At 74.0% G+C, this 57,124-nt stretch carries 47 protein-coding genes; 21 read left to right on the top strand and 26 right to left on the bottom strand.

All coding sequences use genetic code 11. The annotated features are described in order from the left end of the window. The first annotated feature begins 100 nt into the window (after positions 1–100). From AB0L45_RS22640 to AB0L45_RS22665, 6 genes are all read left to right on the top strand, one after another. Positions 101–1,066, top strand: a complete 966-nt coding sequence (locus tag AB0L45_RS22640) for a glycosyltransferase (RefSeq protein ID WP_365842607.1) — start codon at positions 101–103, stop codon at positions 1,064–1,066. Further along, the gene (locus AB0L45_RS22645) at positions 1,063–2,304 is read left to right on the top strand and encodes a glycosyltransferase (RefSeq protein WP_365842609.1); all 1,242 of its coding nucleotides are present in this window, start codon (positions 1,063–1,065) and stop codon (positions 2,302–2,304) included. Before AB0L45_RS22640 ends, AB0L45_RS22645 begins: the two co-directional genes overlap by 4 nt. A gap of 133 nt (positions 2,305–2,437) precedes the next feature. After that, on the top strand, positions 2,438–3,109 hold the full coding sequence (locus AB0L45_RS22650) for an SIS domain-containing protein (RefSeq protein ID WP_365842611.1): 672 nt from the start codon (positions 2,438–2,440) through the stop codon (positions 3,107–3,109). Between the two features lie 34 nt (positions 3,110–3,143). Then, entirely contained in the window at positions 3,144–4,547 is a 1,404-nt protein-coding gene (gene rfaE2 / locus AB0L45_RS22655; RefSeq protein WP_365842613.1) for a D-glycero-beta-D-manno-heptose 1-phosphate adenylyltransferase, read from the top strand. Positions 4,548–4,564: 17 nt separating this feature from the next. After that, positions 4,565–5,467, top strand: coding sequence for a glycosyltransferase (locus AB0L45_RS22660; protein ID WP_365842898.1), 903 nt, complete (start codon positions 4,565–4,567; stop codon positions 5,465–5,467). Between the two features lie 440 nt (positions 5,468–5,907). Continuing rightward, entirely contained in the window at positions 5,908–6,852 is a 945-nt protein-coding gene (locus AB0L45_RS22665; RefSeq protein ID WP_365842615.1) for a glycosyltransferase, read from the top strand. A gap of 105 nt (positions 6,853–6,957) precedes the next feature. Here AB0L45_RS22665 and AB0L45_RS22670 read toward each other — a convergent pair whose 3' ends face one another. After that, positions 6,958–8,193 carry a S8 family peptidase gene (locus AB0L45_RS22670; RefSeq protein ID WP_365842617.1) on the bottom strand — a complete coding sequence of 412 codons (1,236 nt, stop codon included), beginning with the start codon at positions 8,191–8,193 and terminating at the stop codon, positions 6,958–6,960. Positions 8,194–9,152: 959 nt separating this feature from the next. Continuing rightward, entirely contained in the window at positions 9,153–9,602 is a 450-nt protein-coding gene (locus AB0L45_RS22675) for a DUF4383 domain-containing protein (protein WP_365842619.1), read from the bottom strand. Between the two features lie 292 nt (positions 9,603–9,894). On the opposite strand from AB0L45_RS22675, the gene AB0L45_RS22680 reads away from it, so the two are divergent. Further along, a complete protein-coding gene (locus tag AB0L45_RS22680) occupies positions 9,895–10,923 on the top strand; it encodes a DNA topoisomerase IB (RefSeq protein WP_365842621.1) in 1,029 nt (342 codons plus the stop codon). A gap of 295 nt (positions 10,924–11,218) precedes the next feature. Here the strand turns inward: AB0L45_RS22680 and AB0L45_RS22685 are convergent, their stop codons facing one another. The 4 genes from AB0L45_RS22685 to AB0L45_RS22700 form a co-directional block, all read right to left on the bottom strand. Then, entirely contained in the window at positions 11,219–11,479 is a 261-nt protein-coding gene (locus tag AB0L45_RS22685) for a GlsB/YeaQ/YmgE family stress response membrane protein (protein WP_365842623.1), read from the bottom strand. 171 nt (positions 11,480–11,650) lie between these two features. Then, positions 11,651–12,970 carry an extracellular solute-binding protein gene (locus tag AB0L45_RS22690; protein WP_365842625.1) on the bottom strand — a complete coding sequence of 440 codons (1,320 nt, stop codon included), beginning with the start codon at positions 12,968–12,970 and terminating at the stop codon, positions 11,651–11,653. Beyond that, positions 12,970–13,749, bottom strand: a complete 780-nt coding sequence (locus AB0L45_RS22695) for a carbohydrate ABC transporter permease (RefSeq protein WP_365842900.1) — start codon at positions 13,747–13,749, stop codon at positions 12,970–12,972. The genes AB0L45_RS22690 and AB0L45_RS22695 overlap by 1 nt, the downstream gene beginning before the upstream one ends. A 248-nt stretch (positions 13,750–13,997) precedes the next feature. After that, on the bottom strand, positions 13,998–14,849 hold the full coding sequence (locus AB0L45_RS22700; RefSeq protein ID WP_365842902.1) for a sugar ABC transporter permease: 852 nt from the start codon (positions 14,847–14,849) through the stop codon (positions 13,998–14,000). Between the two features lie 549 nt (positions 14,850–15,398). Here AB0L45_RS22700 and AB0L45_RS22705 point away from each other — a divergent pair. Continuing rightward, positions 15,399–16,289, top strand: coding sequence for an aminoglycoside phosphotransferase family protein (locus AB0L45_RS22705; RefSeq protein WP_365842627.1), 891 nt, complete (start codon positions 15,399–15,401; stop codon positions 16,287–16,289). Between the two features lie 30 nt (positions 16,290–16,319). On the opposite strand, the gene AB0L45_RS22710 is transcribed toward AB0L45_RS22705, so the two are convergent. The 5 genes from AB0L45_RS22710 to AB0L45_RS22730 form a co-directional block, all read right to left on the bottom strand. Beyond that, complete coding sequence (locus tag AB0L45_RS22710) at positions 16,320–17,111, bottom strand: exonuclease domain-containing protein (protein ID WP_365842629.1); 792 nt, start codon at positions 17,109–17,111, stop codon at positions 16,320–16,322. Positions 17,112–17,147: 36 nt separating this feature from the next. Further along, on the bottom strand, positions 17,148–20,474 hold the full coding sequence (locus tag AB0L45_RS22715) for a BTAD domain-containing putative transcriptional regulator (RefSeq protein WP_365842631.1): 3,327 nt from the start codon (positions 20,472–20,474) through the stop codon (positions 17,148–17,150). A 93-nt stretch (positions 20,475–20,567) separates the two neighbouring features. Then, the gene (locus tag AB0L45_RS22720) at positions 20,568–21,833 is read right to left on the bottom strand and encodes an SAV2148 family HEPN domain-containing protein (RefSeq protein WP_365842633.1); all 1,266 of its coding nucleotides are present in this window, start codon (positions 21,831–21,833) and stop codon (positions 20,568–20,570) included. Between the two features lie 102 nt (positions 21,834–21,935). Then, on the bottom strand, positions 21,936–23,309 hold the full coding sequence (locus tag AB0L45_RS22725) for a copper amine oxidase (protein WP_365842635.1): 1,374 nt from the start codon (positions 23,307–23,309) through the stop codon (positions 21,936–21,938). A gap of 115 nt (positions 23,310–23,424) precedes the next feature. Then, positions 23,425–24,225 (bottom strand): Tat pathway signal sequence domain protein, encoded by an 801-nt coding sequence (locus AB0L45_RS22730; RefSeq protein ID WP_365842637.1) that lies wholly within the window; start codon positions 24,223–24,225, stop codon positions 23,425–23,427. Positions 24,226–24,483: 258 nt separating this feature from the next. Between AB0L45_RS22730 and glgX the strand changes: the two genes are divergently transcribed. Then, positions 24,484–26,769 (top strand): glycogen debranching protein GlgX, encoded by a 2,286-nt coding sequence (glgX, locus tag AB0L45_RS22735; protein ID WP_365842639.1) that lies wholly within the window; start codon positions 24,484–24,486, stop codon positions 26,767–26,769. A gap of 419 nt (positions 26,770–27,188) precedes the next feature. Then, positions 27,189–29,660 (top strand): malto-oligosyltrehalose synthase, encoded by a 2,472-nt coding sequence (treY, locus tag AB0L45_RS22740; protein WP_365842641.1) that lies wholly within the window; start codon positions 27,189–27,191, stop codon positions 29,658–29,660. A gap of 48 nt (positions 29,661–29,708) precedes the next feature. On the opposite strand, the gene AB0L45_RS22745 is transcribed toward treY, so the two are convergent. Further along, entirely contained in the window at positions 29,709–30,593 is an 885-nt protein-coding gene (locus AB0L45_RS22745) for a LysR family transcriptional regulator (protein ID WP_365842643.1), read from the bottom strand. 114 nt (positions 30,594–30,707) lie between these two features. Between AB0L45_RS22745 and lpdA the strand changes: the two genes are divergently transcribed. Together lpdA and AB0L45_RS22755 are read left to right on the top strand one after the other, a co-directional pair. Beyond that, positions 30,708–32,222: a dihydrolipoyl dehydrogenase gene (gene lpdA / locus AB0L45_RS22750; RefSeq protein ID WP_365842645.1), complete on the top strand. Its 1,515-nt coding sequence runs from the start codon at positions 30,708–30,710 to the stop codon at positions 32,220–32,222. A 256-nt stretch (positions 32,223–32,478) separates the two neighbouring features. Next, positions 32,479–34,503: a GTP-binding protein gene (locus AB0L45_RS22755; RefSeq protein WP_365842647.1), complete on the top strand. Its 2,025-nt coding sequence runs from the start codon at positions 32,479–32,481 to the stop codon at positions 34,501–34,503. 55 nt (positions 34,504–34,558) lie between these two features. On the opposite strand, the gene AB0L45_RS22760 is transcribed toward AB0L45_RS22755, so the two are convergent. Beyond that, complete coding sequence (locus AB0L45_RS22760) at positions 34,559–35,104, bottom strand: DUF1707 and FHA domain-containing protein (protein WP_365842649.1); 546 nt, start codon at positions 35,102–35,104, stop codon at positions 34,559–34,561. 298 nt (positions 35,105–35,402) lie between these two features. Between AB0L45_RS22760 and AB0L45_RS22765 the strand changes: the two genes are divergently transcribed. Both AB0L45_RS22765 and treZ read left to right on the top strand, forming a co-directional pair. After that, positions 35,403–36,326: a GNAT family N-acetyltransferase gene (locus tag AB0L45_RS22765; protein ID WP_365842651.1), complete on the top strand. Its 924-nt coding sequence runs from the start codon at positions 35,403–35,405 to the stop codon at positions 36,324–36,326. 195 nt (positions 36,327–36,521) lie between these two features. Continuing rightward, complete coding sequence (gene treZ, locus AB0L45_RS22770; protein WP_365842904.1) at positions 36,522–38,231, top strand: malto-oligosyltrehalose trehalohydrolase; 1,710 nt, start codon at positions 36,522–36,524, stop codon at positions 38,229–38,231. A gap of 33 nt (positions 38,232–38,264) precedes the next feature. Here treZ and AB0L45_RS22775 read toward each other — a convergent pair whose 3' ends face one another. Further along, a complete protein-coding gene (locus AB0L45_RS22775) occupies positions 38,265–38,798 on the bottom strand; it encodes a type 1 glutamine amidotransferase domain-containing protein (RefSeq protein WP_365842653.1) in 534 nt (177 codons plus the stop codon). 215 nt (positions 38,799–39,013) lie between these two features. Here AB0L45_RS22775 and AB0L45_RS22780 point away from each other — a divergent pair, with 215 nt between their 5' ends. Then, positions 39,014–40,555: a PucR family transcriptional regulator gene (locus AB0L45_RS22780; protein ID WP_365842655.1), complete on the top strand. Its 1,542-nt coding sequence runs from the start codon at positions 39,014–39,016 to the stop codon at positions 40,553–40,555. Positions 40,556–40,624: 69 nt separating this feature from the next. Beyond that, positions 40,625–41,530, top strand: a complete 906-nt coding sequence (locus tag AB0L45_RS22785; RefSeq protein ID WP_365842657.1) for a metallophosphoesterase — start codon at positions 40,625–40,627, stop codon at positions 41,528–41,530. Between the two features lie 76 nt (positions 41,531–41,606). Here the strand turns inward: AB0L45_RS22785 and msrB are convergent, their stop codons facing one another. The 4 genes from msrB to AB0L45_RS22805 all read right to left on the bottom strand — a co-directional run bounded on the left by msrB (position 41,607) and on the right by AB0L45_RS22805 (position 45,471). After that, positions 41,607–42,014, bottom strand: a complete 408-nt coding sequence (gene msrB, locus AB0L45_RS22790; protein WP_365842659.1) for a peptide-methionine (R)-S-oxide reductase MsrB — start codon at positions 42,012–42,014, stop codon at positions 41,607–41,609. Between the two features lie 15 nt (positions 42,015–42,029). Continuing rightward, entirely contained in the window at positions 42,030–43,436 is a 1,407-nt protein-coding gene (gene murC / locus AB0L45_RS22795; RefSeq protein ID WP_365842661.1) for a UDP-N-acetylmuramate--L-alanine ligase, read from the bottom strand. Positions 43,437–43,561: 125 nt separating this feature from the next. Then, entirely contained in the window at positions 43,562–44,182 is a 621-nt protein-coding gene (locus AB0L45_RS22800) for a response regulator transcription factor (RefSeq protein ID WP_365842906.1), read from the bottom strand. A 77-nt stretch (positions 44,183–44,259) separates the two neighbouring features. Then, the gene (locus AB0L45_RS22805; protein ID WP_365842908.1) at positions 44,260–45,471 is read right to left on the bottom strand and encodes a sensor histidine kinase; all 1,212 of its coding nucleotides are present in this window, start codon (positions 45,469–45,471) and stop codon (positions 44,260–44,262) included. A 241-nt stretch (positions 45,472–45,712) separates the two neighbouring features. Here AB0L45_RS22805 and AB0L45_RS22810 point away from each other — a divergent pair, with 241 nt between their 5' ends. Continuing rightward, the gene (locus AB0L45_RS22810; RefSeq protein ID WP_365842663.1) at positions 45,713–46,864 is read left to right on the top strand and encodes an ABC transporter permease; all 1,152 of its coding nucleotides are present in this window, start codon (positions 45,713–45,715) and stop codon (positions 46,862–46,864) included. A gap of 300 nt (positions 46,865–47,164) precedes the next feature. Next, positions 47,165–47,920, top strand: a complete 756-nt coding sequence (locus AB0L45_RS22815; protein ID WP_365842665.1) for an ABC transporter ATP-binding protein — start codon at positions 47,165–47,167, stop codon at positions 47,918–47,920. On the opposite strand, the gene AB0L45_RS22820 is transcribed toward AB0L45_RS22815, so the two are convergent. Further along, positions 47,886–48,413, bottom strand: coding sequence for an indole-3-glycerol phosphate synthase (locus tag AB0L45_RS22820; protein WP_365842667.1), 528 nt, complete (start codon positions 48,411–48,413; stop codon positions 47,886–47,888). The two genes, AB0L45_RS22815 and AB0L45_RS22820, sit on opposite strands and share 35 nt — an antisense overlap. A gap of 161 nt (positions 48,414–48,574) precedes the next feature. Then, complete coding sequence (locus AB0L45_RS22825; protein ID WP_365842910.1) at positions 48,575–49,285, bottom strand: pyrimidine reductase family protein; 711 nt, start codon at positions 49,283–49,285, stop codon at positions 48,575–48,577. A 380-nt stretch (positions 49,286–49,665) separates the two neighbouring features. Between AB0L45_RS22825 and zapE the strand changes: the two genes are divergently transcribed. Both zapE and AB0L45_RS22835 read left to right on the top strand, forming a co-directional pair. After that, positions 49,666–50,766, top strand: coding sequence for a cell division protein ZapE (gene zapE / locus AB0L45_RS22830; protein WP_365842912.1), 1,101 nt, complete (start codon positions 49,666–49,668; stop codon positions 50,764–50,766). Between the two features lie 110 nt (positions 50,767–50,876). Beyond that, positions 50,877–52,244, top strand: a complete 1,368-nt coding sequence (locus tag AB0L45_RS22835) for an alkaline phosphatase PhoX (RefSeq protein ID WP_365842669.1) — start codon at positions 50,877–50,879, stop codon at positions 52,242–52,244. A 15-nt stretch (positions 52,245–52,259) separates the two neighbouring features. Here the strand turns inward: AB0L45_RS22835 and AB0L45_RS22840 are convergent, their stop codons facing one another. Genes AB0L45_RS22840 through AB0L45_RS22855 form a run of 4 tightly spaced genes read right to left on the bottom strand, consistent with a single transcriptional unit; the run spans position 52,260 to position 54,843 of the window. Beyond that, positions 52,260–52,490 (bottom strand): hypothetical protein, encoded by a 231-nt coding sequence (locus AB0L45_RS22840; protein WP_365842671.1) that lies wholly within the window; start codon positions 52,488–52,490, stop codon positions 52,260–52,262. Between the two features lie 50 nt (positions 52,491–52,540). Then, positions 52,541–53,209: an ABC transporter gene (locus AB0L45_RS22845; protein WP_365842673.1), complete on the bottom strand. Its 669-nt coding sequence runs from the start codon at positions 53,207–53,209 to the stop codon at positions 52,541–52,543. Positions 53,210–53,211: 2 nt separating this feature from the next. Continuing rightward, positions 53,212–54,135, bottom strand: a complete 924-nt coding sequence (locus tag AB0L45_RS22850) for an ATP-binding cassette domain-containing protein (protein ID WP_365842675.1) — start codon at positions 54,133–54,135, stop codon at positions 53,212–53,214. 30 nt (positions 54,136–54,165) lie between these two features. Continuing rightward, positions 54,166–54,843 carry an AIM24 family protein gene (locus tag AB0L45_RS22855; protein WP_365842677.1) on the bottom strand — a complete coding sequence of 226 codons (678 nt, stop codon included), beginning with the start codon at positions 54,841–54,843 and terminating at the stop codon, positions 54,166–54,168. Between the two features lie 86 nt (positions 54,844–54,929). Between AB0L45_RS22855 and AB0L45_RS22860 the strand changes: the two genes are divergently transcribed. Continuing rightward, positions 54,930–55,682 carry a peptidyl-tRNA hydrolase gene (locus tag AB0L45_RS22860; RefSeq protein ID WP_365842679.1) on the top strand — a complete coding sequence of 251 codons (753 nt, stop codon included), beginning with the start codon at positions 54,930–54,932 and terminating at the stop codon, positions 55,680–55,682. Positions 55,683–55,737: 55 nt separating this feature from the next. On the opposite strand, the gene AB0L45_RS22865 is transcribed toward AB0L45_RS22860, so the two are convergent. Both AB0L45_RS22865 and AB0L45_RS22870 read right to left on the bottom strand, forming a co-directional pair. Beyond that, on the bottom strand, positions 55,738–56,613 hold the full coding sequence (locus AB0L45_RS22865) for a DUF4232 domain-containing protein (RefSeq protein ID WP_365842681.1): 876 nt from the start codon (positions 56,611–56,613) through the stop codon (positions 55,738–55,740). 88 nt (positions 56,614–56,701) lie between these two features. Beyond that, positions 56,702–57,067, bottom strand: a complete 366-nt coding sequence (locus tag AB0L45_RS22870) for a darcynin family protein (protein WP_365842683.1) — start codon at positions 57,065–57,067, stop codon at positions 56,702–56,704. Positions 57,068–57,124 lie beyond the last annotated feature (57 nt).

Genomic DNA, 57,124 nt, shown 5'->3' on the forward strand with positions numbered 1-57,124 from the left:
CCCGCGGCGCGCCCGGGGCGTCCCGCCCGCCGGGCGGCCGGGCCCGGCCCGCGGCCGGAGCCGCCCGGACCGCGACCGACACCGAACGAGGTGCGACTGTATGAACATCCTGCTCTGGCACGTCCACGGATCCTGGACCACCGCGTTCGTCCAGGGGCCGCACACCTATCTGGTGCCGGTCACCCCGGACCGCGGCCCCGACGGGCTGGGCCGGGCCCGTACCTTCCCCTGGCCCGACTCGGTGGTGGAGAAGACCCCGGCGGAGCTGCGGCACGCCCCCGTCGACCTGGTCGTCCTGCAACGGCCGCACGAGGCCGAGCTGGCCGAGCGCTGGCTGGGCGGGCGTCGCCCCGGCCGCGACGTGCCCGCCGTCTACCTGGAGCACAACGCGCCGGACGGCGACGTGCCGCACACCCGCCACCCGTGCGCCGACCGCGACGACCTGGTGCTGGTGCACGTCACCCACTTCAACCGGCTGTTCTGGGACAACGGCGGCACCCGTACGGAAGTGATCGAGCACGGCATCGTCGACCCCGGCCACCAGTACACCGGCCGGCTCGCACGGGCCGCCGTCGTCACCAACGAGCCGGTCCGCCGCGGCCGTACGGTCGGCACCGACCTGCTGCCCGGACTGGCCGAAGCCGCACCGCTGGACGTCTTCGGCATGCGCACCGACGGGCTCGCCGCGCACCTGGGCCTGCCCCCGGATCGCTGCCGTACGGCCGACCTCCCCCAGGGCGAACTGCACGCGGCGATGGCGCAGCGCCGGTTCTACCTGCACCCGGTGCGCTGGACGTCGCTCGGCCTGTCGCTCCTGGAAGCGATGCACCTGGGGATGCCGGTGGTCGCCCTGGCCACCACCGAGGCCGCCGAAGCGGTGCTGCCCGGCACCGGCACGCTCTCCAACCGGCCCGAGGTCCTGGCCCGGGCCGCCCGGACGTACCTGGAGGACCCCGACGCGGCGGCCGAGGACGGCGCGCGGGCCCGCCAGGCGGCGCTCGACCGGTACGGGCTCAAGCGCTTCCTGCACGACTGGGAACGCCTGATCACGGAGGTGCAAGCATGACCCCTCTCGGCAACACCCCGCGGCTGTCCGTCGCGCTCGTCTCCGAGCACGCCAGTCCGCTGGCGGTGCTCGGCGGCGTCGACGCGGGCGGCCAGAACGTCCATGTCGCGCGCCTGGCCGGTGCGCTGGCCGACCGGGGGCACCGGGTGACCGTGTACACCCGGCGGGACGCCGCCGAACCGCCCGACGAGGTCGCGCTGCGGCCCGGGGTACGGGTGCGGCACGTGCCCGCCGGGCCGCCGCGGCACGTGCCCAAGGACGCGCTGCTGCCGTACATGCCGGCGTTCGGCGACTTCCTCGCCGAGCAGTGGCGGGTCCGGGCGCCGGACGTGGTCCACTCGCACTTCTGGATGTCCGGTCTCGCGGCGCTCCGGGCGACCCGTGAACTGGGCCTGCCGCTGACCCACACCTACCACGCGCTGGGCACCGTCAAGCGGCGCCACCAGCGGGACTCCGACACCAGCCCGCGCTCCCGCGTCACCAGTGAGATCGAGGTGGGCGAGGGCTGCGACCGGATCATCGCCACCTGCCGGGACGAGGTCACCGAACTGGGGCGGATGGGCATCGCGGAGAGCAAGATCGACGTGGTGCCGTGCGGGGTCGACACGGCGCGCTTCACGCCCGACGGGCCGGCCGCCGACCACGGCGCGCAGCGTCCGCTGCTCCTCCAGCTCGGCCGGCTGGTCCCCCGCAAGGGCGCGGAGGTCTCCGTCGCCGCGCTGGCCCGGCTGCCCGAGGCCCGGCTCGTCATCGCCGGCGGCCCGCCCGCGGACCGCATCGACCAGGACCCCGAGGTGCGGCGGCTGCGCGAACTGGCCCGCGCCGCCGGGGTCGCGGACCGGGTGAGCTTCACCGGCGGCGTGCGGTGCGAGGACGTACCGGAGCTGCTGCGCGCCGCCGACGTGGTGCTGTGCCCGGCGGACTACGAGCCGTTCGGCATCGTGCCGCTGGAGGCCATGGCCTGCGGTACGCCCGTGGTGGCCACCGCCGTCGGCGGCCAGCTGGACACCGTCGCCGACCCGGACTGCGGGCGGCTGGTGCCGCCCCGCGACCCGGCCGCGCTGGCCCACGCCGTCGGCGAACTGCTCCTGGACGGCGCGCTGCGGGCCGCCTGCGGCGCCGCGGGCCGCCGCCGCGTACTGGCCCGGTACGGCTGGGACCAGGTCGCGGCCGGCACCGAGGCCGCCTACCTGGGCGTGCTGAGCCCACGGCCCGCCGCCGTCACCGAGGTGGCGTGAGCGCCGGCCGCGGCGCCGCCCCCGTTCCGACGCCCGGTCCCCTCGTCGCCGTCCGACGCCCTGTCCCCGCCGCAGACGTACGAAGGAGGTGCGGGCCCCAGCGCCCACCGGCGCGCCCGGGAGCCCGACGACCATGAGCCAACCCCTTGACGCCGCCCACCGCCACTGCCAGTCGCTCCAGGACGCGGTGGCCGCACTGCGCCGCAACAGCCTGCGCCGGCTGGCCGAGTGGGGCACCCACCTCGGCACCGTGCTGCCGGTCGGCGGCCGGCTGCTCGCCGCGGGCAACGGCGGCAGCGCCGCCCAGGCCCAGCACCTGACGGCCGAACTCGTCGGCCGCTACCAGCAGGACCGCCCCGCCTATTCGGCCATCTCGCTGCACGCGGAGACCTCCAGCGTCACCGCCATCGGCAACGATTACGGCTTCGATCAGGTCTTCGCCCGGCAGGTCGCCGCGCACGGCCGCCCCGGTGACGTCCTCCTGCTGCTGTCCACCTCGGGCCGCAGCGACAACCTGCTGGCGGCCGCCGAGACCGCGCGCGACGCCGAACTGCGGGTCTGGGCGCTGACCGGTCCCCGGCCCAACCCGCTGGCCGACGCCGCCGACGAAGTGGTGCACGTGGACTCGCCCAGCAGCGCGACGGTGCAGGAGGCGCACCTGATAGCGGTGCACATCCTGTGCGAGCACTTCGACGCCGTCAGCGCCACGCCCCGGACCGCGCGGGCCGCGGCGGGCGTCCCGCTGGAGGCCGCGGTGGATGTCCCAGTGGATGTCGCGGTGGCCGACCGGGACGGTGCGCTGTGAGCGGGCGCGGTACCGGCGTACGAAGGAGGCAGTCATGACGGCTCGTCAGCCCCTGGTGGTCGTGGGCGACGTCCTGCTCGACCGGGACATCGACGGCGACGCCGCGCGCCTGGCGCCGGACGCGCCCGCCCCCGTCGTGGACGTCACCGACGACCGCAGCCGGCCGGGCGGCGCCGGCCTGGCCGCCGCGCTGGCCGCCCGGTCCGGACGCGAGGTGGTCCTGGTGACCGCGCTGGGACCGGACCCGGCGAGCGAGGCGGTACGGCGCGCACTGCGCGGAGTCGTACGCCTGGTGGAGATCCCGCTGGCGGGCCGGCTCCCGGAGAAGACGCGCGTCATGGCGTCCGGCCGCCCCCTGGTGCGGTTCGACCGGGGCGGCGGCAGTCCGGGCGGACCCGGCCCGGCGGTGCGCGAGGCGCTCGACGGGGCCCGCGCCGTCCTCGTCGCCGATTACGGGCGCGGCACCGCGACGGCGGTCCGCGACCTGCTCGCCGGTGCGGCACGCCGCGTCCCGCTGCTGTGGGATCCGCATCCGAAGGGCGGCCCGCCGGTACCGGGCGCGCGGCTGGTCACCCCCAACGCGTCCGAGGCCCGCGCCCTGACCTCCGGTGAGGACCGGTCGCTGCACGCCTGCGCCGTACGGGGCGCCCAACTGGCCGCCGAATGGCGGGCGGCGGCCGTCGCGGTGACGCTCGGCGCGCGCGGCGCGCTGCTGGCCAGGGCGGGCAGTGACTCGCCGATGCTGGTGCCCGCGCCGTACCGGGCCGACGGCGACCCCTGTGGGGCGGGTGACTGCTTCGCCGCCACGGCGGCCGCCGCCCTGGCCGACGGCGCGCTGCCCGAAGAGGCCGTACAGCGGGCCGTCGCGGAGGCCGCCGCGTTCGTCGCGGCGGGCGGCGCGGGCAACCGCGGCCTGTGGCGCAGCGCGCCGCCGCCGGACCGGCCCGCGCCGGAGCGGCCCGCCGACCCCTTCGAACTGGCCAGGTCCGTGCAGGCCAGGGGCGGCACGGTGGTCGCCACCGGCGGCTGCTTCGACCTGCTGCACGCCGGGCACGTCGGCCTGCTGGAGAGCGCCCGGCGGATCGGTGACTGCCTCATCGTCTGCGTCAACTCCGACGCGTCCGTCACCCGCCTCAAAGGCCCGGGACGGCCGCTGACCCGGGCGGCCGACCGCACCCGCGTCCTGGCCGGCCTGGGCAGCGTCGACGCCGTGGCCGTCTTCGACGAGGACTCCCCCGTCGAACTGCTGCGGCGCTTGCGCCCCGACGTGTGGGTCAAGGGCGGTGACTACTCGGTGGACGCGCTGCCCGAGGCGGCCACGCTGCTGGAGTGGGGCGGCCAGGCACTCGTCCTGCCCTACCTGGACGGCAGGTCGACGACCGCGCTGGCCCGGCGGGCGGCCCGCGCCGCGGCGCCCGGCCCGGGGTACCGGTCGTGACCGCGCGGACGGCGGAGCTGCCGGACACCGCGCCCGCGCCGGTCCCGCGGGCCGCCCCGCAGGTGGGCATCGTCATGATCACCCGGGACCGCCGCGAGCGGCTGCTCGCCACACTGGAGCGGGTGACGCGGCTGCCCGAGGACCCGCCCGTCGTGGTGGTGGACAACGGCTCGACGGACGGCACCGCGGACGCCGTCCGCGCGCGCTTCCCCTCCGTACGGGTACTGACGCCCGGACGTAACCTCGGCGCGGTCGGCCGTACGTACGGGGCTGCCGCGCTCGGCACCCCGCTCGTCGCGTTCAGCGACGACGACTCGTGGTGGGAGCCCGGCGCGCTGTCCCGGGCCGCCGAGCTGTTCGCCGCGCACCCACGGCTGGGACTGGCCGCCGCCAGCACCCTGGTCGGTACGGAGGCCGACGCCGACCCGCTCAACGCGGTCCTCGCCGCCTCCCCGCTGGGCCACGAACCCGACCTGCCGGGCCCGTCCGTACTCGGCTTCCTCGGCTGCGCCGCCGTCGCCCGCCGGGACGCCTTCCTGGAGGCCGGCGGCTACCACCCCGTACTCCACTTCGGCGCCGAGGAGACCCTGCTGGCCATGGACCTCGACGCCCGCGGCTGGGGCGTCGCCTACTGCCCCGCCCTCGTCGCCCGGCACGAACCCGACGGCGCGGGCGGCGCCCCCCGCCCCGGCCGCACCGCCCGCGTACGGCGCAACGCCCTGCTCACCGCCTGGCTCCGCCGCCCCCTGCGGCACGCCCTCGCCCACACCGCCCGCCTCGCACTCGACAGCCGTACGGACCCGGAAGCACGCCTGGCCCTGACCGAGGCGGTACGGCGGCTGCCGGCCGCCCTGGCGCGGCGACAGCCGCTGCCGCGTCCGGTGGAACGGCGGGTGCGGAGGCTGGAGACAGGCCCGTGACGAGGCCGGTCCCGTGCCGGTCGGCTGCCGTTCGGGTGGGCGGAACGCCCACGGTGGGCTCCGGACCGGGCACTGCGGGGGGGCGGACCCGCGCCCCGTACCACGGTGGCGGGGGGCGGCCCCGCGCCCTGCACCACGGTGGCGGGGGGCGGCCCCGCGCCCCGCGCCCCGGCAGTACGCCGACGCGCCGCATCGGCACGTCCGCGCCGTATCGGCCGTCCGCGCCGTATCGGCGTGTCCGCACCGCACCGGCGGTCCGCGCCGCATCGGCATGTCCACACCGCACCGGCCGTCCGCGCCACACCGGCCCGCCCACACCGCACCAGCCGTTCGCACCGTATCGGCACGTCCGCACCTAACCGGCCCGCCCCGCCCGCACCGGCCAGCCCGCACCGGCCAGCCCACACCGGCCAGCCCACACCGACCCGAGGAAACCTCCCGTGACCGATCCGCGCACCACCGTCATCGTCATCACCCGCAACCGCAGCGACGACCTGCTGCACACCCTCGACCGGCTCGCCGAACTGCCGGAGAAGCCGCCCGTCGTCGTGGTCGACAACGGATCCACGGACGGCAGCGCGTCCGCCGTCCGCCGGCACCCCCTCGCGCCGCGGCTCATCCCGCTGGCGCACAACACCGGGGCGGTCGGCCGCAATCTGGCCGCGCGGGTGGCGGCCACGCCGTACCTGGCGTTCTGCGACGACGACTCGTGGTGGGAGCCCGGCTCCCTGGCCGGCGCCGCCGACCTGCTGGACGCGTACGGGCGGCTCGGCGCGGTGACCGCCCGCATCATGGTCCACCCGCATCCGGACGCCCCGGAGACCGGCACCGTGCCCGGCGCCGGTTCCGGCGAGCCCGTCGAGGACCCGATCGTCCAGGAGCTGCGGCACTCCCCGCTGCCGGCCCCTTCCTGGCTGCCGGGCCCGGCGCTCGGCTCGTTCCTCGCGGCGGCCACGGTGCTGCGGGCCGACGCCTTCCGGGCCGCGGGCGGCTTCTCGCCCCGGCTCGTCCTGGGCGGCGAGGAGGAGTTGCTCGCCGCCGACCTCGCGGCCGACGGCTGGTGGCTGGCGTACGCCGACCGGCTCACCGTCCACCACCGGGCCTCGCCGCACCGCGACGCGACGCTGCGCCGGCGCCAGGGCATCCGCAACACCCTGTGGTTCACCTGGCTGCGCAGGCCGCTGCCCGCCGCCGTACGCCGGACCGGCGCACTCGCCTCGACGGTGCCGCGGGACGCGGTGTCGGTACGGGCGTTCGCCGAGGCGGCCCGCGGTCTGCCGTGGGTGCTGCGGGAACGGCACCGGCTGCCGCGGGAGGTGGAGAGCCGGCTGCGGCTGCTGGAGGCACCGCAGCGGGAGTCGACGGCGCGGCGGTACTGCGGCTGAGCCGGTGCGCGCGCCCGCGGTGGCCCCGGACCGCACGACGCCGGCCGTCGCGCCCCGTGGGGGCGAGCGCGACGGCCGGCGTCCGGTGCCGAACGGGCGGTGAGGTTACTTCTCGCCGACCTTCAGCAGCTTGTTGGGCGTGCCCTCGCTCGGGTTCTTGATCTTGTCGGGGGTGGCGCCGTCGGTCAGCGCCTGCGCGACCGCGTCCGGCTCGGCGTCCTGGTGGGCGCTCAGGTAGACCGCGGCGGCACCGGCGACGTGCGGGGTGGCCATGGACGTACCGGAGATCGTCTTGGTGCCCTGGTCGCTGTCGTTCCAGGCCGAGGTGATGTCCGAACCGGGCGCGTAGAGGTCCACGGCGCTGCCGAAGTTGGAGAAGTCGGACTGCTCGTCGGTGTTGGTGCTGGAGGCGACCGTGATGGCCTCCTTGACCCGCGCCGGGGAGCCCTGGCCCGCGTCGGTCGACTCGTTGCCCGCCGCCACGGCGAAGGTGACGCCCGAGGCGACCGCCTTCTGCACCGCCGCGTCCAGCGCCTCGTCGGAGCCGCCGCCCAGCGACATGTTGGCGACCGAGGGGCCCTTGTGGTTCTTGGTCACCCAGTCGATGCCCGCGACGACCTGCTCGGTGGAGCCCGACCCCTGGTCGTCCAGCACGCGGACGGCCACGATCTTGGCCTTCTTGGCGACGCCGTGCGCCTTGCCGGCGATGGTGCCCGCGACGTGGGTGCCGTGGCCGTTGCCGTCGGAGGCGTCGTTGTCGCCGTCGATCGCGTCGAAGCCGGAGGACGCGCGGCCCTCGAAGTCCTGGTGCGTGGTGCGGACACCGGTGTCGATGACGTACGCGGTGACGCCCTCGCCCGCGCTGTCGGGGTAGGTGTACTTCTTGTCGCCCTGGGTGTCCGCCTGGTCGATGCGGTCCAGGCCCCACGACGGCGGGTTGTCCTGCGTGCCGTCGATGTGGAACTTCTTGTTCTGCACGACCTTGTCGACGGCCGGGTCGGCGGCCAGGCGGCGGGCCTCCTCGGCGGTGAGGCCGGTGGCGGAGAAACCGTTCAGCGCGGCGGAGTAGGTCCGCTTGACGTCGCCGCCGTACTTGCCGGCCAGGTCCTTGTTCTGCTCGGCCTGGACCGCGGCGCTGCGGACCGTGTGCTCAGGGTTCTTCAGCATGACGATGTAGCTGCCGCTGACGGCGCCCTTGGCCTCGGCGCCGTAGATCTTGCCCTCGGCGGGCGACGCGCCCGCGGTGACCGCGGTGACCGTGGCGATACCGGTCGCGGCGACCACGGCGGTTATCGCGGTGACGAGCCGCTTCTTGCTGGAACGCTTGTGAGCGTGAGCCATTCGAGGGTTCTCCTCGTTCGGGGTGTGGGGGGAAAGCGTTGCGCAACAGCCCGGACGGACAGGAAGATCTCCGCCGGGCTGGCTCGAAACCTTGTCGGATTGACGGGGTCAATTCAAGGCCGACCGGGCGTTGTGAGATAGACAACAACCTTGCGTAAATGCAAAGGCCCGCAGAAGGGGTCAAATACGCACCACGCCCGTTCGACGGCGAGTCAACTCCGTTCACACAACGGCAACATGGCGCAGGTCAGCCGCAGTCCGGGCAGCGACGTTACCGACGGTACGAAGTGCGGCACACCGAAAGACCGGAGAACCGTCCATTACGGGGAAGAGGCGGGCAATCGCCCCCACCACCCACTTCTTCACAGCTCAACAATCCCCGGCCGGAAGGCACCTCAATCACCGGCACGGCATCCCGGAAGGTGGCGTCGCTCACCCCGCAGCACCCCCCGCCCGAACCAGACTTGCACGCACCGCATTTCTTCCGGCACACCGTGCGACGAGGTCTTCGCACAACTCGCCCACTTCTCGTCACCCTTATTGGGAATGCGCCGATATTCCGCTACTAAATGCCCCCTGACGGGACGTCACCAGACCGGTCCCGGTCGACGCGTACGCGCATCACAGGGAAGCCCGGCGTCCGCTGCGCGAGCCCCGGTATGCCGCCGCGCGCACGGTTCGGTCGAGCCATGGCTCAGCCCAGCCCGTTCCGTGTGGCTGTTGCGCATCGCGGGCCGCTCCCGCTGTTCGTCGAGGTTCGTCCGAGTTCGTGAGCGTCTGCCGGCGTTCCGCCTCCGGTCCGCTACCGGTCCGGTAGCGGACCGGTAGCGGTTCCTCAGCCGGTCGAGTTCGGCGTGGTCACGCCGTTGCCGTGCCAGGACGGAAGCGGCGCCGCCGAGCTGCCGGACCGTTTGTGCCGCGATCGAGAGGCAAGCTGCAAGGGCGGCAAGGGCTGCTGCTCAGCGGCGGGTGGACGCACGCCGGCCGAGCAGGACGCCGAGGGCGATCATGCCCAGGCCCAGGACGAAATGGAGCCAGTTGTCGGCCGTGTTCAGCGGGACGAAGTTGGCGGCACTGTCATGGTCGATGAACAGGCCGTACAGCCACAGCAGCAGATAGACGACACCGCCGCCGACGAGGAAATTCCGGGCGGCGGAGGCGGTGCGCGACATGGCCAGGCCGGCCAGGCCGAACAGCAGGTGCACGATGTTGTGCAGAATCGACACCTGGAACACACCGAAGAGTTTCGCCTGCGAGTGGTGCTCGGCGAATTCCATCGTGCTGTAGCCGGTCGTGATCCCGGGGATGAACCCGAGAACGCCGACCAGCAGGAATACCGCTCCCACCAGCAGAGCGGCCTGCTGCACCGGGCCGCGGGCGGTGGAAACCGAACGGTGCTGAGTGGCCATGAGCGCTTCTCCTTCTGCTGGGACCGACCCACGTCGGCGCGCCTGCCCCGCCTGCCGTCGACACGGTCACGGCGCAGAGCCGGCCGCACCGGTCTCTCCGCCACGGCGCCTTTACGGTGCCGAAGGGCACACCGGCCCGAGTGCCCCGGGATACGCCCCTGAACCGCCGGTTCACACCGGTGTCCGAGGCCGATCTCCCGGAAGAAACGGGTACACGTACCGAGCGGCGTTCCACCGGACGGGTGAATCGCGGCGACCGTCCCTTCCCGAAGAAGCGTCCACGGAGGCCGAGGTGCGTCTTTACCACAGCAGGCCCACCGAGCCGGGTTTCTCCCGCAGGAGGCACGGGCGCGGTTTCCGCTACCTGGACGCTGCCGGGCAGCCCCTGCGCGACCCCGCCGAGCTGGCCCGCATCCGCGCTCTGGTCATACCGCCCGCGTGGCAGGACGTATGGATCTGTGACCGCCCCAACGGCCATCTGCAGGCCGTCGGCACCGACACCGCCGGCCGCCGCCAGTACCTCTACCACCCGCAGTTCCGCGCCGAGCAGGAGCTGGCCAAGCACGAGCACGTCCTCGACGTGGCCGGGGTCCTGCCCGCGGTACGGGAGACTGTCGAGGGCCACCTGGAGGACCGCGGCCTGACCCGCCGGCGGGTGCTGGCCACCGCCGTACGCCTGCTGGACCTCGGCTTCTTCCGGATCGGCAGCGACCGCCACACCGAACTGAACAGCAGCTATGGCCTGACCACACTGCTGCGCCGGCACTCCCGCTGCCGGAGCGGCGCGGTCCTCTTCTCGTACACCGGCAAGCACGGCAAGGAGATCGCGCAGACCGTCGCGGACCCCGCCGCCTGCCGTGCCCTGACCGCGCTGCTGCGCCGCCGTGGCGGCGGCGACCGGCTCCTCGCCTACTGGGAGCGGCCCGCCTGGCACGAGGTGACCAGCTCCGACGTCAACACGTACCTCAAGGAGCTCGCGGGCCTGGAAGTCACCGCCAAGGACTTCCGCACCTGGCACGCCACCGTCATGGCGGCGGTCGCCCTGGCGGTCTCCCAGTCCGCCGCGCGGAGCGAGAGCGCCCGCAAGCGCGCCATCGCCCGCGCGTGCCACGAGGTCTCCGGGTACCTCGGCAACACCCCCGCCGTCTGCCGCGCCTCGTACATCAACCCCCGGGTGATCGAGCTCTACGAGGAAGGCGTCACCATCGCCGACGCGCTCCCGCACCTGGGCGACGAGGGCGCCTTCGGCATTCCGGCCACCCGGGGCCCCGCCGAACGCGCCGTCCTGCGTCTGCTGCGTACCGGGCAGCCGCCCGGGTGACCGGACACCACGACCGGACCGGGCCGGGCAGGGCAGGACCGGGCCGGGCGGGATCGCGCCGGGCGGGATCGGGCAGGACCGGGCCGGATCGGATCGCGCCGGATCAAGCCGGGCCGGATCAGGCCGGGCCCCGGTACGCAGCTGAAGGCCCCGCACCGCGACGGCTCCAGCTCCACCACACAGCAGCTCCACCACACAGCTGCTCCACCACGCGCCAGCTCCGCCGGGCCGGAACCCGACGGAGCTGGAACCACTGGTGTCAACGGGCGGGGACGGACCACGAACCCCCAGGGCGTCACGCGTGTCGCCGGACCCACCACGGGGTGACGGCGGCAAGCAGGACGGCGGCGATGCCGATCTGGAAGATGTGCCGGATCCAGTCGATGCCGCCGGTGTCACGCACACCGAAGGCGGTGGCGAGCCCGTTGCCCGCGACGGCTCCGATCATGCCCAGGATGACCGTCAGCCACAGGGGCACCGGCTGCCGACCGGGAACGACGAGCTTGGCCAGCAGGCCGATGACGAGCCCCGCGATGATGGCCCACAGGAACGACACGACTTCTCCTTCCGATCGTTCGCTTCGACACCACTTCGCGTGCCCCACAGCGCCCTCCGTAAGCGTCGGACGCCGACTGTCCCTCTTTCTCGGCCACCTGGTCGCACGCCGTGGCGTCTCCGGGACGCCCGTACGGGGCAAGGCTGAAGAGGCCGGCGGGGGCGTCGGGCATCAGCGTTGGTACCGCGCCAGTACCAGGTTCCCGTCGTGGACCAGCCGCTGCCGCAGCTCGTCGAGGTCGATCGCGCCGCTGTAGTACTCCTGGAAGCCGGGGGTCGCGATCTTGTCCTTCCATTCGGGGTAGCCCCGCACCGACTGCGCGGGCGCGGCCCGCAAGGTGCCGGCCAGGGCGGTGCCCGTCGACCAGCCGTAGCGGTCCGAGTGGAGTTCCGGCGCCTTCAGCGCCTCCCGGCCCGTCGGCAGCATCCAGTCGCCCAGGGCGAGGCGCACCATGTTCGGCGGTCTCAGCAGGAAGTCGACGAAGGCCATCGCCTCCTCCTTGCGCGGGCAGTCCGCCGCGATCGACAGGGTCTGCGGGCTGACGCCCTGGGCCGCGCCGCCGCTTCCGCCGGGGGCGGGCAGCACCGTCCACTCGAAGGACTTCGGGGCCTGCTGCACGATCTGCTGCCGGTAGGAGAAGCCGAGCGGCAGGATCGCGTACCGGCCGGCGAAGAAGCCGGGCAGGGTGTCGGAGCCGCCCATGCCGAGGGTCGTACGGGCCGCGCTGCGGGCGACGTTGACCTGGTCGTGGATGGCGCGCGGCACCACCTGGTCGGCGGCGTCGAACCGTACCTCGGCCTTGCCGTCCGGGCGGCGCCGGAAGACGTGGCCGCCGGTGGAGAGGGCGAGGTTGAGGGTGGCGGACACCGGTTCCTTGAGCGGCCAGGCGACACCGTATCCGCCGCCGCCCGTCAGCTCCTTCGCCACCTCCCCGAACTCCTCCCACGTCCACGGCTCGCGCGCGGTCGGCACCCGTACCCCGGAGCGCCGCAGTTTCACCTGGTCGGCGATCAGGACGCGCGGCTCCTGGAGGAAGGGGATGCCGTACACCCGGCCGCCGAAGGTGCCCGACTCCCAGCTGCGCCGCGGGATGTCGTCCTTCAGGCGCCGCGGGAGGAGCGCGGTCAGATCGGCGAGGTAGCCACCGTAGGCGAAGTCGGCCAGGTCGTCGGAGGCGTCGTGGATGATGTCCGGTGCCTCGCCGCCCTCGAAGGAGGTGAGCAGCTGGTCGTGGACGGTGGGCCAGGCCCCCTGGACGTACTGGACGGGGATGTCCGGATGGCGCCGGTTCCACTCCGCGACGAGCCGCTTGTTGGCGTCCACGGACTCCTTCTGCCATGCCAGTGACTGGAACCGGAGCGCACCCCGGTCACCGCCCCGGCTCCCGCCGCCGCCCGAGCAGCCGGGCAGCAGCGCCGCTGCGGGCGCGGCCGCGACGGCGGCGAGCAGGGCGCGGCGGCGCGGGCCGGAACGGTTCCCGGACACGGTCATCAGCTCTTCACCGCCCCGGCCAGCATGCCGCCGGTGATACGGCGCTGGATGACGGCGAAGAGCAGCAGGCTGGGCAGCGTGGCGAGCAGGGCCGCCGCGGCTAGTGGGCCGAGGTCGGCGACGCCCTCGGCCCCGAGGAAGTGGGTCAGCACGACCGGCATCGTCTGCTTCTCCGGCGATTTGAGCAGGACGAGCGCGAAGAAGAACTCGTTCCATGCGGTGATGAAGGCGAACAGGCCCGTGGCGACGATGCCGGGCGCCAGCAGCGGCCCGGTGACCGAGACCAGGATGCGCAGCCGGCCCGCGCCGTCCACCGCCGCGGCCTCCTCCAGTTCCGGCGGTACGGCCCGGACGTAGCCGGTCAGCATCCACAGCGCGAACGGCAGTGACCACACCACGTACACCAGGACCAGCCCGGTCCGGGCGTCGACGAGGTGGAGGCTCTTCAGGACGAGGAAGAGCGGGATGATCACCAGGACCAGCGGGAACGCCTGGCTGACCACGACCCAGCCGGTCGCCGCCCGCGCGAAACGGGTGCGGCGGCGTGCGAGGACGTACGCCATAGGCGTGGCCAGGACGATGGCGACCAGCGCCGATACCGCCGCCGCGAACAGGCTGTTGGCGGCGGCCTGGAGCAACGGCTGCTCGTCGAAGGCGGTACGGAAATTGTCCAGCGTCGGCGCCCTGGGGAGCCAGGTGGGGTGGATGCTGCCCAGTTCCCGGGGCGGCTTGAAGGCGGTGGACACCAGCCAGAGGAAGGGGAAGGCGAGGAAGACCAGGTAACAGAGGAGGGCGAGATACTGGCCGGCCCGGCCGAGGGAGCGCCGGGTAGGCGGACGGCGGCCTGCTGACGGAGAGGCTTGGGTGCTGCGGGAGGCTTGGGTGGCGCGGGAGGCTTGGGAGCCGCTTGGGCCTTGGCGGTCGCGGGGATCTTGGCGGTCGCGGGGGCCTTGGTGGTCGCGGCGGCCTTGGCGGTCGCGGGGGCTCTGAGGCTCGCGTTCGTGTTCGTGTTCGTGGGAGTTGTGAGTCACTGATCCTCGTCCCCCCGCAGTCGCCGGGAGAGGTAGACGGCCAGCAGGATCGCGATGAGCGCGACCATCGCCAGCCCCATCGCGGCCGCGTAGCCGAACTGCCCGTAACGGAACGCCTCCTCGTACGCGAACAGCATCGGCAGCCGGGTGCGGCCGCCCGGGCCGCCGTCGGTGAGCACGAAGACCAGCGCGAAGGAGTTGAAGTTCCAGATGAAGTTGAGCGCGGAGACGGCCAGTGCGACCGGCTTGATCGCGGGCCAGGTGACCGTACGGAACCGGCGCCAGGCTCCGGCGCCGTCCATCGCGGCGGCCTCGTGCAGTTCCCGGGGCACGTTCTGGAGTCCGGCGAGGAGGGTGACGGTGGTCTGCGGCATGCCCGCCCAGACGCCCACGACGATCACGGCGAGCAGGGCGGTGGCCGTACCGCTCAGCCAGTCCCGGCCCTCGTCCGGGCCCAGCCCGAGGCTGCGCAGCGTCTCGTTCAGGACGCCCGCGTCCGGGTGGTAGACCAGCCGCCACATGATGCCCACCACGACCTCGGGCATCGCCCACGGGATGATCGCCAGCGCGCGGGCCAGCCAGCGCAGCCGCAGGTCCTGGCTGAGCAGCAGCGCCAGCCCGAGGGCGAGGAAGAACTGCGGGACCGTGACGCCCAGCGCCCACACCAGCCCGACCCGGAAGGAGTCCCAGAAGAGGGTGTCCCGGAGCAGGTCGGAGAAGTTGAGCAGACCGACCCACCGGGTGGCCTGGGTACGCCCCGACTGCGCGTCGGTGAACGCCAGCCCGATGCCGTACAGCAGCGGGCCCACGCTCAGCACCAGGATCGGGATCAGCGCGGGCAGGACCAGGAACCACGTCCCGTGCGCATGCCTCGGTACCTGCTGTCTCGGTACCTGCTGCCTCGGTGTCTGCTGCCGCTGTCTCTGCTGCCTCGGTGTCTGCTGCCGCTGTGTCTGCCGTCTCGGTGTCTGCCCTCGTCCGGGACCATCTCGACCCAACCCGACTCCCCCGCATCTGCTCCCCCGGACGGCACGGCCGGCCGCGGACGATTCCGCCCAGGACGGCTGCGACCACCACGAACGGGCCGCGCGTCCCCAGGCGGAACGGGGCAGACGGCCGCCGTCATCGTCGTGACGGCGGTCGGCGCAGTCAAGCACCCGCCCCGTCCTGCTCCTTCCCCGCTCAGTTCCTCCCCGGGTCTGTCGCTCCCCCGGGCCTGTCGCTCCCCCGGGCCTGTCGCTCCCTCCGGTCTGTCTCCCCTCCCCCCTCCCCGCCCCACCCCCACCCACCCCACCGCACCCCCACATCCCCATGGCCCCCCATCCCCATGGCCCCCACCCCCACGACCCAAGGACCTGCGAGACTGATACCGATCACGCACCGCAGGAGGCGCCCCGATGACCGCACCGAGCAGCACCCCGTTCACGGAGGCGCACGCCCGGGACATCCTGGCCGCGGCCGGCCGGCCCGACGTCGCCGCCGACGCACGGCTGCTGTCACTCGGCGAGAACGCCGTCTTCGCCACGGGCGGCAACGGTCCGGTCGTACGGGTCGGACGCAGCGCCGAACTGCTGGAGCGCGCCGAGCGGGAGCTGCGCGTCGCCGTGTGGCTGGCGGAGCAGGGCGTGCCGGCCGTCCGCGCGGCCGAGCCCGCGGCCCGTCTGGTGAACGGGCACCCGGTGACGTTCTGGGAGCGGTTGCCCGACCCCGTACGCCCCGCCGAGCCGGCCGACCTGGCCGCCCTGCTGCGCCTGGTGCACGCGCTGCCGGAACCGCCGTTCGCCCTTCCCCGGCGCGAGCTGCTGGGAGGTGTCGAACGCTGGCTGCGGCTGGCCGGCGACGCGGTCTCGGCGCGGGACGCCGAGTATCTGCGGGGCCGCCGCGACGCGTTCGCCGCTGCCGCCACCGCGCTGGAACCGCATCTGCCGCGCGGCCCGGTGCACGGTGACGCGCTGACCCGTAACGTTCATGTGGGCCCCGACGGCCCGGTGCTCGTCGATCTCGAAACGTTCTCCTCCGATCTGCGGGAACACGATCTCGTCGTGATGGCCCTCAGCCGCGACCGCTACGGCCTGCCCGCCGCGGCGTACGACGCGTTCGTGCGGATCTACGGCTGGGACGTCCGGGACTGGGAGGGCTGCGCGGTGCTGCGCGGCTCCCGTGAGACGGCCAGTTGCGCCTGGGTCTCCCAGCACGCGCCCGGCAATCCCGCCGCCCTCAAGGAGTTCCGCCGCCGCATCGCCTCCCTGCGCGAGGGCGACACGACCGTGCGGTGGTACCCGTTCTGACGCTCCGGCGGCCCGGCCCGGTCCCCGGCCTCACCCCTCGCCGCGCGAGGGCGACGCCTGCACCGGCAGCTCCGCGGACCGCACCGGCTGCTCCTCGGCCCGGCCGCGCGACTGCTGGTAGGGGATCAGCGGCCAGGCCGCCTCGACTATCGCCGCCGGGTCACCGGAGCGGCGCAGGTACTGCTGGAACGAGGCGGCCTGCTCGGCTGCCGCCTTCTCCTGGAGGGCGTGCAGCGCGGCGAGCGCCGTCCCGGCCACCTCCGGATACCGCTCACCGATCCGGCACGCCACCCCGGCCGCGGCCACCGCGTCCGCGCCCGCTTCGTGGGCCGCGTCCAGCGGCACGCCGTAATGCCGGCAGAGGGCCTGGAGGGTCCGCTTGCCCTTGCGGTAGCGGTCGACGTGCTTGTCCAGCACCAGCGGGTCGATGACCGGGGCGGGCCGGCGGCCGAGCCGCTCGGCGAGCGTCCGCAGGCCGTACCGGCGGCACTCGCGGTCCAGCAGCGAGAGGTCGTACCGCGCGTTCATCACCACCAGCGGCAGGCCCGCCTCCAGCGCCGCGGCGAGCGCGGCGGTGATCTGCTCGACCCCCTCGGCCGCCGCCTGGCCGTGTGCCCGCACCTGAGCGGTCGTCAGGCCGTGTATGGCCGCCGCCTCCTCGGGAACCGGCACGCCGGGATCGAGCAGCCAGGTGTTCCGCACCGTCTCCCGGCCGCTGGCGTCCAGCCTGATCAGCGCGGCGGTGACGATGCGGTCCTGCTCGACGTCCGTGCCGGTCGTCTCCAAGTCGAAGCTGACGAGCAGCCCTTGATGCCAGCCCATGACGGCCTCCTTCGGTGTTGCTTCCCCCGTGTTCCCCTACTCTCCCACGCGACACTGACAACGCCCGGGCCCCCGGCCGCCGTCCGTCTTCCGCACCAGCTCCTCCACCGTCATCGTGGTGCCTTCTTCGAAGGCCGCGGTGAAGGCGGTGTCGCTTCCCGAAGCCTCACGTGTGCGGGCGGTGATGCGGTCCACGTCCCAGCGTTCGGCGGGCGGCAGAGGGGTGCCCACCGCCGCGCGGACGGCGGTGGCGTGGCCCAGGAGGCGGGCGGCGTGGGCGGGGTGGCCGGCGAGGGCCCGGGCGCCGGCCAGGCCTTCCAGCGCGAGCGCCACCGCGCGCGGGTCGCCGGTGGCGTGTGCGGCCGCGTAACCGTCCAGGTGGAGGCGGTGGGCCGTGGCCGCGTCGCCCCGCAGTTCGGCGGTGAAGCCCAGTTCGGCGAGGATCAGGGCCGTACCGGGGTCGCCGTCGCGGCTGCGGCACCACTCCAGCCAGCGCGTGTGGTGGCGTTCGGCGTCGTCGAGCCGGCCGGCCCGCCGGGCGCCGATGCCCAGCCCGGTCTCGGCGAACATCTCGCCGCGCCGGTGCGACTGCTCGGCGGCCAGCCGCAGCCCCCGCTCGTGGTGTTCCCGCGCCGCCTCCAGGTCACCGGTCAGCAGGGCGATACGGCCGAGGCCTGAGTGCCGGTACGACGCCTGGATCCACAGGCCCAGTTCCTCCGCGGCGCGCAGCCCGTCCCGGTGCAGCTGAGCGGCGTGCTCGTAATCACCGCCGATCTCGGCCAGCGTTCCGAGCGCTTCGGACGCTTGCAGCTGCCCCCAGAGGTCGCCCGCTTCCCGGAAGAGCGCGACGCTCTCCTCGGCGTCCCGTCGGCGCGCGGCCAGGTCGGGTACGGAGCCTGGAGCTGCGTACTGCCCCTGGGCGCGGCTGCTGAGGACGGCCGCCGTCCCCCACCGGTCGCCGAGCGCCCGGAATGCCGCCAGCGCGCGGGCCAGCCGGTCGCGGGCGACCGCCGGGTCGCCGAGGCCGACCTGTGCGTACGTCAGGAACCACAGGGCCCAGGCGTGCCCCGCCGGGTCGGCGGGGGCTGCCTTGGATGCGCTGCCACGCTGGGTCTCCGTGGTGGCGTACTGCTTGAGTACGGCGTCGGCGCGCGCCACCGGGTCGGTGTCCCCGCCGGCCAGCGACGCCATGCCGACCTGCCAGACCTTGGCCCGCAGCCGCAGCCCCTCGGGTACGGCGGAGGAGGCCGGCACGTCCAGTGCCATGCCCAGCGCGCGCCCCGCCTCGGCGAGCCGGCCGCGCAGGAACCAGTACCAGGCCGCGGCGTTGACCAGCCGCAGCGCGCGCTCCGCGGCGCCTTCCTGGACGGCGCAGTCCAGCGCCGCCCGCAGGTTCGCCGTCTCCTGGTCGAGGCGTGCCAGCCACTCGCGCTGCTCCGCCCCGTACAGAAAGGGTTCAGCACGTTCGGCCAGCGAGGTGTGGTGGATGCTGTGGCGCCGCCGTACCGCCTCCGCCTCGCCCGCCTCACGGAGCCGTTCGAGGCAGTACGCGGCCACCGACTCCAGCAGACGGTAGCGCGGCCCGTACGGCCCCTCCGCGACGGCCACCAGCGAACGGTCCACCAGCCGCGCCAGCAGGGCCGCCACCTCCCCGGACCCTACGCCGTCGCCCGCGCACACCTCCTCGGCCGCCCGGAGCATGCAGCCGTCGGCGTGCACGGCGAGCCGCCGCAGGACGACCTGCTCGGCCGTGGTCAGCAGCTCCCAGCTCCAGTCGATCATCGCGCGCAGGGTCTGCTGGCGCGGCGGCGCGCCCCGCCGGCCGGTGCCCAGCAGCCTGAACCGGTCGTCCAGCCGGGCGCTCAGCTCCCGTGCGCCGAGGGCCCGTACGCGGGTGGCGGCCAGTTCCAGGGCGAGCGGGATGCCGTCGAGGCGGCGGCAGATGTCCGCGACGGCCGCCGTGTTGTGCTCGTCCAGGCGGAAGCCGGGGGCGGTGGCCGCCGCGCGCGCCACGAACAGACCGACGGCGTCGGCCTGTTCCAGCGGCGGCACCGGCCACACCCGCTCGCCCGCCAGTCCCAGCAGCTCCTGGCTCGTCGCCAGCACCCGCAGGCCGGGCGCGGCCCCGAGCAGGTCCGCGGTGATCTCGGCGACCGCGCCGACGACGTGCTCGCAGTTGTCCAGCACCAGCAGCAGCCGCTTGCCGCGCACCGCGCCGGCCAGGCGCTCACCGGCCGGGCCGGCCGCCGCGCCTTCCCGTACGCCCAGCACCGCGAGCACCGCTTCGGCCACCTCGGCGGCCGTGCACGCCCGCCTGTGGTCACCGTCCGCGGCCCCCGGCCGGCCCAGTGCCGCCAGCTCCACCAGCAGGACGCCGTCCGGGAAGCCGGCGGAGTCGCCGGTGAACCCGTACGCGGCCGCCAGCGCCAGCCGGGTCTTGCCCACCCCGCCGGGCCCGGTGAGCGTCACCAGCCGGCCGGCCTCCACGAGCGCGCGAACCTGGGACACGGCCGCGCTCCGGCCGACGAGTTCGGTGAGCGGGGCGGGCAGATTCGTACGGCGCTGAGCGTCCCCCGGACCCGCCGGGCCCGGAGCCCGCGTCGGCACCGCCCCCGCCGCCCCCGGATCCTGCTCCAGCATCGCCTGCTGGAGCGCCACCAGCTCGGGCCCCGGGTCGATGCCCAGCTCCTCCGCCAACCGCTCCCGCAGGGCGGCGTACGCGGCCAGGGCCTCGCTCTGGCGGCCCGCGCCGTACAGGGCCCGCAGGTGCAGCGCGCACAACCGTTCCCGCAGCGGGTGGCGGGCTGTCAGCTCGGCCAGCTCGCCGGTCAGCAGGCTGTGCTCGCCGAGCTCCAGCCGGGCCGCTGCCCGCTCCTCCAGTGCGGCCAGCCGCTGTTCCTCCAGGCGGTCCGCCGCGGCCCGTACGAAGGGCGCGCCCTCGGCTCCGGCGAAGGCCGGGCCGCGCCAGAGGTCCAGTGCCTCGGTGAGCAGTGCGGCCCGCTCCGCCGGGTCCGGGGCGCCGTACGCGCGGGCCGTCAGCGCGGTGAAGCGATCCGCGTCCACCACGTCGGCAGGGGCGTCCAGCTGATAGCCCGGCGGGCGGGCCGCGACGAGCGCACGGCCACCGGGCCCGGCGGCCTCCAGGGCGCGGCGCAGCTGGGAGACCTTGGCCTGGAGCGCGCCGGTGGGGTGGGCGGGCAGCCGCTCGTCCCACAGCGCTTCGATGAGGCGGCCGGCGGATACGGGCTCCCCCCGGTGGGCGAGCAGGGCGGCCAGCAGGGCCCGTACCTTCCGTTCGGGTACCGGTACGGTCCGGCCGTCCGCCGACCGCACTTCCACCGGCCCGAGCACGCCGAATCGCATGGCGCAACGGTACCGGGCGGGCTGCCGGCACCGGCCGCCACCTGCGCGGTCACGGACGGCGGGGGCCTGCGGGCGGCGCCCCGGCAGCCCCCCTCACGACACCGGCCGCGAATCCGCCCACACGTTCTCGAACTCCTCCCGGTACGTCTCGAAGAGGCCGTGGTCGTCGTCCCGGTCCGCCTCCTGGCGCAGTACCTCGCGGCCGCCGCCGCGCAGCACGAGGACCGGTGACTCCATGCCCCGGCTCCGGCGGAGGTACGTCTGGACGACGGCCACGCCGTCCGGGCCGTCGCCGTCCACCAGGTAGGCGGTGAAGCGGGGCGTCTCGTCGAAGACCTGGATCTCGAAGGCGCCGGGGTCGTGCAGGCGGGCCCGTACCCGGCGCATGTGCAGGATGTTCATCTCGATCGAGCGGCTCATCTCGCCCTTCTTGAGGCCCAGTTCCCGCTCGCGGCGGCGGACCGCGCTGCTGGCCGGGTTGAGGAAGAGCAGCCGCACGCGGCAGCCGGACTCCGCGAGGCGGACCATGCGGCGGCCGGAGTAGTTCTGTACGAGGAGGTTGAGGCCGATGCCGATGGCGTCCAGGCGCCGGGCGCCGCCGAAGAGGTCCTCGGCGGGCAGCTGCCGCTGGAGGCGCACCCGGTCGGTGTGGACGCCGACGACGTCCGCGTACCGGTCGCCGACGAGGTCCTCCACGGCGTCGATGGGCAGCCGCCCCGCGGTGCGGGTGCCGATGCCGGAGCCGAGTATGTCCAGCAGCCGGGCGGAGGCCCGCTCCGCCTGGGCGAGGACGGTGCCGGTCAGGGCGCGGTTGCGGGAGACGATGTTGCGGGCCACCTCCAGTTCGTCCAGGGCCAGCTCCACCTCCCGCCGGTCGTCGAAGTACGGCTCGAAGCAGGGCCAGTGCTGCACCATCAGTTCGCGCAGCTGCGGCAGGGTCAGGAAGCTGAGGATGTTGTCGTCGGCGGGGTCGAGCAGGTAGCCCTTGCGGCGGCTGACCTCGCGGACCGCGACCGCCCGCTGCACCCATTCCTGGCCGGTGGGCCCGGCGGCGGCGATGACCCATTCGTCGCCGTGCACCGGTTCGTAGACGGGGCACAGCACGGCCGCCACGACGGCGCGCAGCCGCTGCTCGACGAGGTTCAGCCAGATGTAGGCACGCCCGGCCCGCCGGGCGCGGGTGCGCACCTCGCTCCAGGCCTCGGCGCCCCAGTCCAGCTCCGCGCCGATCTCCATCGGCCGGGCCAGGGACACCGCCCCGGGCGGGGCGTCGACGGAGCCGCCCTCGTGTCCCTCATGACTGTCCTGGCCGTCATGGCCGTCGTCACCAGGGGGCAACTCCAGCCCGCCCGAGCTCACCTGTGCACCGCCTTCCGAACCCCCGTGCCAACGATCAAGGCAGACTACTGCGGGTCCGGGAGGCGGTGCAGCAGGATGGTTCGAGTCTCCGGCCAACTCCCCTTATTCGACGTGACCGTTGTGTCCGGAAAGCTCGGGCGGAGTGAGCGGATTCATAGCGGTGACGTCCCGGGGGGCGAGCTGGAAGCCCTGCCAGTGGACCGGCATGGGCTCCTGGTCCTCGTCCCGGGCGATGTGGTGGTATCCGATGTTGACCCAGGCCACGGGGTGACGGAGCGGCTGTCCGTTGACCCACTTGTCCACGCTGGTGCCCGCGCCGGTACCGCAGTTCGCGAGGTTGTTGCTGGCGAACTGCTCGCACTCGCTGTACTCGGTGAAGTACACGTCGTGCCGGGTGAAGTCGCGCCCGGTGTACTTGCTGGAACGACCGGGAACGATCTCGTACGACCGGGGATGACCGTCCTTGTTCTTGCCGACGGCGCTGACCACCCGCCACCAGCGGGCCGGCCCGGCGTCCCCCGCCAGTTCCTTGGTCACCGGCGTGCGGACCGTCTTGGTCTTCGGTGTCAGCCCGCCGCTCTGCGGGGTGGTCGTCGAGTCGAACTGCTCGACCCGGTTGGCCGTCGAACCGTCCAGGCCGAAGTTCAGCCGCCAGAAGACGTTGTGGCTGTGGCTGGTGGCGTAGTCCTTGGCGCCCTTGCCGATCGGCCAGCCGCGGCCGTCACCCGCGTCGTAATCGGCGGGTGAGAGCGTGCCGGTCGCGCCGACCTGCATGTTCATCGTGCCGTCCGCGGAGAAGCGCCATTCGACGATGTATTCGTACCAGCCGGTCTTGTTGACCGTGTAGACGAGCAGGTCCTTGCCCTGGGCCTGGTAGATCTTGGTGGTCTCGTCGGGGTAGCGGCCCAGCCGGTAGGCGTGGCCGCGGGCGCGCGTGGTGACGCACAGTCCGTTGACGTCCGGGTGCTCCGGATCCCAGGCGCCCGGCACCTTGACCGATTTTATGGTGCCGCCGGGACACTCGCCCGGATCCAGCGTCTGCAACCCCTGGGCGAAGGCCTGCCCCGTGAGGTCGTCGTACTCGTTGCCGCCGTCGTCGTACGGCACATGGATCTGCGCCAGCCTGGCGCTGGTCAGCACCTGGATCGGGCGGGGCTCGTGCTGCGGCTGGTACGAGACGTTGTCCAGGACCAGCCCGGCGTACGCCTCGTAGTGCCAGCACATGCGCCAAGTGGTGCCGCCTTCGAGGGTCTGCGTGATGCTGTACGGGGTACTGCACCCAGCGGCGGTGGGCGCGGGCGGGGGCGCGGCCTGGGCGGCCGGTCCGGTCGTCAGCGCGGCCGTGGCGAGCAGCAACGGCGCGGCGAGCAGTGCGGCGCGCCGGACCCGTGCACGGTGGGTACGGACGCGGGTACGGGCAGGGACACGGGCACGGCCGTGGCCGACGCGGGCGCGGCGGAAGGGTCTTTCGTGCATGGAAACGCTCCTGTACGACAGTGATACGGAAGCTGCGGAGTACACGGGTGGCGTGGAGCCGGACACGCGGCCGCCTGCGGGCACGCGCCCCGGCGCCGCCGGAAGCGCGGGCGGCTCAGTCCAGCCGGCCGACCGTACGGGCGCTCAGGTCGACCACGTAGCGCCGGGTGTCGATCCACTGGCCGTTGCGCACCTTGGTGAAGAGCCGGACGCAGCGGTGCTCCCCGCAGGCCCGCAGCCGTTCCGGAGCCGGCCCCTCCGCCTGCCCCCGGTAGACGAAGGCCCGCACGGCCAGCTGCTCCGGCCCGGTCAGCTTCTTGCCGGTGGCGTGTTCGTAGTCCTCCCGCAGCCCGGCCCCCTCGGGCGCGGCGATCAGCAGCGCGGCCGCGGTCTCGCTCTCGGCCCGGTCGGGCGGCGGCTGCACTCCGTGCCGACTGTCGGTCTTCTCGACTTTTCCGGTCGTGAGATTGACGGTCTTGGACACGTACGCGTCGGACCGGTAGTCATAGAACGACACCCTCGCCCGCCGCGGCGGGTCGGCTCGGCCCACCTCGTCCGGCCCCAGCTCGGCCAGGTCGGTGGACAGCCGCTCGGGTCCGGCTCCGCCCCGGACGTTCTCGGTCGCGCCGCGGAAGGTACGGGGCGCCGCCAGTTCCTGGGCCCGCGCGATCTCGGCGTCCGTGAGCGGATCCCGGCCGACCCCCGCGCGCCCCTCCGCGGGAGCACGCTCCACGGATCCCGGCCGCACCTGCTGCGCCTGGCCCGATTCCGCCTCCGGTCCCGCCGCGGCGGCGGCCCGGCTCCCCCCGCCGGCCGCCCCGGCGTCCCCTGGCAAGGTCACCGCGGCCAGCGCGGCGGTGCCCGCCAGCGCCACGGTCACGCCCGCCACCAGCTTGCCCAGGTGGCGGTGCATCATGTTGCGCACTGTTCCCCCCTGCTGCCTCATGGTGCTCAGCACTATCGGTCGTTCTGTACGACGATCCGACTTCGCCGCGGGTTGCCCGCCTTTCGGCGCAGATCGCGCGAAAAACCAGCCGAATTGGGCAGGTTGAAACACGAGACGAACACAGCACCGTACGCAGCACCGAACGCAGCAAACGAACACGGCGACGCATGACCGACGTGAGGCCGGCAGGCTTCGCGGCGCCCATCGAGGAAGTGGAAGAGTCGACGTATGCAGGTCTGGCCGGGACAGATGTATCCCCTGGGTGCCACGTACGACGGTGCGGGCACCAACTTCGCGGTGTACTCCGAGACGGCGGAACGCATCGAGCTGTCACTGCTGCACGACGACGGCTCGGAGACCGCCGTCGAACTGCGGGAGACCGACGCGTTCGTACGGCACGCCTACCTCCCCGGGATCATGCCGGGGCAGCGGTACGGCTTCCGCGTGCACGGCCCGTACGCACCGGAGCGCGGTGACCGGCACAACTCCGCCAAGCTGCTGCTGGACCCGTACGCGAAGGCGGTCAGCGGCACCATCGACTGGGACGAGGCGGTGTACGGCTACCACTTCGGCAGGCCGGACAGCCGCAACGACCTGGACTCGGCGCCGCACACGATGGCGTCGGTGGTGATCAACCCGTACTTCGACTGGGGCGACGACCGCCCGCCGCGCACCGACTACCACGAGACGGTGCTCTACGAGGCGCACGTCAAGGGCCTGACCATGCTCCACCCCGACCTGCCGGACGACCTGCGCGGCACGTACGCGGCGCTGGCACACCCGGCGGTCATCGAGCACCTGACCGAGCTGGGGGTGACGGCCCTGGAGCTGATGCCGGTCCACCAGTTCGTGCACGACCACCGGCTGGTGGACGCGGGGCTGGCGAACTACTGGGGCTACAACACCATCGGGTTCTTCGCCCCGCACAACGCGTACGCCTCCTGGGGCGACCGCGGGCAGCAGGTGCTGGAGTTCAAGTCGGCGGTGCGGGCGCTGCACGAGGCCGGTATCGAGGTCATCCTCGACGTGGTCTACAACCACACGGCGGAGGGCAACCACCTCGGCCCGACACTGTCCTTCCGCGGCCTGGACAACGCCTCGTACTACCGGCTGGCCGACGATCCCCGCTACTACATGGACACCACGGGCACCGGCAACTCGCTGCTGATGCGCAGCCCGCACGTCCTCCAGCTCATCATGGACTCGCTGCGCTACTGGGTGACGGAAATGCGGGTGGACGGGTTCCGCTTCGACCTGGCGGCGACGCTGGCCCGGCAGTTCCACGAGGTGGACCGGCTGTCCTCGTTCTTCGACCTGGTGCAGCAGGACCCGGTGGTCAGCCAGGTGAAGCTGATCGCCGAGCCGTGGGACGTGGGCGAGGGCGGCTACCAGGTGGGGAACTTCCCGCCGCTGTGGACCGAGTGGAACGGCAAGTTCCGCGACACCGTACGGGACCTGTGGCGCGGCGAGCCGCGTACCCTCGCCGAGTTCGGATCCCGGCTGACCGGCTCCTCCGACCTCTACCAGGGCGACGGGCGGCGCCCGCTGGCCTCCGTCAACTTCGTCACCTGCCACGACGGCTTCACCCTGCGCGACCTGGTCAGTTACGACAACAAGCACAACGAGGCCAACGGCGAGGACAACCAGGACGGCGAGAGCTTCAACCGGTCCTGGAACTGCGGGGCCGAGGGGCCGACCGACGACCCGGCGGTACAGGAGCTGCGCGCCCGCCAGATGCGCAACTTCATCGCCACGCTGCTGCTGTCCCAGGGCGTGCCGATGCTCAGCCACGGCGACGAGTTCGGGCGCACCCAGCACGGCAACAACAACGCGTACTGCCAGGACAACGAGCTGGCCTGGGTGCGGTGGCCGGGGGCCGAGGCGGAGCCGGAGACGGGGGCGGGCGGGTCGGGCGCCACGGCCGAGGCCGAACCGGACGCATCGGGCGCCACGGCCGAGGCCGGGGTGGAGGCTGCCGGGGAGTACGACACCGACGGCTTCGCGGGCGGTTCCGGCCTCGCGAACGCCCAGGAGCAGGCGGCCGTCCGCGAGGAGGACCGGGAGATGCTGGCCTTCGTCCGGCAGATGGTGTGGCTGCGGCGCGACCACCCGGTCTTCCGGCGGCGGCGCTTCTTCCACGGCCGGCCCATGGAGGGCACCCACGACGAACTGTCCGACATCGCCTGGTTCACCCCGGAGGGCGAGGAGATGCGGCAGCGCGACTGGCAGGCGGCACACGCCAAGTCGCTGACGGTCTTCCTCAACGGCAGCGCGATCACCGAGCCGGGCCCGCGCGGCGAACGGATCACCGACGACTCCTTCCTGCTGATGTTCAACGCGCACGCGGAAGGCCGGGAATTCACCGTGCCGGTCGACCACGGCCGCCAGTGGCAGGCAGTCGTGGACACCGCCCACCCGGAGGCCGTCGCCGACGGCGGAGGCATCAAGGCCCAGGCCGGCGATCAGCTCACCCTGCCCGGCCGCAGCATGCTGGTGCTTCAGCGGCCTGCTTAGGGGACGGGGCGGGCCGGGCCGGGGCCGGCGTGTCGGAGCCTGGCGGGCCGGAACCGAACGTCCCGGAGCCTGGCTCCCGAGCCGGGCGTACGGCCCCGGGCAGCCGCGTGCTCCCCCGGCCCCGCGCTCAGTCCGAGTACGCCACCAGCCGTACACCCGGCTCCCCCATTGCGGTGGATCCCACCGGTCGCACACGGCCCGGCCCGGTTGCCGTACGGCGTAGTCCGTACACGCGCACCGTGCGGCGCTCCGGCCCCGGCCATGCGTCCGTACGGGGGCGACCGGTCCCGGCCACGCGTCCGTACGGTGCCGACCGGTCCCGTCGGGGCCGGGCCGGGCACGGACGGCGTCCGGCCCGGTGTGCCTTCCGAGGCCGGCCCGGTGAAACAACAAGCCGTCCGGCGGGTACGGGTGTTCCCATGACGGCCGAATCCAGTGCGCCACCCACCGCCACTGCGCCCCCCACCGCCACGTACCGGCTCCAGCTCCAGCCGGACCTGCCCTTCGCCGCGGCCGAGAAGGCCGTGCCGTACCTCGCCGCGCTGGGCGTATCGCACCTCCACCTCTCCCCCGTACTGGAGGCGGCCCCCGGCTCCACGCACGGCTACGACGTGGTGGACCACTCGGCCGTACGGGCCGAGCTGGGCGGCGAGGAGGGCCTGCGGGCGCTGGCGGCGACGGCCGCGGAGCACGGGCTGCGGCTGGTGGTGGACACCGTGCCCAACCACATGGCCGTCCCGGCGCCGGAGTCGCTCAACGCCCCGTTGTGGGCGGTCCTGCGGGACGGCCCGGCGTCCCCGTACGCCCGCTGGTTCGACATCGACTGGGACGGCGGGCACGGCGGACGGGTGCTGCTGCCGGTGCTGGGCGGGCGGCTGGGCGACGAACTGGGCGACATCCGGGTCGACGGCGACGTGCTGCGCTACCACGACCACGTCTTTCCCGTCCGGCCCGGTACGGAGCACCTGCCCCTGCCCCGCCTGCTGGACGCCCAGTGGTACCGCCTCGCCTGGTGGCGGCTGGCCCGCAGCGAGATCAACTACCGGCGGTTCTTCACCATTTCGGAGCTGATCGGCGTACGGGTCGAGGACCCGGAGGTCTTCGACGCGACACACGCCGCGCTCCTGCGGCTGCTGCGCGACGGCGTGGTCGACGGGCTGCGCATCGACCACCCGGACGGCCTGGCCGCCCCCGGCGACTACCTCGCCCGGCTGCACACCGCCACCGGAGGCCGCTGGACGGTGGTCGAGAAGATCCTGTCCGGCCGCGAACAGCTGCCGCGCGGCTGGCGGTGTGCGGGCACCACCGGCTACGACGCCCTGCGGCACCTCGACGGCCTGTTCGTCTGCCCGCTCGGCTCCGGCCGGCTCTTCAGCGTCTACCGCGACTTCGTCGCCCCGCTCGCGGACGCGGGCGGCGACTGGGAGGAAACGGTACGCCGCGCCGCCTACGAGGTCGTCTCCCACGACCTCGCGGCCGAGGTCGAACGGCTGGTGCGCACCGCCGGGCGGATCAGCGACCGCGCCTCCCACCAGGGCGACCACGCGCCCTGGGCGCTGCGCACCGCCATCCGCGAACTGCTGGTCCGGCTGCCCGTCTACCGCCCGTACGCCACCGACGGCACCGCGGCGCGCAGCGCGCAGCGCGACGAGCTGGACGCGGCGATGCTGGCCGAGGCCGCCGCGCGGGCGCGCACGGTCTTCCGCGCGCCGGAGGAGGCGCTGGCGGTGGACCTGGTGCGCGACCTCGCGCTCGGCCTCCTCGGGAACGGCCCGGACTGCGCGGACTTCTGCGCGCGCTTCGCCCAGACGTCGTCCGCGCTGCGCGCCAAGGCCGTCGAGGACACCGCCTTCTACCGGTACGTACCGCTGCTGTCGGCCTGCGAGGTCGGCGCCGACCCGGGCGCGCCCACGGTGGGCGTGGACACCTTCCACGCGTACTGCGCCCGCATCCAGCGGGACTGGCCGCTGACCTCGACGGTGCTCTCCACCCACGACACCAAGCGGAGCGCCGACGTCCGGGCGCGGATCGCCGTACTGACCGAATGCCCGGACCGGTGGCGGGAGCTGCTGCACCGGGTGTCCGCCGGGCCGGCCGGGCGCGAGGGGCCGCAGCCGCCGGACCAGCACCTGGCGTGGGTGGCCTGGCAGACCGCCTTCGGCCTCGGCAAACCGTCCGCCGAACGGCTGATCCCGTCGGTGCTCAAGGCCGTACGCGAAGCCGGGCTGCACACGTCCTGGACGGACCAGGACGCCGCGTACGAGGAGGCGGTCGGCGACTTCCTGCGCGCCGGACCGTGCGGACCGGCGGCGGCCTCGCTGACCGAACTGGCCGCCGCACTCGCCCCGTACGTCCGCGCCAACGTGCTCAGCGCGGCGCTGCTGCACCTGACCATGCCCGGCGTCCCCGACCTGTACCAGGGCACCGAGACCGAGTACAACGCCCTGGTCGACCCGGACAACCGCCGCCCGCCCCGGCTGCGCCCCGACCTGCTCGCCGAACTCGACGACGGCACCGCACCGCAGGACCTGTCCGCGGAGAAGCTCCTCCTGACCACGACCGCCCTGCGCCTGCGGCGCTCCCACCCCGAGTGGTTCGGCGCCCAGGGCACGTACACCCCCCTGCACGCCGACGGCACCGCGGCCGGCCACTGCCTGGCCTTCGCCCGGGCCGGCCGGGTGGTGACGGTGGCCACCCGCCTCTCCCTCCGCCTGACCGAGGCCGGCGGCTGGCGCGACACGGAACTGACCCTTCCGGGCACGGGCCCGGGCCCGCACACGGACACAGGCTGGCGCGACCTGCTCACCGGGCGGGAGGTGCCGGGTCCGGTGGTGTGCCTGCGGGAGCTGCTGAGGCGGTATCCGGTGGCGTTGCTGGTCGCGGAGGAGTGACGCAGGACCACCACGTACCCGTGCGGACAACCGCACCTCTGGGAACGCTCACCGCCCATCAGGCGGCAGGTGAACCTCGCGGAGGAGTTCGACGAAGTGTGCGGCCGCGCCGGTGGGCGGTACGCGGGAGAAGGCGGTGATGTCGCGGCGCCATGGGGGGTCGGTGGGGACGGCGGTGCAGGTCAGGCCGGTCAGTTCGTGGGCGGCGGTGATCAGGACGCCCACGCCGGCCGCCGCCATCCGTACCGCCGTCGAGGTGTGCTGCGTGCGGACGGCCGTACGGGGTGTGAAGCCGGCCCGTTCGCACTCCACGTCCAGCCACCGCCGGCCCGCCAGGACCGGTTCCAGCGCGCAGCGCACCCATGGCCGGTCGGCGACCTCCTCGATCCGTACGGCGGTCCGTCCGGTGAGCGGGTCGCCGGGCGGCAGCACCAGCACCATCCGCTCCTCGCCCACGACCGTGACCGGTCCCGGCCAGGCCTCGGGCCGCGGGCCGACCGCCAGGTCGGCGACGCCGCGTTCCATGTGGGCGAACAGGTCTTCGGTGGTGGCGTATTCGTGCAGGACGAGGCGTACGCCGCTGTACTCGCGCCCCCAGCGTGCGCAGACCTTCGGGAGCACGCCGATGGCGTGCGCGTGCACCGTCGCGATGTGCAGTTCGCCGTGCTGCGCCCCGGCCGTCGCCAGGGCGGCCCGGCGGGCCTGTTCGGCGCTGCGTACGGCGAGTTCGGCGTGCGGGAAGTAGGCGCGGCCCATGGGCGTCAGCCGGACGCCGCGCGCCATCCGTTCCAGCAGCGGGCCGCCGACCTCCCGTTCCAGGGCCTTGATCTGGTGGGAGAGCGCGGACTGGGTGACGTGCAGCAGCTCCGCCGCCCGCGTGAAGGACCGCTCCTCGACGACCGTGACCAGGTACTCCATCTGCCGCAGACTCATGGCTGCCCCTGCCCCCTCGCGTTCGACGCTCCGCCGTTGCCATGAACGTTGTTCATCGCCCCCATGGAAACATTGCCTTGGACTCATGGCTGGCGCCGGGCGGAGGCTGACCTCATGGGAGACCTGAGCAACCTGAGTGACCCGAGCGGAACGAAGCGTGACAGCGGCGGCAGCGGCGACAGCGGTGACAGTGCGGACCGTAACAGCCATGAGGCCGACGTCATCGTCATCGGTGGCGGTACCGGCGGTTACAGCACGGCCCTGCGGGCCGCCGCCCTCGGCCTGCGGGTGGTGCTCGCCGAGCGGGACCTGATCGGTGGCACCTGCCTGCACCGCGGCTGCATCCCCAGCAAGGCGATGCTGCACGCGGCGGAACTGGTGGACGGCATCGCGGAGGCACGGGAGCGCTGGGGCGTGAAGGCCACACTGGACGCCGTGGACTGGGACGCGCTGACCGCCACCCGCGACGCCATCGTGACGCGCAACCACAGGGGCGTCGAAGGGCATTTGGAGCGTGCGGGGGTGCGTGTGGTGCGTGGCAGCGCGCGGCTGACCGGCGCGCGCTCCGTCTTCGTAGCGGGTCCGGACGGCGGAGAGTTCACCGCCCGGCGCGGCATCGTCCTGGCCACCGGCTCCCGCCCGCGCCTGCTGCCCCAGCTCACCCCCGACGGCCGTACGGTCGTGACCAGCGACGACGCCCTGTTCGCAGCCGGTCTGCCGGAGTCCGTCCTGGTGCTGGGCGGCGGCGCGATCGGCGTCGAGTACGCGTCCTTCCACCGGTCGATGGGCGCCCGGGTGACGCTCGTCGAGGCCGCCGGCCGGCTGCTGCCCCTGGAGGACGAGGACGTGAGCCGCCACCTGGCCCGCGGGCTGAAGAAGCGCGGCATCACGGTCCGTACGGACTCGACGCTGACCGGGGCCGACGTGACGGACCACGGGGTACGGGCCACCGTCCGTACGCCCCGGGGTGAGGAGACCGTCGAGGCCGAGCGGCTGCTGGTCGCGGTCGGCCGGGTACCGGTGACCGACGGCCTGGACCTCGCGGCGGCCGGGCTGACCACCGACGCACGCGGTTGTGTACCGCCCGCCGACCCGTCCCGCCTGGAGACCGCCGTGCCCGGCATCCACGTCGTGGGCGACCTGCTGCCGCCCCCGTTCCCCGGCCTGGCGCACGCCTCCTTCGCCGAAGGACTGCTGGTCGCCGAGGTGCTGGCCGGCGTTCCGTCCCGTCCGGTGGATCCCGCGACCGTGCCCCGCGTGACGTACTCCTCGCCGCAGACCGCCGCCGTCGGCCTGACCGAGGCCGAGGCACGCGCCCGCGGCCTGGCCGTACGGGTCAACACCCTGCCGCTGACGGCGGTCGCGAAGGGCATGGTGCACGGGCAGGGCGGCATGGTGAAGGTCGTCGCGGCGGCGGAAGGCCCGGACGGTGCTGCCACCGGCCCCGTTCTCGGCGTCCACCTGGTCGGCCCGCACGTCTCGGAAATGATCGCCGAGAGCCAGCTCCTGGTCGCCTGGGACGCCGAACCCTCCGACGTGGCCCAGCACATCCACGCGCACCCCACCCTGTCGGAAGCCATCGGCGAAGCATTCCTGACACTGGCGGGGCGGGGGCTGCACCAGCACTGAGGGGGCTGCGGGCCGGGGGCGTCGGTCCGAGCAGGTGCCGTTCAGCCGGCTGCCCGAAAAGGAGTTGCGCCGCTCCTTCCGCGCAGTCACCATCGCCGCGTACGACTCACAGCCCGCGTACGGGACCTCCCGTGCGCGCCCGCGTGCGGTTTCCCCCGTGCGCCCCCGGCCCCAGGCAGGAGCAACGGAATGCGCCGAAACCTCGGAACTACTCAGCGCCCTTACCGGACGACAGTTCTTGAGGTTTCGACCACCTATGCACACCCTGAACATCGGCATTCTGGCTCACGTCGACGCGGGTAAGACCAGCCTGACCGAGCGGCTCCTGTACGCGACCGGTGCGATCGAGCGGCTCGGCAGTGTGGACGCCGGGGACACCCGGACCGACACCGGTGCCATCGAGCGCGAGCGCGGGATCACGATCCGGTCCGCGGTCGCCTCGTTCACCATGGGGGACGTCCAGGTCAATCTGATCGACACGCCGGGGCACTCCGACTTCATCGCCGAGGTCGAGCGTGCCCTGGGGGTACTGGACGGTGCCGTACTGCTCCTGTCCGCCGTGGAGGGCGTACAGGCGCGTACGCGCGTCCTGATGAAGACGCTGCGGCGGCTGCGGCTGCCCACCCTGCTGTTCGTCAACAAGATCGACCGGGCGGGCGCGCGGACCGACGCGCTCGTGGCGGACGTCCGCCGGGCCCTGGCGCCCCATGTCGTGCCGATGGCCGCCGTGCGCGGCGCGGGCACGCCGCACGCGCGTACGGCGCCGCTCCGCGCGGAAGAGCCCGCGGTACGGGCCCGGCTGACCGAGCTGCTCGCCGACGCCGACGAGGGAATTCTCGCCCGCGCCGTGGACGGTCCGCCGCCCACCCAGGAGGAGCTGTGGACCGCGCTGGCCGCCCGTACGGCGGACGGTTCGGTGCACCCGCTGTACTTCGGGTCCGCGATCGGCGGGCAGGGCGTCGGCGCGCTCATCGACGGCATGACCCGGCTGATCCCGCCGGCGCCCGGCGCCGCCGACCGGCCGCCGCGCGGCACGGTCTTCGCCGTCCGGCGCGAGCCCGGCGGCGGCAAGAGCGCCTACCTGCGGCTCTACGAGGGTGAGTTGCGGCCGCGCCGTACGGTCACCCTGCACCGCCGGGAGCCGGACGGCACGGCCGCCCGCGTCGAGGGGCGGATCACCGCGCTGGAGGTCGTGGGCCGGCCGCCGGGCGACCCGGGGCCGTTGACGGCGGGCAACATCGCGGTGCTGCGCGGCCTGCCCGGCATCCGCGTCGGCGATCGGCTCGTCGGCGCGGCGGACGACAGGAAACGGGGGGTGGAGGGCGCGGAACGGGTGGTGGAGGGCACGGAGCCGGGGGCGGACGGTGGGCACCGGACCGCGGGCGGCCCCGAACGGGCGGGCGGTGGTCCCGAGCGGGCGGCGGACGGTGCGCTGTTCGCCCGGCCGACTCTGGAGACCGTGGTGCGCGCCCGGCGTCCGGCGGACGCCGGCCGGCTGCGGGCCGCGCTGCTGAGCCTGGCGGAGCAGGACCCGCTCATCCACGCCCGGCCCGCTCCCTCGGGCGCCACCTCGGTGCTCCTCTACGGGGAGGTGCAGAAGGAGATCCTCGCGGCCACGCTCCTCCAGGACCACGGCATCGCCGCGGACTTCGAACCGAGCCGGGTGGTGTGCGTGGAGCGGCTGCTGGGCACCGGCGAGGCGTACGAGGAGATCACCGGGCGCGACCACGTCGGCTGGTGGGCGACGGTCGGCCTGCGCGTCGAGCCCGGTCCCCGGGGCTCCGGGCCGCTCTTCACGTACGAGACCGAACTCGGCGCGCTGCCGCACGGCTTCCACCAGGCCGTCGAGGACACGGTGTACGCGTCGCTGCGCACCGGTCCGCGGGGCTGGGCGGTCACCGACTGCCGTGTCGTACTGACCCGTTCCGGTTTCGTGGGCCCGGTCAGTACGGCCGGTGACTTCCGCGGCGTCACGCCGGTCGTCCTGGCCCGTGCCCTGCGCCGGGCCGGGACGCGGGTGTACGAACCGTGCCACTCCTTCGAGGCGGAGGTACCGCTCGACACGATCGCCCCGGTCACCGCGCATCTCGCGGCCCTGGGCGCCGAGTTCGACGACACCTCGGCCGCCGGCGGCAACTGGCTCCTCACCGGCGCCCTCCCGGCCCGCCGGGTTCCCGAGGCCGAGCGGCGGCTGCCGGGGCTCACCCACGGTGAGGGCGTCTGGTGGTCCCAGCCGGCGGGCCCGGCGAGCGACCGGCCGGTGCCGGAGGGGGTTTCTTGACCCGTTCCGCGGCGCCTTCGGGACGGTGGGCACCCGCCCGCCGTACCCGGGGGGCCTACCCGTCGGTGAGCACGTACCCCACGCTGCCGAACGCCACCTGGTCGCCCGGCTGCACCAGCACCTCTCCCACCACCCGGCGCCCGTTGACGCAGGTGCCGTTCGTGGAGCCGAGGTCGCGCAGGAGCCAGCCGCCGTCCGTGCTGCGCAGTTCGGCGTGCGCGCGGGAGACGGTGTCGTGGTTCAGGCGCAGGCCGGAGCCGGGGGCGCGCCCTATGAGGAGGGGGAACGGGCCCGGGACGGGCAGCAGGAGCTTCGGCAGGCGCTCGCGGCGCCAGGCACGGCGGACCATGATGTTGAACGACGACACCTTGCCCACCGCGCGCAGTACGGCGCCCTCGACCCGGCCCCGGGACGCCAGGTCGGCGGTGGCCGCGGCGAGTTCGGCGTGCCGGCGGGCGCTGAGCACCAGTTCCAGCCGCCGCAGGAAGGTGTCCTGGGACAGCCTGCCTTGCGCCGCGCCTTCGCGCAGCAGTTCCAAGGCGCGCTCCCGGTCGGCTTCCGACGGGCGCGCCGGTCGGGCCGGGAACTCCAGCGATGTCATGCCGGAGATTGTCCGGTGCCCGCGCGCCGGTGTCCAGCCGGGCGAGCGGGGGGCCGACGTCCGGTGGGCGGGGGGGGCAGTGAGGCGGGTGCCCGGTGGAGGCGGCGGTGCGGGCTGCCGGAATTTCCGTGGCGCCCGGTCCGTGGGCCGGGCTGGGCTTCGCGCCGGCCCTGGAAGAGGAGAGGAGGCGAGAGCCGTGCCGACGCACCCGTCCCCGCGCTCCTGCCCCGCCTGCCGGGCCGTCCTGGGCTGATTCCGGCCCCTCGGGAGCGCTTCGCCCGCCTTCCGAGAGGACCTCATGACCGATCTGGTCATCCGCGCGCTCACCGAGAACGACGCTCAGCTGTTCGACAGTCTGGACGACCCCACCGCCGGTCTCGTCGGCCACCCGCCCTTCGGGCGCCGCTACGCGAGCGCCGCCCAGGGCGGCCAGTACCGCCCCGAGTGGACGTGGGTCGCGCTGCGCGACGGCGTGGTGGCCCGCGCCGCCTGGTGGGCCGGGCCGGACGACACCCGGCCGGTCGCCCTGGACTGGTTCGACTTCGCGCCGGGCGAGTCGGACGCCGCCGTCCGGCTGCTGCGCACCGCGCCCCTGCACGCCGAGTACGTCCTGCAACTGCCGCCCGGCTGGCGCGGCCAGGAGGCCGTACGGGACGCCACCCGCGCCCGGACGGACGCGGCGGCCGCGGCCGGGCTCGTACCGCTCGTCGAACGGTTCCGATACACCTGGACGCCCGAGTGCGGGCTTCCGGAGGCGCCCGGGCGGCTGGTGTTCCTGCCCGAGCCGGACGACGGGGTGTTCCTGGACATTCTGCGGCGCGTCGAGACCGGCTCGCTGGACGCCCACACCCGGCAGGCGATCGCGGAGGGCGGTGTCGCGCAGGCCGCCCAGGAGGAGCTGGACTTCTTCCGCTGGTGTCCGTCGCCGCGTGACGGGTGGCGGGTCGCCTGGACGGCCGATCCGGGGCGAGGCGGCGAGGTCGTCGGGGTGCACGTGCCCGCCCGTGACCTCCAGGCGCCGGTGATCGGGTTCATCGGCGTCGTGCCGGAGCACCGCGGCCGGGGGTACGGCTACGACCTGCTCGTCGACTGCACCCGGCAGCTCGCCGCACACGGCGCGGAAAAGATCATCGGCGAGACGGACCGGCCGGACGTCCCGATGGCGGCGGCTTTCGCCAAGGCGGGCTACCCGACGACGCAGGAGCGTGCATCCTTCGTCTGAGGGCGGAGTTTTCTCCGTCCGGCTGTCGGACGAGGGAGGACTGCCGTGCTCTTCGAGGTGTGGGCGCCGGACGCCGGACAGGTCGCGCTCCAGTTCGTCACGCCTCCGGGCCGTGCCGCGGACCGGGCGGGTGACGAGGGGTACGCGCTGACGACCGGGCACGCCGCGGCGACGGGGCAGGCGCGCACGGGGCGGGTGCCCGCCGAGCACGTCCCCATGGAGCGCGATCCCGTGCGTGCGGGCTGGTGGCGGGCCGACGTACCGGCCCGCCACGGTGACCGGTACGGCTTCCGCCTCGACGACGGTCCGCTCCTGCCCGATCCGCGTTCGGCCCGGCAGCCCGAGGGCCCGGACGGGCCGAGTGCGGTCGTCGAGCACGGCCGGTTCGGCTGGCGGCACGACTGGCCCGGCCGTCCTCTGGCGGGCGCGGTCCTCTACGAGCTGCACACGGGGACGTTCACCGGCGCCGGTACGTTCGACGCCGCCGTCGAGCGCCTGCCGCACCTCGCCGGCCTGGGCATCACCCATCTCGCGCTGATGCCGGTCTGCCCGTTCCCCGGGACGCACGGCTGGGGGTACGAGGGGGTGGCCCCCTGGGCCGTGCACGAGCCGTACGGGGGTCCGGACGGGCTGAAGCGTCTGGTCGATGCCGCTCACGGGCACGGCCTGGGCGTCGTTCTCGACGTCGTGCACAACCACCTCGGTCCGTCGGGCAATCACCTGCCCGCCTTCGGGCCGTACTTCACCGAGACGCACCACACGCCGTGGGGCGCCGCGGTCAACCTGGACGCGCCCGGGTCGGACGAGGTCCGCGCGTACTTCATCGACAGCGCGCTGGCCTGGCTGCGTGACTACCGGCTGGACGGCCTGCGCCTCGATGCCGTACACGCCCTGATCGACACCCGCGCCCGCCATTTCCTGGCCGACCTGTCCGCCGCCGTCGACGCGCTCGCCACACACCTGCGCCGCCCGCTGTTCCTCATCGCCGAGTCGGACCTCAACGACCCGCGGACCACCGCGCCGCGCGCGGACGGCGGCCACGGACTGCACGCCCAGTGGAACGACGACTTCCACCACAGCGTGCACACCGCGCTGACCGGCGAGTCCCAGGGCTATTACGCGGACTTCGCCCGCGCGCCGCTCGCCGCCCTCGCCAAGACGCTGACCGGCGGCTTCTTCCACGACGGTACGTACTCCAGCTTCCGCGGCCGCCGGCACGGCAGCCCGCTGGACCGGCGTGCCACCGGTGCGCACCGCCTGCTGGCCTACGCCCAGACGCACGACCAGATCGGCAACCGCGCGCTCGGTGACCGGCTGGCCGCCGGCCTCTCCCCCGGTCTCGTCGCCTGCGGGGCCGCGCTGGTGCTGTGTTCCCCGTTCACGCCGATGCTGTTCATGGGCGAGGAATGGGCGGCGCGTACGCCCTGGCAGTTCTTCACCGACCACACGGACCCGGAGCTGGCCGAGGCGGTACGCGACGGGCGCCGCCGCGAGTTCGCCGAGCACGGCTGGCGGGAGTCGGACATTCCCGACCCGCAGGACCCGGCGACGCGGGACCGTTCCTGTCTGGACTGGTCGGAGCCGGAGCGCGAGCCGCACGCCGCGCTGCTGGCCTGGTACCGCACGCTGCTGGCGCTGCGGGCCGCGCACCCGTCGCTGACCGATCCGGACCTGACGCGCACCGAGGTCACGTACGACGAGGAGGCCCGCTGGCTGTCCTTGCGGCGCGGTCCGGTGCGGGTGGTGGTGCACCTCGGCGGGGACGGTACGGCGGAGGTGCCCGGCGGGCGCGGGCGGGCGCGGGTGCTCGCGGCGTGGCCGGACGCGGACGCGGTGGCGGCCGGCCCGGACGGCGTCCTGAGACTGCCGCCCGAGTCGGCCGCGGTGCTGTCGGAGGAGGGGTGATCCAGGTCCCGGGCGCCATCGCCCGGGTGGGTGTCAGCGCTTGAACTCCGCCACGAACGTCTCGCAGAACGCCTTGAGGTCGTCCGGCTTGCGGCTGGTGATGAGCGTGTTGGGACCGCCGGTGCAGACCTTGACCTGCTCGTCCACCCAGGTGCCGCCGGCGTTCTCGACGTCCGTGCGCAGGCTCGGCCAGGACGTCAGCGTGCGGTCGCGCACCACGTCCGCCTCGATCAGCGTCCACGGCGCGTGGCAGATCGCCGCCACCGGCTTGCCCGCGTCGAAGAAGCCGCGGGCGAACGCCACGGCCTTCTCGTTCAGCCGCAGCGCGTCCGGGTTGGCGACACCGCCGGGCAGGACGAGTCCGTCGAAGTCGCCGACCTGGGCCTGGTCCACGGTCTGGTCGACGGGGAAGGTGTCCGCCTTGTCCAGATGGTGGTACGCCTGGACCTGGCCGGACTCGGTGGAGACGAGCTTCGGGGTGCCGCCGGCGTCGATCACCGCCTGCCACGGTTCGGTCAGCTCGACCTGCTCGATGCCTTCGGGTGCTACGAGAAACGCCACCTGCATGGCCGATCATCCTTTGCGCTCGTCTTGCGTACGAAGAGGTGTTCCCTCTGCGGTCTTCTTTTCGCATCCCCGGTCACAACCGGGCAAAAACGTGCCAAATGGGAGGTGATCCGCCTCCGAGGAGCGGGTACCGGGATGCGTCGCCCCGCAAACAGAACAGCGCAGAGCGCTGGCCCGACCGTCCACCGCGGCTTCACCTGCTGGACACTGTGTCCATGCCCCTGCGTATCGCCGACCTCCTCGCCCGCCCCGAGCTGAACCTGTCGCTGACCTACGACGTCCCGGCCGGGCTGCTGGACCGTACCGTCGAGGCCGCGACCGTCTCCGACCTGCTGCATCCGGGGAAGTGGCTGCAGGGCGGCGAGCTGCTGATGACGATCGGCCTGGTGCTGCCGATGGAGTCGGCGGCCTGCCGCGCGTACGTACGCGATGTGACCGAGGGCCGCGCGGCCTGCCTCGCGCTCGGCCTCGGCACCGGACTCCCGTACCAGGAAGCCCCCGCACCACTGGTCGACGCGGCGCGCGAAGCGGGCCTGCCGCTGCTCACGGTGCCCGACGAAGTGCCGTTCATCGCGGTCACCAAGGCCGTGTTCGACGCGCGCGCGGACGAGCAGCGCGCCGTACTGCACCGGGCGTTCGCGACGCAGCGGCGGCTGACCGCGGCGGCGACGGACAGCGGGCTGCAGCCGATGCTGGAGGAGTGGACCGCCGCCACCGGCGTCGGCGCGGCGGTGCTCGACCCGCTCGGGCGGCTCCTCGCCACCGGCGGCGGGCAGCGTACCCCGCCCCTGGCCGCAGCCCGTGACCTGGTCGAACGGGTCGCCGCACGCGGACTGCGCGGCAGCGCGACCAGCACGGCCGACGGCCGTCAGCTGGAGGTGCAGCCGCTCGGCGCCCGGCGGCTGCGCGGCCTGCTCCTGCTCACCGGCAGCCCGGACGCGGCGGCCCGCGCCGTCGTCCCCGGCCTGGTCTCGCTGCTCTCGCTGGAACTGGAGCGCCGCCACCTGATGGACGAGCCGGAGCGGCGCCGCCGGTCGGCGCTGCTCGCGGAGCTGCTGTCCGACGAGGAGGGGCCGGCGGGCCGGGCCCACGACATCCTGGCCGCGGCCGGGCTGCACGACGACCGGGTACGCGGCGTCGTGGTCGAGCCCCCGGCCGACGCGCCGGCGGACAGCGGCCCGCACGACATCGCCGCCGACCTGGCGCTGGCCGTGCCCGGCGGGCTGGTCAGGGTCGCGGCGAGCGGGCTCGTCGAGGCGGTGGTGGGCGCGGGCCTGGACGTACGGGACGTGCTCGGCCGGTTCGCGCCGGGCTGCCCGGCCGGGATCGGCCCGCTCGCCCCGCCGGACGCCGTACGCGTCTCGCTGCGGCAGGCGACGGGGCTGCTGGGCGTCAGCCGGGCGAGCGGGGTGCCCGAGGAGGCCCGGCAGAGCGCGGCCAGCCGGCTGCTCCTGGACCTCGGCGACCGCCGTACGCTGCACGGGTACGCCGATGCCGTACTCGGCCCGCTCGACCTGGCCGACCACGGCGAGGAGTTGCTGACCACCCTCGCGGCCTGGCTGGAGACCGGCGGCGTGTGGGACGCGACCAGCCGCCGCCTCGGCGTGCACCGGCACACCGTACGCAACCGGCTCGACAAGGCGATGAGCCTGACCGGGCGCCGGCTCGACGACCCCGACGACCGTTTCGACCTGTGGCTGGCCACCCGCATCCGGCGCGGCGGCGCCGTCCCGCCGGGCGGCGCCGCCGGGGCGTGACCTTCCGACGTGTCCAACACCTCACTCCCGGCATGTCCTCGCACCCGTCCGCTGTCCTACCGTCAGGGCATGCAGATCCCACGCTCCGAAGGAGACCCCACCACCGCGGCCGGCCGGGAAGGGGCCGCGCCCGGCAGCCTGCTGGCCATCAGCGACCTGCACATCCGCTACGAGGAGAACCGCGCGATCGTCGAGCGGCTGCGGCCCGCCTCGGACGCCGACTGGCTGCTGGTGGCCGGGGACATCGGTGAGTACGTCGCGGACATCCGCTGGGCGCTGACCGTGCTCAGCAGCCGCTTCGCCAAGGTGATCTGGGTGCCCGGCAACCACGAGCTGTGGACCCCGTCCAACGACCCCGTGCAGCTGCGCGGGGTCGAGCGCTACGAGCACCTGGTGGCGATCTGCCGGGAGTTGGGCGTCCTGACGCCCGAGGACCCCTATCCGGTCTGGGAGGGCGAGGGCGGCCCGGCCGTGATCGCCCCGCTCTTCACCCTCTACGACTACACCTTCCGCCCGCCCGGCACCCACACCAAGGAGGCGGCGCTGGCGGTCGCCGAGGCGGCCGGGGTGGTGTGCACGGACGAGTTCTTCCTGCACCCGGACCCGTACCCGACCAGGGAGGACTGGTGCCGGGCCCGCGTGGCGGCCACCGAGGCCCGGCTCGCAGAGATCCCCGAGCACCTGCCCACGGTGCTGGTCAACCACTGGCCGGTCGTCCGCGAGCCCACCGCGCCGCTGTGGCACCCGGAGTTCGCCCTGTGGTGCGGCACCGAGGCCACCGCCGACTGGCCGCGCCGCTTCCGCGCCGCCAGTGTCGTCTACGGCCATCTGCACATCCCGCGCACCATCGAGGTGGACGGCATCCCGCACCAGGAGGTGTCCCTGGGCTACCCGCGCGAGTGGCGGCGCCGCAAGGCGGCTCCGGGAGAGCTGGTGCAGATCCTGCCGGCGGTGGCGCGGACGCCGCAGTTCTGAGGGGCCACGCCCCGCGCGGCCGCCGGGCCGGCTCCGTGCCGGACCCGGCGGTTCCGTGGTCTCGTGACCCGGGCGCTCAGCCCTCGTCCGGCGTCAGCCGTACCGAGATGGAGTTGATGCAGTAGCGCTGGTCGGTCGGGGTCGGGTAGCCCTCGCCCTCGAAGACGTGGCCGAGGTGGGAGCCGCAGCGGGCGCAGCGGACCTCCGTGCGGACCATGCCGAGGGAGGTGTCCTGGAGGAGCTCGACGGCGTCGGTGTCCTTCGGGTCGTAGAAGGACGGCCAGCCGCAGTGGCTCTCGAACTTCGTCTCCGAGCGGAACAGTTCGGCGCCGCAGGCACGGCAGGAGTAGACGCCGGCCGTCCTGGTGTCGGTGTACTCGCCAACGAAGGCGGGTTCCGTGCCGCCCTGGCGCAGGACCTGGTACTCCTGCGGGGTCAGCTCGGCGCGCCACTGCTCGTCCGGCTTGTCGATCTCGTACGGCATGAGTACCTCTGCTTCCTATCGGCTCTGCAGGCGCGCGAGGATCTGCGGGCCGAGTTCGGTCACATCGCCCGCGCCCATGGTGAGAACAAGGTCGCCGGGCTCCGCCATTCCTGCGATCACCTCGGGGATCGCGGTCTTGTCGTGCTCGGCGGTCACCCGGGCGCCCTCAGCCTCGGCGGCGTCGATGATCAGCCGGCTGGTGATGCCGGGGATCGGGTCCTCGCGGGCCGGGTAGATGTCCAGCACGACGGAGGCGTCGGCGAGGGTGAGGGCCTCGCCCATCTCCTTGCCCAGCTCCTGGGTGCGGGAGAAGAGGTGCGGCTGGAAGACGACGAGGACGCGGGAGCCGGTGGCGGCGCCGCGGATGGCCTCCAGGTCGGCGGTCATCTCGGTGGGGTGGTGCGCGTAGGAGTCGATGACCTGGACGCCGGCCGCCTCGCCCTGGAGCTGGAGGCGGCGCTTGACGCCGGTGTAGGTGCCGAGCGCGGAGGCCAGGTTGTGCGGCGGGAGGCCGAGCGCGGTGCCGGCGGCGAGGGCCGCGACGGCGTTCAGCGCGTAGTGCCGGCCGGGCACCGAAACGGTGAAGGTGAGGATCTTGCCGTTGGCGAGGGCGACGGTGACCTCGCTGGTCAGCCCCCGCTGGTTGATCTTGAGGACCCGTACGTCGGCGTCCTCGGCCTCGCCGTACGTGACGGTCTCGACGTCCAGGCGGCCGGCCAGGCGGGAGGTCAGCTCGCGGGCGCCGGGGTGGTCGGCGGAGACGACGAGGGTGCCGCCGGGGCGGATCCGGGCGGCGAACGTCTCGAAGGACTCGTAGATCTCCTCCATCGACGCGTAATTGGCGTGGTGATCCAGTTCGACGTTGAGGACGATGGCGACCTCGGGCGCGTACTTGTGGAAGCTGCGGTCGCTCTCGTCCGCCTCGGCCACGAAGATCTCGCCGCTGCCGTGCTCGGCGTTGGAGCCGGGGGCGTCCAGGTCGCCGCCGATCGCGTACGACGGGGAGAGGCCGAGGGAGGCGAGGGAGACGGCCAGCATGGAGGTGGTGGTCGTCTTGCCGTGGGTGCCGGCCACGGCGATCGGGCGCAGGCCGTCCATGAGGGCGGCGAGCGCGTCGGAGCGGTGCACGACGGGGACGCCCCGCTCGCGGGCGGCGGCCAGCTCCGGGTTGTCCTCGCGGATCGCGGAGGAGACGACGACGCTGGTGGCGTCCTCGGCCAGGTGCGCGGCGGCGTGGCCGATGTGGACCGTGGCGCCGGAGTCGCGCAGGGCGGCGACGGTCGCCGACTCCTTGGCGTCACTGCCCGCGACCCGGGCGCCGCGCTGGGCGAGGATCTTCGCAATGCCGGACATCCCGGCGCCGCCGATGCCGATGAAGTGCGGTCGGTCCATCGCGTCGGGGATGCCCGGGGACGGTGCCATGCGTCAGTCTCCTGCTCGTCGGTCTCTACGGTCCGTCGGTCTCTGCGGTCCGTACGCGCACGATTCTCGCACCCGGCACCGCCAGCCCGTGCCGGGCGGGCCCGCGAGGGCTCGCGGGGGCCCGGTCAGCGGCGGATGAGTCCGCGCGCGGTGGCCGCGGCGACCGCCGCCGTACGGGAGTCGACGCCCAGCTTGGCGTAGATGTGCACCAGGTGGGACTTGACGGTGGCCTGGCTGAGGAAGAGCTGTCTGCTGATCGAGGCGTTGGACAGGCCGTCGGCGACGAGCTGGAGGACCTCGGTCTCGCGCCGGGAGAGGGCCGTGGCGGGTGCCCGCATCCGGTCCATCAGGCGCAGCGCGACGGTCGGCGCGAGGGCGGACTTGCCGGCCGCCGCGGTACGGACGGCGGCGGCCAGCTCCTCGGGCGGCGCGTCCTTGAGGAGGTAGCCGGTGGCGCCGGCCTCGATGGCGGCGAGGATGTCCGCGTCGGTGTCGTACGTGGTCAGCACGAGGACGCGCGGGCCGCCTGCGCGGGCGGCGATGGCGGCGGTGGCCTGCGAGCCGAGCATCCGGCCGCCGAACTGGAGGTCCATCAGGACGACGTCGACGTCCGGCCGGGCGGCCCGTTCGACGGCCTCCTCGGCGGTGGGGACGTCCGCGACGACCTCGAAGTCCGGCTCGGTCTCCAGGACGGCGCGCAGCCCGGCCCGTACGACGGGGTGGTCGTCGGCGAGGAGGAGGCGGATGGGGGCGCGGTCGGGAGCGGGGGTGTGGCCGGGAACGGGGTCGGGGGTGGGGCCGGTGGCGGGCTCGGGGTGGTGCGTCACGCGGTGGCCTGTTCGGGAGGGGGGTCGGCGGTGGGAGCGGAGACGGTGGGCCGCGGGGCGGCGGCCGGTTCCGGGTACGGAAGGGTGACGGCGACCGCGGTGCCCTCGCCGGGCGTGGACTCCACCGCCAGCGTGCCGTGCAGCGCGCGGGCACGGGCGCGCATCGCGGCCAGCCCGAAGCCGGTGCCCGCGACGGCGCCGGAGCCCGGGGGCGGCACCGCGTCGGGCGCGAAGCCGGTGCCGTCGTCGACGACGTCCAGGGCGACCTCGGTGTCCATGTAGGAGAGGGTCAGCTCGGCCCGGCTCGCGTGTGCGTGCTGGACGGCGTTGGCCAGCGCGGACTGGGCGATGCGCAGCAGCGCGACCTCGTGCGGCGTGGGCAGCTCGACGGGCGCGCCGGAGACCTGGCAGTGCACGGCCAGGCCGGCGGAGCGGGCGGTGGTGGCGCACAGCCGTTCCAGGGCGGCGGGCAGCGACCCGGCCTCCAGGTCGGGCGGGCTCAGGGCCCGTACGAAACGGCGGGCCTCGGCGAGGTTGTCGACGGCGGCCTGCCGGGCCTGCTGGACGTGGCCGAGCGCGGCGGCGGTGTCAGGACCCGGCGGAATCCCTCGCTCCGCAGCCCGGAGCAGCAGCTGGATGCTGGAGAGCCCCTGCGCGAGGGTGTCGTGGATCTCGCGGGCGAGCCGTTCCCGCTCGGCCAGCACCCCGGCCGCGTGCTCGGCGGCCGCCAGGTCGCTGCGGGCGGCGGTCAGCTCCTCGATGAGGCGGCGGCGCTGTTCGCTCTCCCGGTAGAGGGCCTGGTAGCCGAGGACGACCGCGACCGCGACCGCCGCGCCCAGCGCGGGGCCGATCACCGTACCGACGGTGAGGGCGCGGGTGTGCCAGCCGAACCCGCCGATCGCGACGAGGGTGGTGACCAGCACCGCGGGCAGCGCCCAGCGCAGCGGGAGCAGGTGGAGCTGGACGAAGAAGAGCGGGAAGGCGAGCCAGACCCCGAGGGGCGTGAGGGCGAGCAGGACGGCCCACACCACCATGACGACGGCGAGCCAGAGCGCCGCTGCCGCCGTCGAGGTGCGCACCGGCGGCAGGGTGGGGCCGACGGCGTACACGGCGAGCAGCAGGGCGGCGGCACCGGTGACGGCCGGGGCGTTCGGGCTGTGGTCGGTCACGGCCCGTACGGCGGCGAGCGCCAGCAGTGCGGCCACCATCAGGTGCAGGCAGACGCGCAGCACCCGCAGGGCGGGGGTCAGGGAGTGGGGAGTCACAGCCCTTCCAGGCTAGGCGCCGGGACGGCCACCGGCATCCATCGAAAGGTGGAGGCCGGCCCCGGCCTTTCGATCCGGGCGAACCACTCCGGCGCGCGATGCCCGGCGCCCGCTCCCCCGGCGACGGTGGGAGCAGTCGCCGGGCACCGGGTCCGGCGCCCGTCGGAAGGATGGCCGGAGCCCCGTGTTCGTCGCCTGGAGAGACCTGAGATTCGCCAAGGGCCGGTTCGCCCTGATGGGCACCGTCATCGTGCTGATCACGGTACTGGTGGGGCTGCTGTCCGGCCTGACGGCGGGCCTGGGGCGGGAGAACACCTCGGCGGTCACCGCGCTGCCCGCCGACCGCCTCGCCTTCGCCGCGCCCGCGGGCGGCGGTGACGACGTCTCGTTCGCCGATTCGCGCATCGGGAAGCGGACCTGGGAGGCCTGGGCGGAGGTGCCGGGCGTCCGGTCGGCCGAGCCGTTGGGAATCGGTACGGCCAAGGCCGCGGCGGGCGACGGCGCGGGGCAGCGGACCGCCGCGCTGTCCGCCTTCGGGGTACGGCCCGGCTCCCGCCTGGCGCCCGGGGCGGGCCGGGTCGCGGACGGCTCGGCGGTGCTGTCCGCGAAGGCCGCGGACGAGCTGGGCGTACGGGCCGGCGGCCGGTTCACGCTGAACGGGCGGACGCTGACGGCCGCGGCGGTGGCGGGCGAGGCGATGTTCAGCCACACGCCGGTGGTGTGGACGTCGCTGGGGGACTGGGAGGCGGTGGCGGGCGGGGCGGGGTCCGGGGTGTCCGGGTCCGCGGCGTCCGGGTCCGGAAGCGGTGACTCCGGTTCGTCCGGGGCGCAGACCGCCACCGTCGTCGCCCTCACCACCTCCTCCGACGCCGGCCTGGCCGCCGCCGACCGCCGGCTGGACACCCGTACCGTCACGACCGGTGACGCCCTGCGCGCCATCGGCTCGTACACCGCGGAGAACGGCTCGCTCCAGCTGATGCGCGGCTTCCTCTTCGCGATATCGGCGCTGGTCATCGGCGCGTTCTTCACGGTCTGGACGATCCAGCGCAGCGGCGACGTCGCGGTGCTCAAGGCGCTCGGCGCCCCGACCCGCTACCTGCTGCGGGACGCGCTCGGCCAGGCGGTCGTCCTGCTGGTGATCGGTACGGGCGTGGGCACCGCGCTCGCGGCGGCGGCCGGCGCGGCCGTCGGTGGCACCGTGCCGTTCGTCCTGGATCCGGCGACGGTGCTGGTCCCGGCCCTGATCATGATCGCGTTGGGGGCCGTCGGCGCGGCGCTGTCCATCCGCCGCATCACCGCCGTCGATCCGCTGACGGCGCTGGGGAGCGCGCGGTGAGCCGGAGTGTTTCCCCCACCGAACGGTGTCCGTGCCGGCGTTTCTCTTCCCGGTCCGTTCCCCGTTCCTTCCCGGTCCGTTCCCCGCGGACTATTCCGGGAGCAATTTCCGGGGCGGCCGGGCGTATGGGCCGTACGGCCCGAATGACTCGAACGGCCTGCACCATTCCGGCCTCGGCACCTGGAATTCCGGTTCCGGCCCCGTTCTCATCCGTACACCTTTCGCGGGCGTGAAAAGCCGGGCCGTACACCGCTCGCACGCCATGAACTCCCACCGATCCCCTACCCAGCGACGGACCCCATGAATGCATACCCCGCCGACACCCGGACGCACGCGACCCCCGAGACCGGAACCCCACCGTCCGCCGGTCTCGCCCTGACCGGCGTCACCCTCACCTACCCGGACGGCACCGGCCGTCTCACCGCCCTCGACGACGTGAGCCTGACCGTGCCGCCCGGAACCGTGACCGCCGTCGTCGGGCCCTCCGGATCCGGCAAGTCCAGCCTGCTGGCGGTGGCCGCGACGCTGATCACCCCGGACGGCGGCCGGGTGCTGGTCGACGGTACGGACACCGCCGGAATGAGCCGGTCCGAGCTGACCGCGCTGCGCCGCACCAAGGTCGGCATCGTCTTCCAGCAGCCCCATCTGCTGCCGTCCCTGACGGCGGCGGAGCAGTTGCAGGTGATGGCGCACCTGGACGGCCGGGCGCCGCGCGCGGCCCGGCCGCGGGCCCTGGAACTGCTCGACGCGGTCGGCCTGGCCGACCAGGCGGCGCGCCGCCCGCACCAGCTCTCGGGCGGCCAGCGGCAGCGCGTCAACATCGCGCGGGCGCTGATGAACGAACCGGCCGTCCTGCTGGTCGACGAGCCGACCAGCGCACTGGACCACGAGCGCGGCGCCGCCGTCCTGGACCTGCTCAGCACGCTCACGCACCGGCGCGCCACCGCGACGGTCCTGGTCACGCACGACCGCGCCCACCTGGATGCGGTGGACGCGGTCGCGGAAATGGCGGACGGGCGGCTCAGCTCCCGGCGGAGTCCCCTCCCGGGCCGCTAGCCGGGCCCTGGGCCGGGTTGTGCGCCACGTCCTGGGCCGGGTCGTCGGCCGCGTGCGAGAAGAGCTTCAGTACGGGCACGCCGACCTTGTGCCGGGCGCGCGAGGCCCAGTCGCGGTGGAAGAACTCCTCGACGAAGTGCGGGGCGGTCAGCACGATCACCTCGTCGGCGCCGGTCTCGTCCACGACCGACCGCAGCAGGTCCAGCGGGTGGTCCTCGACGACCTGGCCGATCGCCTCGGCGCCCTCGGCCCGCAGCGCGTGCAGGGTGTACGACAGGGCGCGCTCGGCGGGCGGTTCCGCCTGCGCGCCCTCCGGCTCGTCACCTTCCCGTACGGCGTCCTCGAACTCGCCCAGTGCGACGTCGTCGATGGCCCTGAGCAGGCGGTCCTGATTGCCGCGCGGCTGCATGAGGACGACGAAGGAGACCTGGTCGTCACCGTGCAGCGTGGTGACGAACTCCACGTCGGCGGGCGTCAGGGGCTTCTCGATCATCAATACGCTCGTGAACACGGCGGGCGCCCTTCTTCTCATCTCGCGCGGCCCGTCCGGGGAACGGGCCGACAGAAACCATCCTGCCCCGTCGCCACACGGGACCTGTTGGCCTTTAGTGTGCCCAGCGGAAGCTAAGCGGAACGAATAATTCCGCCTTTTGTTCAGGACCGACGGTAACGGGTGAACAGGAAGCCGGCTTCCTCCAGTACGGACGCGAGTACGAATGTTTCCGGAACGGTCGTCACCGGCGCGTTCATGATGCGCGACGCGTCGCCGGCGACCACCAGCGGTGCCAGCGAGAGGCACAACTCGTCGAGTGCCCCGCTTCCGGCGAACTGACCCAGGAGCCGCGGCCCGCCTTCCGTCAGCAGCCGCGTCAGGCCGCGCCCGGCGAGCGCGCCGACCACCCGCGACGGGTCGACGGCAGCCCCCTCACCGGCGAAGACGACCTCGGCGCCGGCCTTGCGCGCGGTGCGCACCCGGTCCTCGTCGGCCCCGGAGCCGGTCACCACGACCGTCGGCACCAGCGGCTCGGTGAACAGCGGCTGCGCGAAGTCCAGGTCCAGACTGGCGGTGACCACCGCGATCACGGGGGCGGGCGGCTGCCCGGCGGCGGCCCGGCGCGCCGCGAACGCCTCGCGGGCGCGGGCCGGGCGGTAGCCCTCCTTGCGTACGGTCTCGGCGCCGACGACCACCGCGTCCGCGAGGCCGCGCAGCACCCCGAAGATCCGCATGTCCGCGTCGCTGGACAGCGGCTGCGAGCGGCCTTCGTGGTGGGCCGCGCCGTCCAGCGAGGAGACCATGTTCGCGCGGAGCCAGCCCGCGCCCTCGTCGGTGCGGGGATACGCGTAGGCGTCGGCCAGTTCCTCCAGGCTCCACCGGCGGTCGGTGAGATCGGCGGCGCTGACCGTCGGGAAATCGGCCGGGTCCGCCGTTCCGCCGGCGGCCGGGCGCACCGTGCCGGAATCGGCCGCGACCGTCGTTCCGTCATCGGCTCCGGTGTCGGTTCCCGTCGCGGTTCCGGCAATGTCACCCGGTTCCGCCGCGAGGGCGGACGCGACCGCGACGGAATTCTCGGCATCCGCGGTACCCGGGAAATCGCCGGACGGAACGGGCGGGGCGGGAAAGGGAAACAGGCGTCGCATAGGCGGCAGTGTGACATGCCTCGCTCACCCGGCGGAGTCCTCCCGTACAGCGACTAGGCTGGACGGCTGTGTCGCCTTCCCAGCCCTCGTCATCCCAGTCCTCCCCCATAGCCGGGCCGCCGGCCGACGGGGCCGGAGCGGCGCCCGCCGCGCTCACCGCACGCGCGCCGCACGTCCCGGCCGACCGCCTGGTGGCGGAGATGGTCCCGCCGCCGCGGTTCCGGAGCGCGCGCTTCGAGACGTACATCCCCGACCCGAACCAGCCCAGCCAGGCGGCGGCCGTGGAGGTCCTGAGCGGTTTCGCCGCGGGCATCGGCGGCGGTACGGAACCGTCCGGCGGCAAGCGGCGCTGGTTCGGCCGGAGCTCCAAGAAGACCGCGGCCCCCTCGGGTCCGCGCGGCGTCTACCTCGACGGCGGATACGGCGTCGGCAAGACGCACCTGCTGGCCTCCCTGTGGCACGCCACCCCCGCCGAGCCCGCGCTGAAGGCGTTCGGCACCTTCGTGGAACTGACAAATCTGGTCGGCGCGCTCGGTTTCCAGCAGACCGTGCAGACGCTCGGCGGACACCGCCTGCTGTGCATCGACGAGTTCGAGCTGGACGACCCCGGTGACACCGTGCTCGTCTCCAGCCTGCTGAGCCGGCTGGTCGAGGCGGGCGTGTCGCTCGCCGCCACCTCCAACACGCTGCCCGGCAAGCTGGGCGAGGGCCGTTTCGCGGCGGCGGACTTCCTGCGCGAGATCCAGGGCCTGAGCGCGCACTTCCGGCCGCTGCGCATCGACGGCGAGGACTACCGTCACCGCGGGCTGCCGGAGGCCCCGCCCCCGTTCGACGGCGCGACCGTCACCCGCGTCGCGCAGCGCACCCCGGGCGCCTCGCTCGACGACTTCCCGGCCCTGCTGGAGCACCTTTCGACGGTGCATCCGAGCCGGTACGGGGCGATGTGCGACGGCATCACCGCTGTCTGCCTGACCGATGTGCAGGCGGTGCCGGACCAGTCCACCGCGCTGCGGCTGGTCGTTCTCGCGGACCGGCTGTACGACCGCGAGGTGCCGGTGGTGGCGGCGGGCAAGCCGTTCGACGCGCTGTTCAGCGAGGAGATGCTCAAGGGCGGCTACCGGAAGAAGTACTTCCGCGCCATCTCCCGGCTCACGGCCCTGGCCCGCGACGCCAAGCCGCTGGTGGAGGGGAACGCGGGCGGGGCGTAGCGCAGGCGCGGCGAGGGGCAGCGGGACCGCGCGCAGCCGGTTCCCGGCGGCCGACGTGCGTGGTACACACATGCGGGTCACATCACCTGTCCGCCAGCAGGGAGTCGCCCATGTCCGCGACACGTCGTCAGGTCCTGGCAAGAACCGGTGCGCTGGGCGTATCGATCGCCTTCGCCGGCAGCGTCCCCGAACTCTTCGCCGGCACCGCCACCGCACGGAGCGCGGGCCGGCACGGCTACGGCCCCCTGATACCCGACCCGGCGGGTCTGCTCGACCTGCCGAAGGGCTTCCGGTACCGGGTGCTGTCCCGCGAGGGCGCCCCGCTGCCCTCCGGTGAGGGCCGAATACCGGGCAACCACGACGGTATGGCGGCCTTCCCGGGCCGCGACGGCCGCGTCCACCTCGTACGCAACCACGAGAACCGCAGCAAGTCCCGCGTCCCCGTCCCCACCGTCGACGGCCTGACCTACGACCCGGCGGGCGAGGGCGGCTGTACGGCGCTGGAGGTGGACCGGCACCAGCGCGTCCGGTCCGAGCGCGTCGCCATCGCCGGCACCTCCACCAACTGCGCGGGCGGGCCCACCCCGTGGCACACCTGGCTCACCTGCGAGGAAACCGAGGCGCGGGCGGGTGAGGGCGGGTACACCAAGGACCACGGCTTCGTCTTCGAGGTCGACCCGTACGATCCGCGCCGCACCGGCGCCGTACCGCTGACCGCGATGGGCCGCTTCCAGCACGAGGCCGTCGCCGTCGACCCGAGGAACGGCACGGTCTACGAGACCGAGGACGCCTTCGACAAGCCCTTCGGCCTCTTCTACCGGTTCCGGCCCGCCAGGCCGCTGGGCGGCCGGGGCTCCCTGCGGGCGGGCGGGCGGCTCCAGGCACTGCGCGTACCGGACGTACCGGACCTGTCCGCCGTCCAGGAGACCGGCACCCGCTTCGACCACGTGGAGTGGGTGGACGTCCCCGACCCGCTCGCGCGGCAGACCCCCGTCCGCTTCCAGGACTTCGGGCCGCGCGGCATCACGCACGCGCAGAAGCTGGAGGGCTGCTACTGGGGCGGCTCCAGCGTCTACTTCGTCTCCAGTTTCGCGCGGAGCAAGGACGGTTCGGCCGCGGACCACTACGGCCAGGTGTGGCGGTACGACCCGGCCGCCCGCCGCCTCACCCTGGTGGTCGTCTTCGGCCCGGGCACCGATGTCCAGCTGCCCGGCGAGTCCCCCGACAACATCTGCCTGGCCCCCGGCGGCGGGCTGATGGTGTGCGAGGACGGCGACGGGGCGCAGCACGTCTTCGGTCTGACCCGGCGCGGGGCGCTGTACCCGGTGGCACGCGGCCGGCAGAACATCGGCACACCGGAGAAGCCCGAGTGGGGCGAGTTCGCGGGGGTCACCTTCTCCCCCGACCGGCGCACGATGTACGTCAACTGCTACACGCCGGGGACGACGTTCGCGGTGACCGGGCCCTGGGCGGACTGACCGGACCCGGCCGGATCAGCCCGAGCAGGCCGAACGCTGGGCCTCCAGCCACTCGCAGTGCGGGCAGAGCAGCGCGCCCGGCCGGTCGGCCGGGTACTCGGTGGGCTCCCCGCAGTGCACACAGTCCGCGAACGGCGGGCGCGGGCCGCCGGCCTCGCCCGCCGTGGCGCCCGTTCCGTCGGCCGCGCGGCTCGCTTCGTCGGCCGTGCGGCCCGGCTGTTCTTCGTCTCTGTCGGTGCCCGGCATACGGCCGATGGTACGCGCGGACCGTACGGCGGCCCTGCCGCAGGGGCCTGTCAGCCGCGGCGGGAGCTGAGGCGGCAGGCCACGGCCGTGGCGGCGGCCGCGATCAGCGCGCCGGAGAGCAGGGGCAGCCAGGGCAGGGTGACCGTGCCGTGGGCGGAGCCGGTGACCAGGCCGGAGACGGCGGCGTTGGCGGGCGAGGCGCCCACGACCAGCAGCAGGACCGCGGCGAGCAGCCCGGAGAGGACCGACCAGCCGGTGCTGCGCAGCACCGGCCAGTTGCAGAGCGCTCCGACGGCGGTGCCGAGCAGGACGCAGACCAGCGCGGCCGACAGCCCGGCGGCCGCGGCGGACGGCACGGGGACGGCGGTGCGGTGGTCGGAGGCGTGCGGGTCGGCGACGAGCGCGACGTACGCCGTACCGGCGCACGCGAGGAAAGCCGCCGACAGGCTCCCCGTCAGTACGGCGGCGAGGTGCGCCCTGCCGGGACCGGCGGCCGCCGCCGTGCAGGAGCGCGCGGCCGGCGGCTCGTTCGTGACGCAGATCCGGCACAGCCAGGCGGCGAGGGGCAGCAGCCCGAACGCGGCGACGCCGTACGAGTCGAGGATCGGCCCGCCGGACTGCACGCCCACGGCGAGGAGCGCGGCGTACAGCAGCACCGGCGGCAGCCAGCGGTGCGAGCGCAGGAGCAGGGCGGACTGGTAGCGCAGGAGCGGAATCACGGTTACCGGTTCTCGTACGGGGTCGGGGTGACCGCGCGGATGTGCCAGGGCGGATGTGCCGTCAGCAGGGCGCGCAGCAGCGCGTCGGAGTGGGCGGCGGGGACGGTCAGGCGGGCTGTCGTACCGTCCGGGCTCCAGGTGACGCGGGGCCGGCCCGGCAGGCCGGCCGGGGCCGGCGCCACGGCACCGGGCGCCGCTGAACCGCGTACGGCATGGTGCCCGGACCCGCCGGGAAGCGCCGCCTCGATGACCACCTGGGGGCCGGGCGGCTGGACCTCGGGGGCCACCGCCGGGCCCGGGTCCGTCGCCCCGCCGTCCGGGAGCCGGGCCAGGCCGTCCCCCGTGACGCGGTACCGCGCGTCGGCGGCGCCCGCCAGCCGGCGCGGGTCGTGATCGACGAAGACGACCGTGCCGCCTGCCGCGACCCGCTCGGCCACGGCCCGGTCGAGGACGTCGCGGGCCGCCGGGTCGAGGCCGGTCCAGGCTTCGTCGAGGACGAGCAGTTCCGGCTCGGCGAGCAGGGCCTGGGTCAGCGCGACCTTCTGGCTGGTGCCCTTGGACAGCTCGGCGAGCGGCGTACGGGCGTGGCCGCCGGCGCCGAGACGTTCGAGCCAGCCGGTGGCGCGGCGGGCCGCCTCGGGGCCGCGCAGGCCGTGGATCCGCCCGAGGTGGGTGAGGTACCCGACGGCGGTGAACGGGAGGGCGGCGGGGAAGCGTTCGGGTACGTACGCGCTGCGCGGGCGCCCGGTGACACGGCCCTTGCTGGGAGCGTCGATCCCGGCCACGATCCGCAGCAGCGTCGACTTGCCGCTGCCGTTGTGGCCTTCGACCCGTACCAGCGACCGCCGCGGCAGGTGGAGGTCGATGTCGCGCAGCACCCACGGCCCTCGCGCCCCGTAGCGCCGTCCGACCCCGTCCAGTCTCATCGGCTCCCCGTCGTCAGTTCCCTGAGGCCGTCAGTTCCCGGAGGCCCGCTCGGGACGCATCTCGCTGGGCCGTACGATCACGAAGCCCTCGCCGTCCAGCCGCAGTTGCACGGCCTCGCCGGAACCGCCGCGCAGCATCGAGCCGAGGCTCTGCGAACGGTGCAGCGAGGTCTTCAGCGACGCGGTCCACCCGACCACCGCGTCGGTGTCGACGAACACCGGGGCCTGCGGCGACACAGGGATGACGATGGGGTTGCCCTCACACACCACGCCCAGCCGTCCCTGGCCGGTGAAGACGGAGTTGAACAGGCCGCCGCCGGTCATTCCCGCGCCCTTGACGGTGGAGATCTCGTAGGACAGGGAGGGGTCGAAGCACAGCACGTTGCGGCCGTTGATCGTGAGGCCGTCGCCGGGGGCGAGGTCGACGATGAAGCAGTTGGCGGCCTCGTGCGCGAACCAGACCTCGCCACGGCCGCGCACCGCCATCAGCGCCAGGCCCTCGCCGGTCACGGCCCGCTTGAGGAACTTGCCGACGCCCTGCCCCTGCTTCTCGAACTGCAGGTCCCCGCGGTACGCGACCATCGAGCCCTGGCGCGCGAAGCACTCACCGTCCACCGCGTACTTGATCGACTTGGCGTTCTGCAGGGTCATGCCGGGCGCTGCGGCCGGCGTGACCACGTTCTCGGAGGCGAAGAGGTCGCTGTGCATAGGGAGGATCATCACCCGGAACGTCCCGATCCGCCAAGGCAGCGGCCCGGGAGGCGGCGTTCCGGGCGGCTGGCACACTGGTCCGTGTGACCAGCACCGATCTCGCCGGACCCGGCGAACCGACCGACGCCACGGCCGACGCGCCCCGCCCCGCGGAGACCGGCCGTGACACCGCCCCGGAATACGCCCTCCCCCTCGTCGTCCGGATCGAGCGGAACGGTCCGCCCGCCCTCACGGACGCGCTGGAGACCGCGGCACGGGCCGTGCTGGTCCTGCTCTCGGACGAGCGGGCGACCGGTGACGGCGTCTGGGCCGCGGCCGTACGCGACTGGGAGGACGCCCGGATCCGCAAGGTCGTGCGCCGGGCGCGTGGCGCGGAATGGCGGCGCGCGGAGGCGCTGCCGGGCATCACGGTGCGCGGTGGGAGCGCGGAGGTCCGCGTCTTCCCGCCGGTCCCGCTGGACGGCTGGCCCAAGGACCTGGCCCGCCTCCAGGTCTCCGGCACCCACCTCGACGACCCGCACGAGCCCGCCGCCCCGGCCGCCGACGCCCCGGTGCTGTGGCTCAACCCGCACCTGGACATGTCGGCGGGCAAGGCGATGGCCCAGGCCGGGCACGGCGCCCAGCTCGCCTGGTGGGAACTGCCCGAAGCCGCCCGCACGGCCTGGCGCGAGGCCGGCTTCCCCCTCTCGGTACGCCCGGCCCCGGCCCACCGGTGGCCCGAGCTGACGCGCAGCGGCCTGCCCGTGGTGCGGGACGCGGGGTTCACGGAGATCGCGCCCGGGAACACGGTCGTGGCCGAAGGGGGCAGCCGCTTCTGTCCGCTCCGGCGCGGGTAGCGGGACGTCCTGGGCAGGGAGGGACGCGCGGGGCGGCTCGACTCCTGGGCGGGGCTCAGTGCCCCTTCTTCACCCACGGCCCGACCCCGAGCTTTCCCGTGGTGCCCAGGTCGAGGTGCGGGGTGACGGTGGCCGGGGCGGCGCCGGCCTTCGCCCGGATCCGGACATAGGGCACGTTCACCGGCGTACCGGCCTCGGTGGTGTTGCGCCACACCAGGCCGGAGGTGGCCGACTCACCGGGTTTGAGCGTGACGGGCCGGGGCTGCGTGTCGAGCCCGGTGCCGGTGGTGATCCCGCCGCCTCCGTGGAGGATCTTGATGCCGTGGACGGGCTCGAAGCCGTCGTCCAGAAGCTCCAGCAGCGGATAGCCCTCGACGGTGTAGTCGCGTGCGCCGCAGTTGTCGAGGCGCAGACCCACGACGCGCAGTCCCATGGCCGCGTCACCCTGATCGGCGCTGACCCGGATCCCGGAGGCGGGGCAGGTGCCCGGCTCGGCCGGTGCCTCCGCCGCGGGCACCTTGGTCACTTCGAGGACCTTGGCCCCGGTCACCCGCGGCGCGCCGGGCGGCAGTTCCCCGGCCCGGGCCGTGCCGCGCACGGTCTTGCCGGGGGCGACGTCACGCACGGTCGCGGTCCGGTTGTCCATGGCACCGCCGTCGCCGCTCATGAAGGTGATGACGACCGAGTAGGTCAGGGTCTCGGTGCCCGCGTTGGTGACCTCGTAGTGGGCGACGGCCCCGGAGCCCGTCGCGGGCTTGTCGAAGGAGGTGATCCTCGCACCGTCCTTGCCCGGATCGTCGAGCTGCGTGCCGGACGACGGTGCGGAGGCGCGGACGCCGGTGTTCCCGGAAGCCGCGTGCTCCGTCCCGCAGGCCGTGAGGAGCAGGGCGGTCACGGCGACGGCCGACAAGGGGAGAACGGATCTTCGCATCCGGTCACCTCAGCAGCGCACGGGCCGCCCGCGCAACTCCCGCGCCCGGAGACCGCGCGGTGCGTGCGCGGTCTCCGGGTCCGGTGCGTCAGGTGGCCACGGTCGCGACGGGGTCGACGCCGTAGGTGCGGGCGTAGCCGTTCTCGGTACCCACGAGGAGGTCGACGACCTCGAAGTAGCGGTCCCAGAACGGGGTTTCGCGCAGCGCGTCGATCAGGAGCTGGTACGCGTCGTGGTCGTCGGCCTCCCAGACCCAGACGTCGGTGACGCGGGTGGAGTAGAACTCCGTGTCGTAGAAGCGCGACCGCACGCCGGTGGTCTTGGCCTTGACCACCGGCATGACCTCGGTGCTCAGGGCGTTCACCCGCTCGTGCGGGGTCATGGCGAGCCACTCGGGCAGGGTCTTGATGAGCATGAAGGCGGTGACCGGGGGCGCGGATTCGGTTGCGGACATGGCGAAGTCCTCCAAGAAATGGCAGCTGATGGCGGTCGTGACGACCTCGTGAGCGGT

The organism is Streptomyces sp. NPDC052496 (assembly GCF_040679095.1).
GTDB lineage: Bacteria > Actinomycetota > Actinomycetes > Streptomycetales > Streptomycetaceae > Streptomyces.

What these genes read in the sequence shown, in the direction of transcription:
- AB0L45_RS22870 (WP_365842683.1), bottom strand. Translation starts at nt 57,067, where the DNA reads ATGTCCGCAACCGAATCCGCGCCCCCGGTCACCGCCTTCATGCTCATC.
- AB0L45_RS22775 (WP_365842653.1), bottom strand. Translation starts at nt 38,798, where the DNA reads ATGCAGGTGGCGTTTCTCGTAGCACCCGAAGGCATCGAGCAGGTCGAG.
- AB0L45_RS22840 (WP_365842671.1), bottom strand. Translation starts at nt 52,490, where the DNA reads ATGCCGGGCACCGACAGAGACGAAGAACAGCCGGGCCGCACGGCCGAC.
- AB0L45_RS22745 (WP_365842643.1), bottom strand. Translation starts at nt 30,593, where the DNA reads ATGAGTCTGCGGCAGATGGAGTACCTGGTCACGGTCGTCGAGGAGCGG.
- AB0L45_RS22725 (WP_365842635.1), bottom strand. Translation starts at nt 23,309, where the DNA reads ATGCACGAAAGACCCTTCCGCCGCGCCCGCGTCGGCCACGGCCGTGCC.
- AB0L45_RS22710 (WP_365842629.1), bottom strand. Translation starts at nt 17,111, where the DNA reads ATGGGCTGGCATCAAGGGCTGCTCGTCAGCTTCGACTTGGAGACGACC.
- msrB (WP_365842659.1), bottom strand. Translation starts at nt 42,014, where the DNA reads ATGCCGTACGAGATCGACAAGCCGGACGAGCAGTGGCGCGCCGAGCTG.
- AB0L45_RS22640 (WP_365842607.1), top strand. Translation starts at nt 101, where the DNA reads ATGAACATCCTGCTCTGGCACGTCCACGGATCCTGGACCACCGCGTTC.
- AB0L45_RS22835 (WP_365842669.1), top strand. Translation starts at nt 50,877, where the DNA reads ATGTCCGCGACACGTCGTCAGGTCCTGGCAAGAACCGGTGCGCTGGGC.
- AB0L45_RS22715 (WP_365842631.1), bottom strand. Translation starts at nt 20,474, where the DNA reads ATGCGATTCGGCGTGCTCGGGCCGGTGGAAGTGCGGTCGGCGGACGGC.
- AB0L45_RS22855 (WP_365842677.1), bottom strand. Translation starts at nt 54,843, where the DNA reads ATGCACAGCGACCTCTTCGCCTCCGAGAACGTGGTCACGCCGGCCGCA.
- AB0L45_RS22705 (WP_365842627.1), top strand. Translation starts at nt 15,399, where the DNA reads ATGACCGCACCGAGCAGCACCCCGTTCACGGAGGCGCACGCCCGGGAC.
- AB0L45_RS22690 (WP_365842625.1), bottom strand. Translation starts at nt 12,970, where the DNA reads ATGACCGTGTCCGGGAACCGTTCCGGCCCGCGCCGCCGCGCCCTGCTC.
- AB0L45_RS22730 (WP_365842637.1), bottom strand. Translation starts at nt 24,225, where the DNA reads ATGATGCACCGCCACCTGGGCAAGCTGGTGGCGGGCGTGACCGTGGCG.
- rfaE2 (WP_365842613.1), top strand. Translation starts at nt 3,144, where the DNA reads ATGACGGCTCGTCAGCCCCTGGTGGTCGTGGGCGACGTCCTGCTCGAC.
- AB0L45_RS22670 (WP_365842617.1), bottom strand. Translation starts at nt 8,193, where the DNA reads ATGGCTCACGCTCACAAGCGTTCCAGCAAGAAGCGGCTCGTCACCGCG.
- AB0L45_RS22850 (WP_365842675.1), bottom strand. Translation starts at nt 54,135, where the DNA reads ATGAGACTGGACGGGGTCGGACGGCGCTACGGGGCGCGAGGGCCGTGG.
- treY (WP_365842641.1), top strand. Translation starts at nt 27,189, where the DNA reads ATGACGGCCGAATCCAGTGCGCCACCCACCGCCACTGCGCCCCCCACC.
- AB0L45_RS22755 (WP_365842647.1), top strand. Translation starts at nt 32,479, where the DNA reads ATGCACACCCTGAACATCGGCATTCTGGCTCACGTCGACGCGGGTAAG.
- AB0L45_RS22780 (WP_365842655.1), top strand. Translation starts at nt 39,014, where the DNA reads ATGCCCCTGCGTATCGCCGACCTCCTCGCCCGCCCCGAGCTGAACCTG.
- murC (WP_365842661.1), bottom strand. Translation starts at nt 43,436, where the DNA reads ATGGCACCGTCCCCGGGCATCCCCGACGCGATGGACCGACCGCACTTC.
- AB0L45_RS22675 (WP_365842619.1), bottom strand. Translation starts at nt 9,602, where the DNA reads ATGGCCACTCAGCACCGTTCGGTTTCCACCGCCCGCGGCCCGGTGCAG.
- glgX (WP_365842639.1), top strand. Translation starts at nt 24,484, where the DNA reads ATGCAGGTCTGGCCGGGACAGATGTATCCCCTGGGTGCCACGTACGAC.
- AB0L45_RS22820 (WP_365842667.1), bottom strand. Translation starts at nt 48,413, where the DNA reads ATGATCGAGAAGCCCCTGACGCCCGCCGACGTGGAGTTCGTCACCACG.
- AB0L45_RS22760 (WP_365842649.1), bottom strand. Translation starts at nt 35,104, where the DNA reads ATGACATCGCTGGAGTTCCCGGCCCGACCGGCGCGCCCGTCGGAAGCC.
- AB0L45_RS22645 (WP_365842609.1), top strand. Translation starts at nt 1,063, where the DNA reads ATGACCCCTCTCGGCAACACCCCGCGGCTGTCCGTCGCGCTCGTCTCC.
- AB0L45_RS22815 (WP_365842665.1), top strand. Translation starts at nt 47,165, where the DNA reads ATGAATGCATACCCCGCCGACACCCGGACGCACGCGACCCCCGAGACC.
- lpdA (WP_365842645.1), top strand. Translation starts at nt 30,708, where the DNA reads ATGGGAGACCTGAGCAACCTGAGTGACCCGAGCGGAACGAAGCGTGAC.
- AB0L45_RS22785 (WP_365842657.1), top strand. Translation starts at nt 40,625, where the DNA reads ATGCAGATCCCACGCTCCGAAGGAGACCCCACCACCGCGGCCGGCCGG.
- AB0L45_RS22650 (WP_365842611.1), top strand. Translation starts at nt 2,438, where the DNA reads ATGAGCCAACCCCTTGACGCCGCCCACCGCCACTGCCAGTCGCTCCAG.
- AB0L45_RS22805 (WP_365842908.1), bottom strand. Translation starts at nt 45,471, where the DNA reads ATGGTGGCCGCACTGCTGGCGCTCGCCGCCGTACGGGCCGTGACCGAC.
- AB0L45_RS22765 (WP_365842651.1), top strand. Translation starts at nt 35,403, where the DNA reads ATGACCGATCTGGTCATCCGCGCGCTCACCGAGAACGACGCTCAGCTG.
- AB0L45_RS22865 (WP_365842681.1), bottom strand. Translation starts at nt 56,613, where the DNA reads ATGCGAAGATCCGTTCTCCCCTTGTCGGCCGTCGCCGTGACCGCCCTG.